The 57,671-nt window shown below is 47.6% G+C and carries 51 protein-coding genes, 1 tRNA gene and 2 pseudogenes (2 of these 54 cut by a window edge); 32 read left to right on the top strand and 22 right to left on the bottom strand.

Annotated elements, in window-relative coordinates; all coding sequences use genetic code 11:
* The 3 genes in view from M2374_RS02165 to M2374_RS02175 are tightly spaced (at most 16 nt apart) and all read left to right on the top strand, a layout consistent with a single transcriptional unit that may run on beyond the window.
* Window positions 1–250, top strand: the end of a protein-coding gene (locus tag M2374_RS02165; RefSeq protein WP_137362403.1) for a hypothetical protein. It extends 317 nt beyond the left edge of the window; the window shows 250 of its 567 coding nt (coding positions 318–567); its start codon lies off the left edge, out of view; its stop codon occupies window positions 248–250.
* A gap of 16 nt (window positions 251–266) precedes the next feature.
* Window positions 267–818: a lipoprotein gene (locus M2374_RS02170; RefSeq protein ID WP_259153666.1), complete on the top strand. Its 552-nt coding sequence runs from the start codon at window positions 267–269 to the stop codon at window positions 816–818.
* Window positions 819–828: 10 nt separating this feature from the next.
* Complete coding sequence (locus M2374_RS02175) at window positions 829–1,104, top strand: hypothetical protein (RefSeq protein WP_259153667.1); 276 nt, start codon at window positions 829–831, stop codon at window positions 1,102–1,104.
* 154 nt (window positions 1,105–1,258) lie between these two features.
* Here M2374_RS02175 and M2374_RS02180 read toward each other — a convergent pair whose 3' ends face one another.
* Both M2374_RS02180 and mobQ read right to left on the bottom strand, forming a co-directional pair.
* Window positions 1,259–3,238: a hypothetical protein gene (locus M2374_RS02180; protein WP_259153670.1), complete on the bottom strand. Its 1,980-nt coding sequence runs from the start codon at window positions 3,236–3,238 to the stop codon at window positions 1,259–1,261.
* Window positions 3,239–3,348: 110 nt separating this feature from the next.
* The gene (gene mobQ / locus M2374_RS02185) at window positions 3,349–4,773 is read right to left on the bottom strand and encodes a MobQ family relaxase (RefSeq protein WP_259153672.1); all 1,425 of its coding nucleotides are present in this window, start codon (window positions 4,771–4,773) and stop codon (window positions 3,349–3,351) included.
* Window positions 4,774–5,600: 827 nt separating this feature from the next.
* Between mobQ and M2374_RS02190 the strand changes: the two genes are divergently transcribed.
* From M2374_RS02190 to M2374_RS02200, 3 genes are all read left to right on the top strand, one after another.
* Window positions 5,601–6,263: a hypothetical protein gene (locus M2374_RS02190; protein ID WP_137362104.1), complete on the top strand. Its 663-nt coding sequence runs from the start codon at window positions 5,601–5,603 to the stop codon at window positions 6,261–6,263.
* A 316-nt stretch (window positions 6,264–6,579) separates the two neighbouring features.
* Window positions 6,580–6,828: a hypothetical protein gene (locus M2374_RS02195; protein ID WP_259153681.1), complete on the top strand. Its 249-nt coding sequence runs from the start codon at window positions 6,580–6,582 to the stop codon at window positions 6,826–6,828.
* Window positions 6,828–7,181 carry a conjugal transfer protein TraD gene (locus M2374_RS02200; RefSeq protein ID WP_137362106.1) on the top strand — a complete coding sequence of 118 codons (354 nt, stop codon included), beginning with the start codon at window positions 6,828–6,830 and terminating at the stop codon, window positions 7,179–7,181. Before M2374_RS02195 ends, M2374_RS02200 begins: the two co-directional genes overlap by 1 nt.
* Window positions 7,182–7,328: 147 nt before the next feature.
* Here M2374_RS02200 and M2374_RS02205 read toward each other — a convergent pair whose 3' ends face one another.
* Window positions 7,329–7,595, bottom strand: a complete 267-nt coding sequence (locus M2374_RS02205) for a hypothetical protein (protein ID WP_137362107.1) — start codon at window positions 7,593–7,595, stop codon at window positions 7,329–7,331.
* Between the two features lie 84 nt (window positions 7,596–7,679).
* A pseudogene (locus tag M2374_RS02210) lies at window positions 7,680–7,905 on the bottom strand (DNA-binding protein); the annotation flags it as partial.
* A 174-nt stretch (window positions 7,906–8,079) separates the two neighbouring features.
* Between M2374_RS02210 and pilV the strand changes: the two are divergent.
* The 4 genes from pilV (at window position 8,080) to M2374_RS02230 (ending at window position 13,598) form a co-directional block, all read left to right on the top strand.
* Entirely contained in the window at window positions 8,080–9,615 is a 1,536-nt protein-coding gene (gene pilV, locus M2374_RS02215) for a shufflon system plasmid conjugative transfer pilus tip adhesin PilV (protein ID WP_404979165.1), read from the top strand.
* A 672-nt stretch (window positions 9,616–10,287) separates the two neighbouring features.
* Window positions 10,288–11,799 carry a recombinase family protein gene (locus tag M2374_RS02220; protein WP_259153694.1) on the top strand — a complete coding sequence of 504 codons (1,512 nt, stop codon included), beginning with the start codon at window positions 10,288–10,290 and terminating at the stop codon, window positions 11,797–11,799.
* Window positions 11,800–11,812: 13 nt separating this feature from the next.
* Window positions 11,813–12,715, top strand: a complete 903-nt coding sequence (locus tag M2374_RS02225; RefSeq protein WP_259153696.1) for a ParB/RepB/Spo0J family partition protein — start codon at window positions 11,813–11,815, stop codon at window positions 12,713–12,715.
* Window positions 12,708–13,598, top strand: a complete 891-nt coding sequence (locus M2374_RS02230; protein WP_137362682.1) for a plasmid partitioning protein RepB C-terminal domain-containing protein — start codon at window positions 12,708–12,710, stop codon at window positions 13,596–13,598. The genes M2374_RS02225 and M2374_RS02230 overlap by 8 nt, the downstream gene beginning before the upstream one ends.
* Window positions 13,599–13,918: 320 nt before the next feature.
* Here the strand turns inward: M2374_RS02230 and M2374_RS02235 are convergent, their stop codons facing one another.
* From M2374_RS02235 to M2374_RS02265, 7 genes and pseudogenes are all read right to left on the bottom strand, one after another.
* The gene (locus tag M2374_RS02235; RefSeq protein WP_259153702.1) at window positions 13,919–15,883 is read right to left on the bottom strand and encodes an ATP-binding protein; all 1,965 of its coding nucleotides are present in this window, start codon (window positions 15,881–15,883) and stop codon (window positions 13,919–13,921) included.
* A 79-nt stretch (window positions 15,884–15,962) separates the two neighbouring features.
* Window positions 15,963–16,201 (bottom strand): annotated as a pseudogene (locus M2374_RS02240) (hypothetical protein); the annotation flags it as partial.
* 14 nt (window positions 16,202–16,215) lie between these two features.
* Window positions 16,216–17,442, bottom strand: a complete 1,227-nt coding sequence (locus tag M2374_RS02245; RefSeq protein ID WP_137362680.1) for a site-specific integrase — start codon at window positions 17,440–17,442, stop codon at window positions 16,216–16,218.
* Window positions 17,443–17,832: 390 nt separating this feature from the next.
* Window positions 17,833–18,684 carry an aldo/keto reductase gene (locus M2374_RS02250; RefSeq protein WP_096757627.1) on the bottom strand — a complete coding sequence of 284 codons (852 nt, stop codon included), beginning with the start codon at window positions 18,682–18,684 and terminating at the stop codon, window positions 17,833–17,835.
* A 143-nt stretch (window positions 18,685–18,827) separates the two neighbouring features.
* The gene (locus tag M2374_RS02255) at window positions 18,828–19,127 is read right to left on the bottom strand and encodes a putative quinol monooxygenase (protein ID WP_181688295.1); all 300 of its coding nucleotides are present in this window, start codon (window positions 19,125–19,127) and stop codon (window positions 18,828–18,830) included.
* A 132-nt stretch (window positions 19,128–19,259) separates the two neighbouring features.
* On the bottom strand, window positions 19,260–19,874 hold the full coding sequence (locus M2374_RS02260; protein ID WP_137362678.1) for a LysE family translocator: 615 nt from the start codon (window positions 19,872–19,874) through the stop codon (window positions 19,260–19,262).
* 95 nt (window positions 19,875–19,969) lie between these two features.
* Entirely contained in the window at window positions 19,970–20,566 is a 597-nt protein-coding gene (locus M2374_RS02265; protein ID WP_117341739.1) for an urea carboxylase-associated family protein, read from the bottom strand.
* 204 nt (window positions 20,567–20,770) lie between these two features.
* On the opposite strand from M2374_RS02265, the gene M2374_RS02270 reads away from it, so the two are divergent.
* The gene (locus M2374_RS02270; RefSeq protein ID WP_181688294.1) at window positions 20,771–21,247 is read left to right on the top strand and encodes a glutathione peroxidase; all 477 of its coding nucleotides are present in this window, start codon (window positions 20,771–20,773) and stop codon (window positions 21,245–21,247) included.
* A gap of 45 nt (window positions 21,248–21,292) precedes the next feature.
* Here the strand turns inward: M2374_RS02270 and M2374_RS02275 are convergent, their stop codons facing one another.
* Window positions 21,293–22,501: a multidrug effflux MFS transporter gene (locus M2374_RS02275; RefSeq protein WP_181688293.1), complete on the bottom strand. Its 1,209-nt coding sequence runs from the start codon at window positions 22,499–22,501 to the stop codon at window positions 21,293–21,295.
* Between the two features lie 349 nt (window positions 22,502–22,850).
* On the opposite strand from M2374_RS02275, the gene M2374_RS02280 reads away from it, so the two are divergent.
* The 4 genes from M2374_RS02280 (at window position 22,851) to M2374_RS02295 (ending at window position 27,724) form a co-directional block, all read left to right on the top strand.
* Window positions 22,851–23,687, top strand: coding sequence for an alpha/beta fold hydrolase (locus M2374_RS02280; RefSeq protein WP_135912278.1), 837 nt, complete (start codon window positions 22,851–22,853; stop codon window positions 23,685–23,687).
* 201 nt (window positions 23,688–23,888) lie between these two features.
* Window positions 23,889–24,899, top strand: coding sequence for a LacI family DNA-binding transcriptional regulator (locus M2374_RS02285; protein ID WP_135912277.1), 1,011 nt, complete (start codon window positions 23,889–23,891; stop codon window positions 24,897–24,899).
* A gap of 140 nt (window positions 24,900–25,039) precedes the next feature.
* Window positions 25,040–26,491 carry a Na+/H+ antiporter NhaC gene (gene nhaC, locus M2374_RS02290; protein WP_181517348.1) on the top strand — a complete coding sequence of 484 codons (1,452 nt, stop codon included), beginning with the start codon at window positions 25,040–25,042 and terminating at the stop codon, window positions 26,489–26,491.
* A 12-nt stretch (window positions 26,492–26,503) separates the two neighbouring features.
* Window positions 26,504–27,724, top strand: coding sequence for a MalY/PatB family protein (locus tag M2374_RS02295; RefSeq protein ID WP_153880190.1), 1,221 nt, complete (start codon window positions 26,504–26,506; stop codon window positions 27,722–27,724).
* Between the two features lie 48 nt (window positions 27,725–27,772).
* Here M2374_RS02295 and M2374_RS02300 read toward each other — a convergent pair whose 3' ends face one another.
* Window positions 27,773–30,895: an efflux RND transporter permease subunit gene (locus tag M2374_RS02300; RefSeq protein ID WP_181688292.1), complete on the bottom strand. Its 3,123-nt coding sequence runs from the start codon at window positions 30,893–30,895 to the stop codon at window positions 27,773–27,775.
* A 28-nt stretch (window positions 30,896–30,923) separates the two neighbouring features.
* Window positions 30,924–32,081 carry an efflux RND transporter periplasmic adaptor subunit gene (locus M2374_RS02305; RefSeq protein ID WP_181688291.1) on the bottom strand — a complete coding sequence of 386 codons (1,158 nt, stop codon included), beginning with the start codon at window positions 32,079–32,081 and terminating at the stop codon, window positions 30,924–30,926.
* A 440-nt stretch (window positions 32,082–32,521) separates the two neighbouring features.
* Here M2374_RS02305 and M2374_RS02310 point away from each other — a divergent pair, with 440 nt between their 5' ends.
* The gene (locus tag M2374_RS02310) at window positions 32,522–32,881 is read left to right on the top strand and encodes a YcgJ family protein (RefSeq protein ID WP_181688290.1); all 360 of its coding nucleotides are present in this window, start codon (window positions 32,522–32,524) and stop codon (window positions 32,879–32,881) included.
* A gap of 75 nt (window positions 32,882–32,956) precedes the next feature.
* Here the strand turns inward: M2374_RS02310 and cbpM are convergent, their stop codons facing one another.
* From cbpM to dsbA, 3 genes are all read right to left on the bottom strand, one after another.
* Window positions 32,957–33,262 (bottom strand): chaperone modulator CbpM, encoded by a 306-nt coding sequence (gene cbpM / locus M2374_RS02315; RefSeq protein WP_146717080.1) that lies wholly within the window; start codon window positions 33,260–33,262, stop codon window positions 32,957–32,959.
* Window positions 33,262–34,182 (bottom strand): curved DNA-binding protein, encoded by a 921-nt coding sequence (gene cbpA / locus M2374_RS02320; protein WP_181688289.1) that lies wholly within the window; start codon window positions 34,180–34,182, stop codon window positions 33,262–33,264. The genes cbpM and cbpA overlap by 1 nt, the downstream gene beginning before the upstream one ends.
* A 204-nt stretch (window positions 34,183–34,386) precedes the next feature.
* On the bottom strand, window positions 34,387–35,010 hold the full coding sequence (dsbA, locus tag M2374_RS02325; protein ID WP_115258904.1) for a thiol:disulfide interchange protein DsbA: 624 nt from the start codon (window positions 35,008–35,010) through the stop codon (window positions 34,387–34,389).
* Window positions 35,011–35,355: 345 nt separating this feature from the next.
* On the opposite strand from dsbA, the gene M2374_RS02330 reads away from it, so the two are divergent.
* From M2374_RS02330 to agp, 5 genes are all read left to right on the top strand, one after another.
* A complete protein-coding gene (locus tag M2374_RS02330; protein ID WP_146717079.1) occupies window positions 35,356–35,718 on the top strand; it encodes a copper resistance protein in 363 nt (120 codons plus the stop codon).
* Between the two features lie 48 nt (window positions 35,719–35,766).
* On the top strand, window positions 35,767–37,647 hold the full coding sequence (locus M2374_RS02335; protein ID WP_181688288.1) for a protein-disulfide reductase DsbD domain-containing protein: 1,881 nt from the start codon (window positions 35,767–35,769) through the stop codon (window positions 37,645–37,647).
* Complete coding sequence (locus M2374_RS02340; RefSeq protein WP_096757613.1) at window positions 37,644–38,267, top strand: DsbA family protein; 624 nt, start codon at window positions 37,644–37,646, stop codon at window positions 38,265–38,267. Before M2374_RS02335 ends, M2374_RS02340 begins: the two co-directional genes overlap by 4 nt.
* Window positions 38,257–38,763: a protein disulfide oxidoreductase gene (locus M2374_RS02345; protein ID WP_181688287.1), complete on the top strand. Its 507-nt coding sequence runs from the start codon at window positions 38,257–38,259 to the stop codon at window positions 38,761–38,763. The genes M2374_RS02340 and M2374_RS02345 overlap by 11 nt, the downstream gene beginning before the upstream one ends.
* A gap of 143 nt (window positions 38,764–38,906) precedes the next feature.
* Window positions 38,907–40,148 (top strand): bifunctional glucose-1-phosphatase/inositol phosphatase, encoded by a 1,242-nt coding sequence (agp, locus tag M2374_RS02350; protein ID WP_181506001.1) that lies wholly within the window; start codon window positions 38,907–38,909, stop codon window positions 40,146–40,148.
* Window positions 40,149–40,195: 47 nt separating this feature from the next.
* Here the strand turns inward: agp and M2374_RS02355 are convergent, their stop codons facing one another.
* Window positions 40,196–40,423: a YccJ family protein gene (locus tag M2374_RS02355; protein WP_096757610.1), complete on the bottom strand. Its 228-nt coding sequence runs from the start codon at window positions 40,421–40,423 to the stop codon at window positions 40,196–40,198.
* Between the two features lie 20 nt (window positions 40,424–40,443).
* Window positions 40,444–41,040: an NAD(P)H:quinone oxidoreductase gene (wrbA, locus tag M2374_RS02360; RefSeq protein WP_096757609.1), complete on the bottom strand. Its 597-nt coding sequence runs from the start codon at window positions 41,038–41,040 to the stop codon at window positions 40,444–40,446.
* 385 nt (window positions 41,041–41,425) lie between these two features.
* Here wrbA and M2374_RS02365 point away from each other — a divergent pair, with 385 nt between their 5' ends.
* Complete coding sequence (locus M2374_RS02365; protein ID WP_096757608.1) at window positions 41,426–41,599, top strand: general stress protein; 174 nt, start codon at window positions 41,426–41,428, stop codon at window positions 41,597–41,599.
* A gap of 194 nt (window positions 41,600–41,793) precedes the next feature.
* Window positions 41,794–42,432: an HTH-type transcriptional regulator RutR gene (gene rutR / locus M2374_RS02370; RefSeq protein ID WP_096757607.1), complete on the top strand. Its 639-nt coding sequence runs from the start codon at window positions 41,794–41,796 to the stop codon at window positions 42,430–42,432.
* On the opposite strand, the gene M2374_RS02375 is transcribed toward rutR, so the two are convergent.
* Together M2374_RS02375 and putA are read right to left on the bottom strand one after the other, a co-directional pair.
* On the bottom strand, window positions 42,429–42,824 hold the full coding sequence (locus M2374_RS02375; RefSeq protein WP_181688286.1) for a lysozyme inhibitor LprI family protein: 396 nt from the start codon (window positions 42,822–42,824) through the stop codon (window positions 42,429–42,431). The two genes, rutR and M2374_RS02375, sit on opposite strands and share 4 nt — an antisense overlap.
* 795 nt (window positions 42,825–43,619) lie before the next feature.
* Entirely contained in the window at window positions 43,620–47,582 is a 3,963-nt protein-coding gene (gene putA, locus M2374_RS02380) for a trifunctional transcriptional regulator/proline dehydrogenase/L-glutamate gamma-semialdehyde dehydrogenase (protein ID WP_181688285.1), read from the bottom strand.
* 422 nt (window positions 47,583–48,004) lie between these two features.
* On the opposite strand from putA, the gene putP reads away from it, so the two are divergent.
* The 6 genes from putP to phoH all read left to right on the top strand — a co-directional run bounded on the left by putP (window position 48,005) and on the right by phoH (window position 55,094).
* Window positions 48,005–49,513 carry a sodium/proline symporter PutP gene (gene putP / locus M2374_RS02385; RefSeq protein WP_096757603.1) on the top strand — a complete coding sequence of 503 codons (1,509 nt, stop codon included), beginning with the start codon at window positions 48,005–48,007 and terminating at the stop codon, window positions 49,511–49,513.
* 952 nt (window positions 49,514–50,465) lie between these two features.
* Entirely contained in the window at window positions 50,466–51,299 is an 834-nt protein-coding gene (gene efeU / locus M2374_RS02390; protein WP_096757602.1) for an iron uptake transporter permease EfeU, read from the top strand.
* 58 nt (window positions 51,300–51,357) lie between these two features.
* Complete coding sequence (gene efeO / locus M2374_RS02395; protein ID WP_115258893.1) at window positions 51,358–52,485, top strand: iron uptake system protein EfeO; 1,128 nt, start codon at window positions 51,358–51,360, stop codon at window positions 52,483–52,485.
* Window positions 52,486–52,490: 5 nt separating this feature from the next.
* A complete protein-coding gene (gene efeB / locus M2374_RS02400; protein WP_181688284.1) occupies window positions 52,491–53,774 on the top strand; it encodes an iron uptake transporter deferrochelatase/peroxidase subunit in 1,284 nt (427 codons plus the stop codon).
* A gap of 259 nt (window positions 53,775–54,033) precedes the next feature.
* A complete protein-coding gene (locus M2374_RS02405; RefSeq protein WP_170973033.1) occupies window positions 54,034–54,327 on the top strand; it encodes a hypothetical protein in 294 nt (97 codons plus the stop codon).
* The gene (gene phoH / locus M2374_RS02410; RefSeq protein ID WP_168246965.1) at window positions 54,306–55,094 is read left to right on the top strand and encodes a phosphate starvation-inducible protein PhoH; all 789 of its coding nucleotides are present in this window, start codon (window positions 54,306–54,308) and stop codon (window positions 55,092–55,094) included. Before M2374_RS02405 ends, phoH begins: the two co-directional genes overlap by 22 nt.
* Window positions 55,095–55,332: 238 nt before the next feature.
* Here phoH and M2374_RS02415 read toward each other — a convergent pair.
* Window positions 55,333–55,420 (bottom strand) — tRNA-Ser (locus tag M2374_RS02415).
* A 232-nt stretch (window positions 55,421–55,652) separates the two neighbouring features.
* On the opposite strand from M2374_RS02415, the gene ghrA reads away from it, so the two are divergent.
* The 3 genes from ghrA to M2374_RS02430 all read left to right on the top strand — a co-directional run.
* The gene (gene ghrA / locus M2374_RS02420; protein ID WP_096757599.1) at window positions 55,653–56,591 is read left to right on the top strand and encodes a glyoxylate/hydroxypyruvate reductase GhrA; all 939 of its coding nucleotides are present in this window, start codon (window positions 55,653–55,655) and stop codon (window positions 56,589–56,591) included.
* 119 nt (window positions 56,592–56,710) lie between these two features.
* Window positions 56,711–57,448, top strand: a complete 738-nt coding sequence (locus M2374_RS02425; RefSeq protein ID WP_115258890.1) for a phosphatase — start codon at window positions 56,711–56,713, stop codon at window positions 57,446–57,448.
* 24 nt (window positions 57,449–57,472) lie between these two features.
* Window positions 57,473–57,671 carry the 5' end (the start) of a molecular chaperone gene (locus M2374_RS02430; RefSeq protein ID WP_096757597.1) on the top strand. The gene runs 356 nt beyond the window's last position, so the window shows 199 of its 555 coding nt (coding positions 1–199); its start codon is at window positions 57,473–57,475; the stop codon falls past the right edge of the window.

Genomic DNA, 57,671 nt, shown 5'->3' on the forward strand with positions numbered 1-57,671 from the left:
GGGAATGCCCAAATCAGCCCCTAACTATTACCTTTTATTTAAAACCTCTGATACGAGCTACTGCGGCGGGATGGTCTGGCTGGACTACTACTCTGGTATTGATGATGCCGTTCTTACTTACAAGAAAGGCCAGAAAGTCAGCGTCACCGGAACGGTAAACAATTTCGAAGTCCGTGGGTTCGCTACCGTCAACAACGCAGATATGCCAGTTCGTCTGGTTGTTCTGAGAAGCGGAACTATCAACAAATAAATCTGGGATAACATTTATGCGTAAAATTTTACTCGCTGCAGGTATTGCTGCTCTTTTATCTGGCTGCGGTGAAAAAGGCGACTTTGAGAAAGCGATCAACGCGAAAATATCGCAATCAAAGCTGTGCTACTCCTTGCAGGACAATGACATTGTGTTCAATAAGGGCTTCCCCATCCGGGTCAATCACGGCTATCGTTCTGCCGGATACAGTTCCAGTGATGAAATCCTGAAAGGACTTGCTGAACAAGGGCTGCTTACTGTTTCGCAGCAACCTAATGGCTTTGGCAGTGTTGATGTTCTGGAAGTAACAGACAAAGGCCAAGAGGTTGAGTTTTGGGATCGTGAGAAAGGTGCTTGTGTAGGTCATCATGCTGTTGCTGAGATAAAGGAATGGACCGAAACGGGAAACGGTAATCAGAAAGTTGTTCGCGTGTCCTATACATGGAAGTTGGCAGATGTTCCTTTATGGGTGGACAAAAAAGCGTTCTCCAGCGTCAAGGGTATGAATGAACCTGAAGAGAGCATGATTAATCTTGTTAAAACCAGCAATGGCTGGAAAGCGATCTAAGGGGGCAATCATGGAAAACAATACAATCCAGTGTCCATTTTGCCTTAAAGAGAGCCAGCGCGGTGTGCATGTCTGCACCGGCTGCATGGCGACTGTTTTATATGGAGCTTATCCGCAGTGGTATGCTTTCGTGGTTATATTGCTTACCTCTGGCCTGTCTATCTTGATCGGAATTTCGACAGGCATCGAGGGAGCTACTATCAGCCTGTCGATCATTGCGGCTGTTGGGTTTGTCGCTGGTAAGTCAATTTTCTCTGATAATGTTGTGTTCAGGCGAAGGATGTAATCAGTCTTAATACAGGAAACCATACCTTTGATTTATCAAGGTATGGTTTCCTGTATGTGTAGCGGCTATAAGAGTTATGAGAATGGGAACCTGATTACAATGTAGTCACTAAAATTTTGGACTTTTTCCACGAAAAATGTCATTGATATCATTTTTAAAATACAGGGGCGGATTTTTCAAAATATATCTTCCAATATTTTCTCCAGTTGTTCCGCAAAGAAAATTGAGGACTCCTGCCATTCTCATAAAATTCTAACCATGGGAGGTCCAATATATTGTCTTTCCTAAGCTCTCTAGACATGTTAGTAGTAGAAATCTTAGGCCTGTTTATATCGATAGTAATGTATTCATTAATTATTTTTGTTAGCTCTACAGCATGACTTTTCTCAAATCCTCTGGCTTTCCTTAATACTAAGGCTACCATGATAATGGGAATATATATTGTCCCTTCTATTTTTAAAATGCCAATATCTTTGGGCATTAAATTTAATATTTTATTGTCAATAGGTTTCTCTATATTTATTTTTTTGCCAGCGTTAATGGGTAGTTGAAGATGATCAGTGGATATAACCAGATTCAATCTTAATTGAGAGTTGTCATGTTCAAAATCTAAAATTGAATTTTTAACTGACCTGTAATCTGATTTTGGTATCTCAATATATTTTAGCTTGTTATTTTCATCGGATTCGATGATTAGTCCCAACGGGGCAGAACTTGATGACATCAATTCTACATAACAACCGTAATCAAGAGTGTAGAGTGTGTACTTTTTCCCTATAGAGTTGCGAGCAGACACACCTTGTTTTAAAACGTGAATAACCCTCATGTCATAAAGATAATCAATTAGTGGGTGATTATTTTCATTACTTATTAAAAAACCACGAGACTTTCTATGTCCAATAACTTCATTGATTATTTTGTCAAGTAATATAACAGCTTCTGGTTTGCTGTTAAGAGCAGCATGTTTGTTAACTTGAAACCATTTCTGTGCTGACTTACGGATATGAATTATCGATATTTTATTTTCCAGCGCCGATTGAGCGGCAAGAGAAATAATATTTATAGCATCGCGTGGAACACCTTCAACAGCACGAACATACTCATCAAATGCTGATGGTTGAGTAAATAAATCATTTATAAATAAATTTGTTTCAGCGTCACATATGGAATTTTTATCTATTGCCTGAGCATGTCTATGAAGAAGTGTTTTGAAGAAATTTTTTGCGGCATCGCGATCATTATCAAATACCATGTATTCATCTAAATTAATAACGGATGAAGCATCGGAACCGAGTTCAATTCCTATACGAGCACCTGTTCCTTGCTCATTTATCATAAAGTTACAACGGTGTGCAATTGCAGCTATTTTTACCGTAATACCTGAAATAGGGTACAAAATCCTGCGTAGAAGCTCTGCAAGGTAAGGTTGGAGATCCAGTGGAACTTCAGACCATTCATCAATTAAAACCCATAGTTCCTTCTCAGGTAATTTGGAAATAATATTGCTGAGTAATTTTGTCATTTCTCCAAAGTGAATTCTTAATATTTTTCTTCCTGATACTTTTAAGCGATCTGTATTATTTGATGATGTTCCATCTGAAAGTGAAAAATTAGCAGATATGCTTTTGTTGGTTAACCCTGCGGTTAACGTTGAATTCATCAAGTTTTGATTTGATGAACTCTTTTCTTCTTCTGTAATCCCTTCAATACTTAATGATGTTGCTTTCTCAACAAAATCATTCAATAATAGTGCTATTTCAGTTGCATTATCTATCTCTTTCTCGAAAATATAATCCAATATAACTTCATGAATCTTACATAGCGTATCAGAAAGTAATCTGGTCGCTCTTTCACTTAATAATATATTGGAGTCAGAAAAAATCCCTCCAGAAGAACCAATCATCCTCATATCAATAGGGACACAAATAATGCCTTTTTGTTGTATATTATTACAAAGAACAGCCAAGAAATGTGTTTTCCCAGTTCCTCTGCGACCAAACATTATTTGATTATCGTTGCTAGACAACAGGGTATACGTGGGTCCAACATCAACAAAAGACTTGATAAGATGGTCTGGTTGTAATTTCTCTGCTCTCTTGGCAAGTCTCAACATGATTGAATTTATATTTCGCATAAGTATCCATTCTAGCTAAGTGTTTAGCTTCTTTACTGAGAAGAAAAACCTACCACCGATTTACTTAAAAAGTGTACCGTAAAGTACTCAAATATCATAGAGATGATTATTTATCCCTCATAATCTCGATTATGACGATACCCCGGTGGCCTCAATTTTGGGACACGGCTCTTTCCAGTACATTCTGGTGGAATTGATGGCGTAAAACTCACACTGTCATCAGCATCAGTTTTACCCTTCTCTGGACGATTTGGGAAACGTCTTATCTCCTCCCCGTTTGGCTTGTACTCATCACTGTTAAATCGGGCACGTCTTTCATACTCAGCGCGTGATACATAGATACCCTGAACCTCATCGAAGACATAGTTTTCAGCTATACGCTTATCGTGTTCAGTATCTACTGAAATAGGGGCTGGCTTCTTCTTGGCCCAGACGAATTTCTCTCTTATATAATCTACTACCAGTAAGGTGAAGCGCTTGAACACACCGCTCTGACGAGGTTCAACTTTCTTCCTCTTAACTTTAACAGGGGCGCGTTTAAGTGCTCTGGCTGTTGAAGAGGATGGGGTTTTCAGTGTAGTGCGAGTATGAGGTGCAGGAGCCACCAGAACAGGTTTCTGCGAGCCTGTAGATGAAGCTCTACCTGTGTTTTCAGGGATAACAATTTCTTCTGGTTCAGCCAGTGCATGAACCCTAAAGCTGGCAACATCAACAACGATGTCCAATGGAAGATCTTTAAAGGTGAAGTAGGCTTCGTCAGCTTCTTTTTTCAGCTCATCACGTATGGTCTGCTCTGCAGCACGTTGTTCCTGAGCTGCAACAGTTCCCCAGCGATCACGAGGGATATGAAGTATTGGATCGCGGTTCGTTTCAATAGCTTTAGCCAGCCAGACAGCTTTCTCTTCATTTGTTGCGGCAGCGGTAGCCTGTTCAAGGGCTTCCTCATACTGAACTCTGATAGAACGGTGATCAACGCGTTCATCATGACCATACAGCTCAAGGAACTCATTACAGACGTTCTGCCAGCCTTTACGCCAGCTATCAAGGGTTTCAGGCTTGTCCCACTCACGCACCTTCTTACCAAAGCCGGTAGAAAGAATCTCACGGGTTGTTCCCATTATATGGATATGTGGGTTATGACCATTGATATCGTGAATAACGACATCAGCAATGATGCCTTGCTTGGTAAAGTGCTCAAGAACAAAAGCAGAAGTGAGTTCAATACTCTGTTCGGGTGTTAGCTCAGCGGGGAGGGCAATCTTAAACTCTTTGGCAAGGCGGGCATCTTTTCTCTTCTCTGAGGCTTCAACAGCATTCCAGAGTGTTTCACTGTCAACAATCAGGTCAGGAGGGGTATGTTCAGGTGCAAAAATCTGCGCAAAGGCAAGGTCCTTTTTATGTGCTGTTTTACGACCGCAAACTTCACCCGTTCTGTTATCGAAGAAAACTTTACGGTGACGATATGCAGCAGAGTTAACCGAAGACTGACCTTCGCCTCTGCTGATGTTCTCCATTTTAAAACTGTATATCGCCATTCAAATATTCCTCAATGCCAAATGCTGCTTTTCGTTTTACGTAAGGAAAACGCCGGGGTTGACGTTGACCTTGATTTTGTTTACGAAGGAAACGGTTTTAGCCTGCGGCAGGCAACCGTCGGTAGACCCCACGGCATTAAAGCGAAGCGATAATGCGTAAGTGGGCATTGCTTTATTTTTTATCGCCATAAATGGCTCAAAAATAACGGCAATGTACAAGGTTTGCCTTTATTAATTAATACTAAATATATGAATGGCTGTAAAACAAACCGCCGAATTGAGCGGCGCGAATAGGATGGACGGGCGAAGTATTCCACGATATTACATAAATGGGGTTTAGATGGCGTCCGAAGGACAAAAAGAGTGTTAATTTATTCCGTTAGAGTTGAGAATCTAAAGGTTAAATGAAAAACATTAATAAACAAAAATAAGTAACGTGGAGAGTATTAGATAAACTTGTTGGTGATTACTATCATGTGGTGTTGCTGATTTTTATAGTGGTTATGTAAGCAATGCCTAATGAAGTTAGTATGACTAGTTTAAGTGGCGCTAATTAAATATACGTCATCCAACTTGCATAAATAAGTTAATCAGTATATTTAAAAAGGAGAATAAATAAATTATTTTAATACGAGGTATCATGATGGACATAGAGAAAATGAATTCGGGAAAATAGTTATTTATATATCAGATAACTTATATGACGATGAAGATTTCTATGACTTATTAAACGATTATGTATATATCTGAAATAAAAATTATCTTATGGTTTGTTTTTTATTATGGATAAGCTATTATCTTCTCCTTTGAGAAAAAGGAGTGTGTTTATGTTATACGCTTATGATCCAAACGATCAATTGAAACACAATATTCATATAAATGATTGGGTTGTACGCCATCATAAAGCTGATGGTTGTTGTAAAATTTGTCATGAGAGTGTATTTGTTAAGGGCCTTGAGTCACAAAAGAAGGCTCATTTTTCGCACTATCCAAATTCATCATGTCCATTAATCACTTCACATCACAAACCATATGAACATTTAAAGAACATACCAAGAGATGCTACTCTTATTCCGTTAAGAAAAGAGTGGCTGAAAAATAATTTATACGAGGTATATTATAAGATAAAAAAAGAATTTCCAAATTTATGTTTTACATGGAAAGATCTCGAACTCTCTGTTAAAAGTGCTAATGACATTAATGTATGGGCGTTGAAGGATATGCCTATGGATTACATTCCATATGTCCTCCTTGTTAGTGTTAGTAAATATCCAAAAACTAAAATCAGAAAGAATGAGTATTTTTATGTATTAGAGACATTGCAGAAGGATACTAGTTATTCATCAGTTTTTTGGAATGATAATAAATTATCTAAAAAAATCATATGGGAAGTAAAAGTTTCAACAAGCACAAACACTGTGATTGAATATGATATAAATTTGGAAACAGCTATTCCTCCATATGTGAAGAAAATTATCGACCTTCTTTGATCTGTCATCCCTCATATATGCATCTAGTCGCATGGGATGTGAAAGATGCATTAATTATTTTGCCGCGATATTCATTTGCCAAAACCAATTATTTACTATAAGAGAATATAAGAGCATAAAATGAACGGGGTGAATATGAATATAGGTGAGTTGTGTGAGTCAGAAATAATACTGATCTGTGTCAATACTGCATTATGGACTATTAACATTGGCTTTATAAGTATTTTGGTTGTCAGATAAAATATTAAAACTTACTTATTGATTTATATATAAACTGTGTTAGTACATAATCAGGAAATAAAAGAAGGGAGGTTTTATGTATAAAAATAATGATGAAGCCATTGATCTTGAAGCAAAACGATTACTTGATAATGGTATCTATACCGATCTGGAAAAAGCGTATAGTGAAGCAGAAAAGATAATCACAAAAGTGAGAGTTGAGTTTAAAAAGAAACAGGAAAAACAGCAGTTCCGATCTCGGATTAAATCAATCAAGCGAGCACTTTCAGATGATGAGTTCAGAAGTAATGTCCCTTATAATAATAGAAATCAGTTGGGTAAATAATGAGTGATGATAAAATACAAAATACATACCTAACAGGTAAAGCCTTTCAAGGGGATAGAAGCAGTGCCGAAATAAAGAAAACACTTGAGCAAAAAATCGCAGGAGCACAAAATAAATTAAATTATCTCAAAGCAAAAGAGAAAAAAGATAACAAAAAAGAAAATACACGACAAAAAATAATTCTGGGTGCAGAGGTTGCCAAGGTTTTAAACTGTAATATTAGTGAGGTAGATAAACAATTACTCTTTGGTTTGTTGTTAGAGGTTCCATCCTTGCATACACATGATATCGAACGGTATAAAATAAATGGAAAAATCTACATCGAAAGAGTCCTCAAAAAATTCAGACCATAAAATCAATTCACGTCCGAACAGCTCCACGGCTTAAAACTTGTTTTAGGCTGGGGAGCTGTTGACCAAGCCCCAGAGGGCGCGGTAGTTAATTTAAAAATTGATGTCATATAACGCATTACATACATTTTTAAATGATGTCCAGAACGATTAACTTTTTGCAACACCACGATGTAAAGGGTTATATGCATCCAGTGATTGAAGTATTGGTAGGCTAAGCTCATTTGGGAGCATAAACCATACAGGATTACCAAATGTTTTTGGGTAACCCTTGTCCTCGCCTTCACCATTCCATCTCATAGCGAGGCGCTTAGTCCCATCTTCCCAGATCCCCCATGCAACGGAGAATCCGTTTAAATCATAAATAATTTCTAATACATTGAAATTATGCGGATTCACTTCTCTTGGTGATGGCATATTCTTTCCTTTATAAGAGTATTGACAATGCCCGGATTAAAGAAGGCATGGAATGTGTTTAGATTGCGAAGTCTTCAAGAGCTTTGCTCGAACAGCTGCCGGAAGTGAAGTTTTAGGATTACCCAGCAGCTCAGACGGGTCAATACCATCTTCAAGTAATTGTGCACGTAGCGCTTCAATTTTGGCCTGACGTTCAGCATTTTGATGCTGTGCAAGTGATTCTTCTTGACATCTGTCTTCGATAATAGCCGTTAATTGCCTGAGCGGAAAGGGCTCGGATGTTATTAAGTGTTTTAATAGCAACGGTCATTAACTTTATCCTGAATGCTGAAATTCATGAGCAGAATAACATACAAAGGATGAGAACGGATAAAATCGTTTCTCTTAAATTATGCTGTTAAGTGTTTTTTTGAATTACATGTTCATCGGTCTTGACCTCTCTTTTATTTTTGTTAATTGTTAATTACGTGAAATAAAAAGGACGATGAAAATGAAAGAAATAAATAAAAAGGGGTTTTCTTTATTGGAATTGACATTAGTTTTGGGTATTGGAACAGTGATGGCTTTCGTAAAATTTCAGGACATGAAAACTAATCAAGAAAACATGATAGCTAACACTGTTGGTAATCAGATAAAACAGATAGGAGAGGCGGCAAATCGCTATATCAGTATCCACTATGACAAACTATCAACACTTTCTTCAAGTAGCAGTCAGTCAAGTGATCCGGGACCAAGAACATGTACATCTAACGGCTGCGAAATCACATATCAAACATTAGTAAATGAAGGGTTTCTGCCTGTAGGTTATACAGGCATTAACATGCAAAAGTCATCTTACAAAATAGTATTAAAACGTTCAGGGACTGCTCCCAATTTTGTTATCAATGGTCTTATCACAACAACTTTACCTTGGAGTGAAAGCGGAAAATTTCGCTATGATTTATTAGGTAAAGCTATGCAGGAAGCGGGTATTGATAGCGGAATGACGCAATCAGCAGCTTTAGTATCAGGTCTACAGGGCGCATGGACCGAGACATCATCAGCTTTTAATAATATTACTACAGCTGGTCTACTGGCGTATCGTGTTGGATACGATTCTTCTATGTACTCAGTGTATTTGCGACGTGATGGCACATTACCTATGACAGGTAATTTAAATATGAGTAATCAGGACATAAATAATACTAGGAATATAACGGCAGCAGGAACCATAACTACGGAGGCATTACGAACTAGCGGGACAGCGGTGATAGGCACAACATTAGACGTTGGCGGTGTGGCAACATTAAACTCTGATTTGATTGTAGCGGGTAATGGTCAAGTCAATGGAAATTTAAATTCTAATAAAACCGTATCAGGAACAACCATAACGTCTAGAGGTGATACCTATACTAATAACTTGTTCAGAATAATGGGGGATGGAGGACTATATTTCCAAAAATATGGTGGTGGATGGAATATGGCCGACTCCAATACTATAACAGCATATAATGGTAAAAACATTCAGACTTCAGCAGGATTATATGGCGGATACGTTAAATCAACCGGGAATATAGATGCTAATGGAACAGTTAACGCTGGATATGTATGGGCATCAGGAAACCTTAATTCTAACTACGTACACTCTAATGGCAATATTGATGCAGTTGGACAAGTTTATGGTGCTGCTGGAGTTGTATCAGGTGGTAGAGCAACAGTTGGAGAGTATCTTCATCTAAATGGAGTGGCCTATGCGGGAAATGGATGTTCTCCTAATGGTTTGCAAGGGCGAGCAGTTGATGGTTCTATATTATCTTGCACTAATGGTGTGTGGAAAGAAGGAGGCGGAAGTGTAAATAGGATGTTTATTGTTGTTGAAGGGAAGTGTTATATTCCAAATAAAGATACAGGAGGTTGTTCTTGTCCAAATGATCCTAATCGTCTAAAACAAATAGAAGTGTCAAGATATAAAGGAAATGAATGTAATAATGGTGGAAGTAACTGTAGAGAGCCTGATAGAAGATTATATACATGTAATTAGGTGACTAACGGCATTACGAATAGTTTATTTTTGCCGTGATAGCGAATCACCTATGACTGGTAATTTAAACATAGATAATCAGGGCGCAAATAAATTCATAAATATAACAGAAGCAAATGAAACAACTTCTGGGATATTACACTTTACTGTTAGGTTAATGGAATAATCAATTCAAATAACACTGTTTCAGGTGCAACGATAACATCTCAGGGTGAAACCTATACAAAAATGGTTTTGATTAAGTGCTGGTGAATATGTTCAACTCAATTGAGTTGCTGTCAGTGGCGTAGGTTGTTCACTGAATGCTTTACAAGCAAGAAACAGTGTCTGGTATCGGAAGAAGACTCTCTTTGGCTAAAATAGGTGAATCAGGTTGAATTGAGAGGGACAAGATTTCTTGAGGATATGGTAGATCTACAGGAGTAATGACTCAAAACATAATATAATGATAATGAAGGTTTTTTTCTCATTCAGTGACAGTTGGGTATTTAGAATGACAGAGATGATTGTTCAAATAGTGTTCGTTTTTGAGATCGTGCTCAAGAAAATCTCTGTGCTTTATGGTGTAGTTTAGCTTAGGTGATTTTTCGCTAAAGGATTATGGAGGAGGGTTTTTGAAGTTTGGCTTTTCCATGAAACCATAATCTTTTTCATCGAGGTGAGGTGGATATTATGGATGAAGTCAATGTTGCTCAATATTTGAGAATGTCTACAGATCATCAGCAATATTCAATATTCAATCAATCTCAATTCATAAGTAAATTTGCGTCAGAACATAAGATGAATATCATTCATACATATGATGACTCTGGAAAAAGTGGGGTTACGGCAAACAGAAGACAGGCATTTCAACAGTTAATAGATGATGTGGTTGAAGGGAAAATAAATATTAAAGCAGTTTTAGTTTATGACATAAGCCGTTTTGGGCGATTTCAGAGTATAGATCAATTTGGATATTATACCCATCAACTTCAAATACATGGTGTTGGTATTATATATTGTGCAAACCCTATCATTGAAGGGAATAGTGATTATGCTGATTTTCAATTATTCATAGATAGAAAAAAAGCTTCTTCTTTAAGTCGGGATTTATCACAAAAAGTCTTTCTTGGTCAAGCTAATCTGGCTAGTCGTGGATATCACCAAGGTGGGCCTGCTGGATATGGTTTACGAAGAATGTTGATAGATGAAAACCATAAACATAAAGGGATGCTTAAATATAGAGAGTGGAAAAGCATCCAAACTGATCGAATAATTTTAGTATTAGGGCCGGAAGATGAAATCATAACAGTTAAATGGATATACGATCAATTCGTGAATAACTCTAAGCCAGAGAGGATTATTGCCTCTGAGTTGAATAGAAGAGGGATTACTGCAGAGCATGGCACTAAATGGACCAGAGGAAAGATCCACGAGATTTTAACTAACGAAAAGTATATTGGTCATAATGTCTATAACCGAACATCTTCTCGTTTAAAGCAGCGTCTTATCCACAACCCACAGCATGAATGGATAAGATGTGAAAATGCTTTTGAAGCTATTATTTCTCCTGAGTTATTTTTACACGCGCAGACTGTTATTAGTAATAGAAGTATACATCTTAGTAATGATGATTTACTTGGTAAACTTTCCGAGCTTTTTAAAACAAAAGGGAAACTATCCGGCATAATTATAGATGAAGATGATGATACACCATCCTCATCAGTTTATAGGAAACGTTTTGGCGGTCTTTTACAAGCTTATAAATTAATTGACTATAAACCAAAACATGATTATGACTATTTACGGATTAACTCCTTGTTAAGAGAAAAGTATCATAGCTTAGTTGATAACCTAATTTCTGATATTACAGAACAAGGTTCTTATGTTGATTATGATGCGGAGTCTAAATTATTTAGTATTAATGATGAAGTTAAAATGTCAGTAGTTATCTCCCGTTGTTTCATGAATAACTCGAGAAAGAGATGGAGAATCCGGTTTGAGCGTAAGTTTAGCTATGATATTTGTATCGTTGTTAGACTTGATAGTCAAAATGTTAACACGAAAGATTACTATATATTCCCTTCAATAGAGTTATTAGATAATCAGTTTGTTTTTGAAGAGTTAAATCCTTACCAGTTAGAGTTTTATCGATATGATGACTTGATACCTTTTTTGCAAATCCTTAAACGCGATGTTTTTTAAAAGGAATTCACTGATGAATGAATATGAAGAAATAATTCTTATAGATATCTCAGAGATCAGGATTGTTAATCCACGTTCAAGAAGCAAATCTATTCACGATGAACTTGTTGAAAGTATAAAAAACATAGGGCTAAAAAAACCTATTACGGTTAGGTTATCTGACTCAACCTGTAAGACGTATGTGTACGATTTGATTTGTGGGCAAGGGCGGATTGAGGCTTATGAAATACTAGGTGAAAAACAAATCCCAGCAATAGTAAAGTCAGTTGATCATGAAGATGGTCATATCATGAGTCTTGCAGAAAATATTGCTCGAAGAAAACCACGTTCGACAGAGCTTCTCAACAGCATAATAGAATTAAAGAATAAAGGTTTTACTGAGTTAGAGATTGCTAATAAAATTGGTCGTTCTAAAAATTGGGTATCTTCTATTGTATCATTAAAAGAAAATGGTGAAGATAAATTACTTTCTGCTGTTGAGTCTGGCAGAATACCGATATATATAGCGGTAGAAATATCAAGAGCTAAAGGAGTTGATATACAGCACCTTCTTTTAGAAGGCTTTAATTCTGGTGAGCTTAACTCAAAGCAGATAGGTGCAATTAAAAGGATCTTATCTCAGAGAGAAACATCAGGTAAGGGAAGTGATAATAATTCTTTTGTTCAGGGGGTAAAAAAGAAGCGGATTACTTCTGAAGAGTTAAAAGAACTTTATCAAGAAAATGTCACAAGGCATAAAATTATTCATACAAGATCTGAGTTTACAATATCCAGCCTAATGGTTGTTAAAGAGATAATGGTTAATTTGTTGAGGAATAGAGAGTTTTCAGAACTTCTATCTGTTGAGAGCCTGAATTCTGTCCCTGCATTTATTCTGGATAATGTTGACCCCGAACGAGGTCTTGAAAATGAATAAACCTAACTTCGGTAATAAGTGTTTTATTATTAATGTTTCCGAATTGACATATGGAAAAGATCTGCCAATTAATGTCAAATTAAGCGTTAAATATCTTCAGATACTTTCTACGGTGAAAATAGTTGGTATCATAGAACCCGTAGTTATTTATATTAATAATTTGTCAGAAAAAATAATACTTGATGGTCACTTAAGAGTTGAAGCATTAAAGGATATAGGGCTGACCACTGTGCCTTGTTTGATTTCTGAGGATGAAGAATCTTACAGCTATAACAAGTATGTCAATCGATTACCAGTTATTCAGGAGTATCGTATGATATTACAGGCTGTGGATGCTGGTGTTTCGGAAGAAAAAATTAGTCAATCTCTGAATATATCAGTAGATACACTCCGGGCAAAGTTTAGATTACTTGATGGGATTAGCCCTGAAACTACCGCTTTATTAGCAAATCAACATGTCCCTCAAACCATATTCTCTATTTTACGTAAAATGAAACCAGAAAGACAGATGGAAGCGGTATCCACAATGATGAGTATAAATAATTTTAGTCGTAAATTTGCTCTATCATTATTACATTACACTCCTGATGATATGCTAATAAATCCGAAAGATTCGAAACTAAAGCAACAAGACATAGCAAAAAATTTTGCCAGAATGGAACGAGAAATGGCTGCTATGGAAATAGAGACTAAACAACTCGAAAATATATATGGAACAAATAATTTAAAGTTGGCAGTGATTATTGGACATATAAAAAGACTACTTTCTAATTATTCTGTATTAAATTGGTTGGTAGATAATAATTCGGATTATCTAGCTCAACTAAAGAAAATTGCTGCTATTGACTCATTGCCAGTGTGTGAAGACGAAGAGTTGCGTTGAATACTACCATACGGACCACCATGGACAGTGCATTTTATGTTGTAGTGTGTTGTTCATAGTTGTGCTATACAATTATTTATAAACCTGAAAGTTTCAGGGAAATAAATTTGACAATAGATGTTTAATATTATATTTAATAAGTGTTCCTTGTGAATATTCACTGCATCGAAGTGTCTGATTGCCTCACGTATGGGGATAAGTGTCCTACCCAATGGGTTGGACACTTAATGGGAAAAAAGGCCCTTTTGGCACTTTTCTAATATGTAATAAGCGTATTTAAAAATCTAATATTTGTGTATTTCTAACTTTTATTTTTACATCTAAACTTCTGGTTCATTGACTTCAGTAGGAATGAACTTAGCGTAAGTCTCTTTTAAATAATTTGTGGCAGAGTCACGATTAATATCAATGTCTAATAAATTACTAAAAAACATCAGTCTGGAACGCGCTTGTCCTATTAACTCACCCCAAGTATATATCCATATTGAAACGTTTCCTTTAGAATATAATTGTCCGTAAGGGCGATCATCTTGAGAAATTCTATCCTGAACTAAAGGAGCTATATCGTTAGATACGGCAATGAAAATCCATTTTGTATTCTGTTTATCAAACCTGCTGTCATTACTGACAGCATAAGCATAACTTTCAACTTGATTTATAACAGATAAATCTATTTTTTGTGTTGGTCTTTTCAGTTCAACAACTAAGTGTTCAAGCTCACCTTCTCTTGGCTGACGTGCTTTGCTAAGTAGCAAATCAACCCTACCTGTGGTTCCATCTTCTCTAACAACAGGCTGTTCTGCATCATAAGTGATACCTATTTTATCAGCATGATATTGTAGAACTTGATTGAGAGTATTTTCGCTACGGGATAAATTGAAATCCTCCCTAAAGAGCCATGCTTCATTTTCTAGGAGTTTGTGTAATTGATCTCTTTCTAAAAATTTCTTTTTTGTTTTGTCATCAAACAATAGTTGTTCCAATCCAGTTAAGAAATTTAATCTATCTGAAACAACTTGTGAAGCTTTTATTATATTGGGTAGAGTCGTCTTTTCTAATAAATTCGCCATTGAGTCCTGATCGTCTGAGCTCATGACCAATACTTCAGATAGAATTTTTCTAACAGAATTTGGATTGTCCTTTAAAGCCTGAGATAGTAATTTAAAGGTGAATTTTTTAATGCTGTTATTAGATTTATTAAAAGAAGTTAGATAGCTTTCGACATTCACAGCTAATATATTGAATACCTTTTGTTCAGCTTCTTCAACACTGCCGGGTAACGGAGAACGTTCATACGGATAAATATTTTGTTCTTTCCACTCATCTACTATTTTTGCTTTTTGTAAGAATTCTTTGTTGATAAAATGTTTTTTACAAAGTTCAATGACTTTATCTTTTAACCCTTTAATGCCAGATTCTAAACTTCCAAGCGAAAGGACATTTTCTTCAAATTTCTTCTTAATAAATGAGGACTTTATATATACTGTGAAATCTACGCCATATGATCTAACAAGTTTTCCTGCGCTTTCATTGAAAAGTGAAAAGCCATTTTCGTCACAGTAATGAATTTCTCGAGGGGTCTTAAATTTCCATTCTATTATTGAAACAGATACATTTTCTTGGACAGATTCTATCTCAACGTCTCCGAGATTATACTCTTTTTTGTCAAGCCACACATCCGAAGGGGTAATATATGCGTTATCATAAAATAACTTTTTATGAGGGTATTCTGTCAGATATAATGCATATTCTTTGGTGATTGATTCTTTAGATGAATCTGTTGCAAGTGAGGATGTTTGTTTTACTAAATTAAAGATCTCAACCTGAGTACCTTTTGTTTTATCATTTGTTTCAGATGGCTCACTGATTTCGAAGCGTTTAATATTATTAGCATTCCCCTTAATGGAGTATTTATAATATTTTCCATTATCTTCTACACAAGTAGACCATATGACCATCTCTCCTAGAGAAAATGCCTTAAAACGTCCTTTACCAAACTGACCATGTAAAGAACGATCCCCATTTCTTTTTGCATCCTTCTTCCAAGACTCACCAAGGCTGCCAAATGAAGATGAGACATTCTTATGAGGAATGCCTTCTCCCTCATCCTGAATGATTATTTTGTCAATGGTATTTGTGTTCTGACATTCCTGAAATAGAACTTTAACTATTAACGATTTGGAATCAAAAGCATTCCATATTATCTCTTTAATTGCTGGAATTGGTTTTGCAGAAGAAATATCTTCTAAATGGTCTTTACCAAGGATGACGTCAATGTTTTTCATTTTATTATCCCGCATATATTTTATGAATATAGTATACGGGATACTCTGACGCCTTTACCAGCTTTGATAAGAAGTTAGGTTATGTTTTATGAGCAAACTCAAATGGCCTGACCATATAGTTTCGGTTGGGATCATGATAATCCGCCCACCAGTGAAGCATTAGGCGACGCTGCTCATGGGTATAAGCAGCGCGAGCGCTGTTGTTTTCCTTGCAGCTCATTTGAAACTCTACCGCGTCTTCTGACTATTACTCAGACTCAATTAGGGCACTGGGGCCAGTGTGTGGAAACCATGGCCACAGATGTCCTGTGTGGTGTTTTCAATTAGAACAGCTAAATATGGGCAAGACAATACCCCGTCCACTCATCCATCAACGCCACCCGCTTAGGCCACAACGTCCCACGCTGATACGCTGCTTCAGCTTTATCTGCTAACTGGTGAGCCAGCGCATGTTCAATTACCTCACGTTGATGGTCTGTAGTTTCACCAGCCCAATCACGAAAAGTCGAACGGAAGCCATGCTGTGTCAAACCACTATGTCCCATTCGTTTCAATACAGCCAGCAATGACATATCTGATAGCTGTCCTCCACGCGGGGCAGGGAATACAAGATTATTGTCTTTGAAGCGGGGTAAATCCTTTAATAGGGCAATGGCAGAATCAGACAGAGGAACCCGGTGCTCTTTACTGGCTTTCATTCTGCTGGCAGGGATGGTCCAAGTTTTGTTCTTCAGATCTATTTCTGACCACTCAGCGCCACGGACTTCACCAGAGCGCGAAACTGTCAGTATTGAAAACTCAAGTGCTCGCGCTGAAATGCCTGCTCGTTTACGTAGTTCGGTCATGAATGAACCGATCACGTTGTAGGGTAATGCAGCATGATGTTTTTGGGTCTGAACTTTGCTTGGCATTGGCAGGAGGGGCTTAAGCATACCTTTCCATGCTGCAGGGTTATCACCTTCAAAGTATTCTTTCGCTTTTGCGTAATCGATGATTGCTTCAATGCGACCGCGAAGACGACTGGCAGTTTCGTTTTTTGTTAACCAGATTGGTTCAAGTATCGCTAATAGGTCAGTCTTTGTAATCTCAGTGATGGGTTTTTGACCAATAACAGGATAAGCATACGTTTCCAGCGTTGACCGCCATTGGGCAATGTGTTTCTGGTTCTTTAGTTCTTTGGTTTTAATTGCGATAACGTCTTCAGCACAGCTAGCAAAGGATTTGTTCTTGTGCGCCAGACGTTCCTGATGCGCTTTATGGGCGTGTTTTTCTGCAAGGGGGTCAATGCCATTACGGATTTGTTTACGCAGCTCACGAGCTTTGTCACGCGCTTCTGCTAATGAAACTTCAGGGTAGGGGCCTAGGCCCATGTTTAAACGTCTCGGAACGGTTCTTCCTAGAGCATTTACTCTTACCCCCATAGCAACGCAAAGCACCCATGAACGCGACTGGCCTCTGTTTCGAAGATACAGGCCGTCAACGCCACCGACGGCATAAGAGCCTTCAGTTTTTAGCTTGGCAACAGCCAGTCCGGTGAGTTCTTTGGCTTTCTTTGGCATATGTTAAATCCTGTCATACAACCCGCCATGCATAAGGTACTGCATAAAATGTCAGATTTTTTCGGATGTAGCAAGACGTCCTCGAACAATGTATTTAGACAACATATTGTTTATTAATGGTAAAAATAAACAATTTCTGACATTCTCGGACATTAATTTGGCGGACTACGCTTCCGCCAAATACGAAACCCAAGTCGTTATGCGACTTGGGTTTTTTCGTTTTATTCGGTTCTGGTTGCGGCATTTAACGTGTCAGGCAAACAGATTCAGCGTGTTAGTCATGTAAGCCGTGGCTTAACCCCATGAAACCGAGTCCTGTCGCCAACACGTCGAGCCAGGATTGACCGAGATAACGTGTTTGCGACAGTAAACCTCTGTTTGTGTCGCGGATTAGACGTCGAGCTTACGGCCAGCCAACCATTCCACTCTGGCCGGGTCGCGATGGGAAAAGAATGCGCTGGTTGCGGTGTCGATCGCGGTGATGTGCAGCATGTCTTCCGCGCTCAGTTCAAAATCGAGGATGTTGATATTCTCTTCCATACGTTCTTTACGCACCGATTTTGCCAGTGACACGATGCCACGCTGGAAGATCCACCGCAGGACAACCTGACCGACGCTTTTGCCGTATTTCTGGCCTATCGCTGTTAACTCAGGATGCTGGAACAGACCGTTTTTCCCTTCGGCAAACGGGGCCCACGCTTCAGGTTGAATGCCACGACTTTGCATCCACGGCACGGCATGCAGCTGCTGATTGAAAGGGTTCACTTCAATCTGATTCACCGCCGGGGTGACCTTATTAAAGGCAATAAGATCGGCCAGTCTGTCGGGATGGAAGTTGCTCACGCCAATAGCACGAATTTTACCTGCCTGTTGCAGCTCTTCCATGGCACGCCATGCGCCGTGGACATCGCCGTAAGGCTGGTGAATCAAATACAAGTCAACATAGTCGAGCTGTAGTCGGTTCAGTGACCGCTCGAACTGGGCCTTCGCACCTTCGTAGTTTGTATCGTGTAACCACAATTTGGTGGTCACAAAAAGCTCATCGCGGGCGACACCGCTTTGTTTTAGCGCGTTGCCGACCTGAGTTTCATTCAGGTAAGAGGCAGCGGTATCAATCAGGCGATAACCCGTTTCGATGGCGTCAATCACCGCCCGCTCGCACTCGGCGGCATCCGTCATCTGGAATACACCAAAGCCCAACAGGGGCATGTTAATACCGTTGTTCAGTGTGACTGTTTGCATGACGTTATCCTTCAACTGTTGTCCCGTAACAGCATAACGCAAACTGATTTATTTGATTAGATGGAGTAATTCACTAAGCTTTATTAGATGGATTCATTAATCTGATGGAACAATGCCGGTCGGCTTCGAGCCGGAAACGGGCTTTATCTCTCCGGCTCCACCCGACCATCCATCAGGATATATTGCGCCGCTTTACGTGCGTATTGATCAATCAAAGGAACAAGCCGAGTAAAATGCTCGCTGGTACAGTGTGCATCGAGTGCTGCCCGGTCAGGCCACTCTTCAATGAAAATAAAATGCCCCAGATCCTTTTCATCCCGGTACAAATCATAAGCAATACACAGAGGCTCTTTCTTCGTTGCCGCGATGAGTTCGCGGTATAAAGGGAGAACGTTGTCGACGCATTCAGGTTTGATAAAATCTTCGGCGATGACTTTTAGCATGCGAGCTCCTTCATTAAAAATGGTACAAGGTTTTTTACGGATAATGCCAGCCTCAAGGGCCGGTCAGAGCCAGAAACAGACGCTCAGATTTAATAAATCTGCCGACAAATGGCCAGCAGACTTTTTAGGGTATTAGTTGCGTGCAGCGATAGCCGCAGCGGCACCACCCATAGCAACAGCGCCTAAACGATTGGCAAATCTCACCGCTTTAGGAGTCCGTAATAAAACGCGTGCTCTGTGTGCAAGGAACGTCCAGCTCAGATCGATCGCGGCCAATGTCACCAGCGTAATGCTGGCAAGGATTGCCCATTCACTTACACCGGCTTTTGACAAATCGATAAACGACGGAAGAAGAGCCAGGTAGAACACCATGATTTTGGGGTTACCCAACGTTAATGCCATACCCGCGCTAAACATTGACCATGAAGATGTCCGTTGCGGAAGTTCGTCTGTTTTCTCATTCACAGGCTTGCGCCACATTTTAAACGCAAGCCAGCAAAGGTAGGCGATGCTTACCCATTTCAGAATATGAAAACCGAACTGGAATGTTTGCGCGAGGGTAGTTAGCCCGGCCATAGCCATGGAGAGCCAGATCACTTCACCTATCCACATTGCAGCGATGAAAGGTATGACATTTCGCCAGCCATTCGTAATGACCCGTGACACAAGGGCAGCAATACTGGGCCCTGGAACGCCGGCATTAAGAAACAGCGCTCCGGCAAATAAAAAATAAGGAATAAATTCCATCGTTAACCTCAAATAAAAGTGCCCCGAAAGGCTTATTGCACCTGCTGTGCTCGTCCTGGAAGTCGGTGATAGCCCAGTCCTAATCTATCAGAATTTCAACCAACGATAATCTGGATACCAGTACAGTGGCCCCCATTGGTCGGGTGGAAATCAACAGAACAGGCAGTAACCACCACATAGAGATCTGTTTCCGCGAGTAATAGCACATTTCCTCCGGGGGGATTGTTCGAAGCCAATACCTCAAGCTTACCGTTAGCCTGCGGTTCTGAGCGTTGGAAAAAATTGACCGGATCGGGAACGATGGGGAGTGATATGTCTGCCGCCTGCAGTGCTCTCAGCATGTTGTCACGACAGTTCGGGTGATCATACAGGCCTGCTCGTTCGTAAAGTCCAGGGTTGCAGGCCGGGAACAGCATATCATGTGGGCATGGTGAGTTATCCTGCACTAATGTGAGTAAGGGGTTGGCTTTTTCACTGTAAAAAGACTCTCCCGGTGCGGGGAATAATCGCTCTGTTATATCTCGCGTCTGAGATGTGCTTAGCCAGTCAATTTCACCAGCGCTGATAGACATTGCCCACAAGTCCGCAACCTGCTGTCCTTCAGGGTCAATAACACTAAACGTTTGACCTTTAGCAACCCAAAAGCCACGACCATCCTGTGGCGGAATATCTATCTTTATCTGCTCGCTCATTTCCTGACATCCATTCTGATTACCAGTAACGAAGATTAACAAAATGGCAGTGGCGTAACTAATGAATGATGAGGAAACGGATATTGCTCGTATAATAGGGTGTTAATCAATGGGGAGCCGGATCTCCTCGCCACGACCCGCGACGATTACCCCAGCAGCAACCCGCTGCATGGCAATGTCGACGTCTGCTCTGAGGATCCCGACATGACCACTTTTCATCAACTTACTGCCACCAGCCTGCAGGGTCAGCTCATCTCTATGGCTGACTACGCTGGCAAGCTGGTTCTGGTCGTTAACACTGCCAGCCATTGTGGCTTTACGCCACAATACGCAGGTCTTGAGGCGCTTTACAAGAAGTACGCTGCGCAGGGGCTGGTGGTGCTGGGGTTTCCCTGCAACCAATTTGGTAAGCAGGAACCCGGCGGTGCCGACGAAATCGCTCAGACCTGCCACATCAACTACGGTGTGAGTTTCCCGATGTTCGAGAAAGTGGAGGTCAACGGCGGCGCAACGCATCCGGTATTTCGCTACCTGAAAGACGAATTGCCAGGCGTGCTGGGTGGGCGGATCAAGTGGAACTTCACTAAGTTCCTGATTGGACGTGACGGTAAACCGCTCAAGCGTTTTGCACCGTTCACCACCCCAGCGAAAATAGAAGCCACAATTCTTAAAGCACTGTAAATCTAAGTGTTTTGCCATTCTCTGGGGGAATAGCAGTATCTCGTGCTACTGCGGATTTTTTACCTGAATGCTCAGTGCCATAACGGCGCTGGCTGTCGTAAATACCGCAATGACCCAGCTCATTGTCCAAGGTGTGCCATCGCTAAAGAGTGCCAGCAACAGCGAGGAGATGATGCCGCTACCGTATTGCAACGCGCCCATTAGCGCCGATGCGGAACCGGCGACATTCGGCGCGGCGTCCAGTGCACATGCCGTAGACGTCGCGGCGATGATGCCATTCATTGAGAAGAACACGAATACGGCTCCGACAATCACGGTGATCCCTCCCGCGCCCAGACCCGTTGTAACAGCCAGCACGATGGCGGCAACGGTAGCGATGAAGACAGCAATCTTAAGTAACGCCTCCAGTGGGTAGCGATAAACCAGGCGTCTGTTGACCATGCTCACGGCCATCAGTCCCACAATGTTGATGGCAAATAACCAGCCATAATGCTGCGGATCAACGCCGAAGTACGTGATGTACACAAATGGGGAACCGGTGATAAAGGCGTAGGCCGCGATGTAGTAAAACGTCAGGCATAGCGTAAAGCGCATATATCTGGTGTTGGTCAGTAATGCGGAATAATGATGAAAGGCGCTGGAGATGGAAGCCTGGGAACGTTTGTCTTCCGTCAGGGTTTCCGGTAGCCAGCATAACGACAGCAGCATGAATGTACCGATTATCGCCAGTAGCCAGAAAATGGTGTGCCACGAGGTGACCTTAATCATTTGCCCGCCAATCAGAGGACCGGCAATCGGCGCGATAGCCATGATGATCATCAGGGTCGACAGCATTTGTGCTGCGCGAGTACGGCTAAACAGGTCGCGGATCATTGCGCGCGCCAGCATCGGGCCGGTACAGGCACCTAGCGCCTGAAAAACACTCCAGAAGACAATGTGTACAATATCCGTTGATAACGCGCAGCCGACTGAACCTATAACGAATAAACTCAAACCAATGAATAGCGGCAGACGCCGCCCATAACGATCGCTAATCGGTCCCCAAATCAGTTGTGCAATGCAAAAACCCATGAGAAAACCGGTGATGGTTAACTCAGCATCGCCGTGTAAATCTTTTGCCATTATGGGCATTGCCGGCAGATAGATATCGGTTGATAAGGAGGTCACGGCCATTAAGGCGCTAAGGATAAGGATAAAAGTAAGACCGGTTTTTTTAGCCGTCGCTGACTGTGTTTGTGCTTGTAGGTTAAGCATGCTGAACCATCTGGATATTGAAAGACAGGACCATGTTAACGGGTTTGTGCTTGCAGATAATGGTCAGCAGGAGGATAGGCGCTATGAGTGGTATTCATTAATAATGTGAATTTTAATTTTCAGGTAAGTGGATGTTGGCTATTAACGCTTTGTTTTTAACGATTTATTGATGGCATACGTTATATATCCAGTAAAACCAAAATTAATAGGTTTCTTTTTTTGCAACTATACTCACTAAGCCTTACGCAGGTTCATTCGCGTTGATGTGTAACATGCTGGTAAGACGTTGCGCGATCAATGTGGTATCAACGATCTTTAGGCGGAATATCCTCTCGAGGGAAATACAACTATGTCATTTGTAAAAACAAAAGATGGTGTAAACATTTTTTATAAAGACTGGGGTGCGAAAGATGCGCAACCTATCGTATTCCATCATGGCTGGCCGCTGAGCGCAGATGACTGGGATAACCAGATGTTATTCTTCCTTAATCACGGTTATCGTGTTATCGCCATCGATCGTCGCGGGCATGGACGTTCAGATCAGGTGAGCGACGGTCATGATATGGACCACTATGCGGCAGATGTGTCGGCCGTGGTAGAGCATCTTGACCTGCATAATGCCGTGCATATTGGTCATTCCACGGGAGGGGGGCAGGTGGCAAGATATGTCGCTCAATACGGACAACCGCAAGGTCGCGTGGCGAAAGCCGTGCTGATCAGCGCCGTGCCACCGCTGATGGTTAAGACAGATAATAATCCGGGAGGGACACCGCTCAGCGTTTTCGATGGATTCCGCCAGGCGCTTGCCGCCAATCGCGCGCAGTTTTATCTTGACGTGGCAACCGGGCCTTTTTATGGATTCAATCGGGAAGGGGCAGAGATATCCAATGGAACTCTTCAAAACTGGTGGCGACAGGGCATGATGGGGAGTGCAAAAGCGCACTACGAAGGAATTAAGGCGTTCTCTGAAACCGATCAGACCGATGATTTAAAAGCCATTACGCTACCCGTTTTGGTGATGCAAGGAGATGATGATCAGGTCGTCCCTTATAAAAATGCAGCGCTGTTGCAGGATAAATTGCTCGTTAACAGCGTTCTGAAGATTTATCCAGGTTATCCGCATGGGATGCATACTACCCATGCCGAGGTGATTAATAACGATCTGTTGCACTTCATTCAGGCCTGAAAACATTCTGAAGTTGGGGCGTTTTTTACTCAGCTTCAGAAAAATATGATATAAGGTAAAATACTTGGTGATAATAAAATTGGGCATTGTATAGATTTAATAACGCTGTAATTTTCTATATTAATAGGAAAAATAAGTTAGTGAACTCTGTAAATATAAATGCTATCAGTGAAATACATAATATAAGAATTAGGAAATGAAATGGCGACAATAAAGGACGTTGCATTGCTGGCGAAAGTTTCAACAGCAACTGTTTCACGAGTTATTAATCAAACTGCATGGGTTGAGCCGGTAACGCGTGAACGTGTTGAAAAGGCCATGCGTGAACTCAATTATCATCGTAATGCCGCAGCGATTGCGCTGGCGAAGCGCAGTGGTGACATGCTGGGATTACTGACGGGTAATCTTGCCGATCCCTTTTTTGCGCGTCTTGCGCGTGGTGTGGAGGAGGTCTCGCGTAAAGAGCAATTTCGTCTGATGGTCTGCAGCGGTGGGCACGATGAAGGAATGGAAAAATCTGGGCTTGATTTTCTGATTAATCAAGGTTGCGAAGCTATTGTGGTCCATGCCAGTAGATTATCTGAAAAGGAACTGTTGCGTTATGCCGCCCATTTCCCCGCCATGGTGGTTGTGAACCGCTACATTGCCGGGATGGCTAATCGTTGCGTGTGGCTGGAAAACAGCCAGGCGGCTAAAATGGCCACCCTGCATTTGCTGGAGCAAGGACACCGTTGTATCGCCTGTGTGACCACTGATTTACCGATTATCGATCGCCGAGAACGACTGGAAGGGTATCGTCAGGCATTGAGTGAGTATGGCATTACCCCCGATAAAAGTTGGGTGATTAGCGTACCTTTTAACGAAGAAGGCGGGGAGCGCGCAGCGCATCAGCTTCTCAACTGCGATATTCCTTTCACGGCAGCGGTGACATTCAACGATGTGATGGCTGCCGGAATAATGCGTATCCTTCATCAGCAGGGGACTACCCTGCCACAGAAACTGTCTATCGTCGGGTTTGACGATGTGGTCATGGCCCGTTATCTCTATCCGGCGCTGACCACTATGCATTATCCGGTTGAGCGGATGGCACGCTACGCTTCGCAACTGGCGATTCAACTTTTTAAGGGCGTAACCCCGCAGCCCGGTATGAACAAGTTCACGGCGGAACTGGTGATCCGTGATTCAGTTCTCCCTCTTCAGGTCTATAAGTAAGTCGTCAAGGGTATAAATTGTGATCTATTTCAAATTTCGTTATTCCATGTAATCGCTTACATGGTGACGAATGAGCGATCACATTCAGGGTAAAGGGTGTCATCTACTCTTGAGCGACTCTACAGACAGGAGATCCATTTATGAATGCCTCTCATAATCAGAAAAAAACACTTTCATTTGGTTTAGCCTTGATTCCCATTGCGGCCATGCTACTGCTGCTGATCGTTGGTTACGGCATCATGGGATTACGTATTGAACCCTTGCTGCTTTGTTCTGCTGCAGTAGCCGCAGGTATAGCGTGGTGGCAGGGATATACCTGGGAAAACATTATCAGTTCGGTGGTGGATAAACTTGCCAAAGCTATGCCAGTCATCATGATATTGATCTGCGTGGGTGCCTTAATAGGTACATGGATGTTCAGTGGAACTATTCCGTATATGGTGTACTGGGGGCTCAAATTAATCAGCCCTGAATACATTCTGATCGCCGCATTTTTTTTGACCAGCGTAGTGTCCGTATGTACCGGAACATCATGGGGCTCAGCAGGAACGGTTGGTGTTGCGCTCATGGGGGTGGCCTCTGGGCTGGACGTGTCCCTGGCGGCGGCAGCCGGTGCGGTGGTTTCTGGCGCTTACTTTGGCGATAAAATATCGCCGCTGTCTGATTCCACCAACTTTGCGGCGATTGTAGCGGAAACGACGCTGTTCGAGCATATTCAGCATTTGTTGTGGACAACCATCCCCAGTTTCTTGCTGGCCGCTGTAGTTTATTTGATTGCTGGCCATAGCAGTATGCTCGGCGATGTTGCCACACCACAACGTGTCACGGATATTGTCAACGCCCTGGAGTCGCTGTATCACTTTAATATTATTCTGATTTTGCCGCCCGTGATTGTGCTGTGGGGGGCAATTAGAAAAAAACCGGTGATCCCTTTAATGCTGAGTGCATGCGTACTGGCCCTGATTCTGGGTGTCGTGATGCAGGGGCTCAGTATCAAGCAAGGCCTGGATGCGTTTATAGATGGATTTAATATTGCTATGTTCCCTGCAGGAAGTGAGGGAATTATTGCTGATGTTCCACGCTTACTAAATCGTGGTGGCATGTTCTCAATGATGAGCACCATCCTTCTTGTATTTTGTGCGTTTTCTTTTGCCGGCGCTTTAACGCTAACCGGTGCGCTCAACATTATTATTAACCGCTTACTGACGATTATTCACAGTGTCGGTCAGTTAATTGCTGCGACCATTGCAACCACTATTCTTGTTACCGGTGCCACTAGTGATGGCAAACTGGCGCTTCTGGTTCCTGCTGAACTGTTTAAAGATGCCTACCGACGTATGGGGCTGGATACCAAAAATCTGTCAAGGACGATTGAAGACGCGGGTACCGTTATTGAGCCCTTGTTACCGTGGACCGCTGCCGGGGTCTATATGGCAACGACGTTAGGAGTCAGCACGCTGGATTTATTGCCTTGGGCTGTTCAGTGTTATTCAGCCATCTTTTTTGCCTTAATTTATGGCTTCACCGGTATAGGTATTGCCAGGCTATCCCCGATGCCTGGAAAAGAGAAGACGACTGCGGCTACAGAATAGGAAGGGATGACCATGGATTTTAATAAGATTATCGATCGCCACAATACAGGCTCACTGAAATGGGATTTTATGGCGCGCTATTTTGGTAAGGAGACCAATGAACTGCTGCCAATGTGGGTGTCTGATTTTGACTTTACTTGTCCCGATGCCGTGCTGCTGGCCTTAACTCAACGAATCGAACACGGTGTTTTCGGCTACAGCGAACGTCCGCAAACGTACTACGACTCACTAATTTCATGGTTCGCGACACGGCATCAACTGGACCTGAAGCAAGAATGGATCTGCAGTATTGAAGGCGTGGTTCCAGGGTTATCGTTACTGGTACAAATGTTGAGTCAGCCGGGAGAAGGGGTGGTGGTTCAGGGACCTTATTATGGTTCATTTTCTAAAATAATATCACTCAATGACCGACGGTTGCTGGAAAATCCATTATATGAAGATCCGGAAACGGGTTACAAAATGGATCTCATCCATCTGGAAACGTTATTTCGTACTGAGCGTCCTCCGTTGATGATATTATGTAATCCCCACAATCCAACCGGGCGTTGTTGGTCTGCGCAGGAATTGGAACAGCTTCTACAGCTGTGTGAAACTTATGACGTCACGGTGCTATCGGATGAAATATGGGCCGATTTGTTGCTGCCAGGAGAGCGATTCACCTCGGTTTTACATCTGGGAGAGCGTTGGCATTCGCGAGTAATATCAGCGACGTCTGCCAGTAAAACGTTTGGTTTATCAACATTACGTGTCGCAAATTTTCTTATTCCGGCCCCGGTATTGCGTGAGCAATTTTTACGCCGTCTGGATGCGCATGGGCTGGATGTTTTCAATGCGCTTTCTATCGAGGCGAGCACCGCAGCATGGCAACATGGAGCGCCCTGGCTGGATGCGTTACTGGCGTATCTGGCAGAAAATCGCCGATGGTTTAGTCAACAGGTTGATGATTATCTCCCATGGGCCAGAATTGTCCCAGCCCAGGGAACGTACCTATTATGGATAGATTGTAAAGCACTGGGCTTGGATGATGACCAGCTCAAATGGGTGATGGTTGATGTTGCCGGTATTGCACCTTCCATGGGAAATAGCTTTGGCTCGGCTGGCAATGGTTTCATCCGCCTGAACTTGGGTTGCCCACGTACATACCTTGAAAAAGCGCTGGAGGGATTGAAACGTATTGCGTTTACATCTGCAAATAACATTCATCCCATCTCGCAAGTTGAAATGAAAAAGTAGAGTGTCCCTATGCGAAAACGCATCTGTTGAGATGCGTTTTCGTAGGCATTAACCGCGCGATGTTTTAAATCGCGCTAACGTGTTTTCAACGAGCACAAAGAAGACCGGGACAAAATAAATCGCCAGTACGGTCGCCGCCAGCATGCCCCCGATTACGCCGGTACCGACGGCATTTTGTGCACCAGAACCCGCGCCGTTGCTTATAGCCAGTGGAATTACACCTAAAATGAAGGCCAGTGAGGTCATCAGAATAGGGCGCAGACGCATTTGCGCCGCCTCAACGGCAGCCTCAAGCGGTGTTTTACCTTCTTTTTGCATAATCTCGACGGCAAACTCAACGATCAGAATGGCGTTTTTAGCCGACAGTCCCATCGTGGTGAGCAGGCCGACCTGGAAGTAAACATCATTGCTCAAACCACGCAGGTCGGTAGCCAGCAACGCACCGGCGATGCCAATGGGCACTACGAGCATCACGGAAAAAGGAATGGACCAGCTTTCATACAGTGCTGCCAGCGCAAGAAAGACTACCACGAGCGAAATGGCATATAGCATGGGGGCCTGGTTGGTGGATAACGCCTCTTGATAAGACAGACCCGTCCACGCGTAGCCGACGCCGGCAGGGAGTTTATTCATCAGGGATGCCATAAAGTTCATTGCATCACCGCTGCTTTTCCCGGCAACCGGCTGTCCCAGAATTTCCATCGCAGGCTGCCCGTTGTAACGTTCAAGACGGGGTGAACCATAGGTCCATTCGGTGGTTGAGAAGGCGGAAAGCGGGGTCATAGAGCCGGAGGCGTTGCGCACGTACCAGTGGTTTATATTGCCAGGTAGCATACGGAACGGCGTATCAGCCTGAACATACACTTTTTTAACGCGACCCTGGTTAAGGAAATCATTGACATAGCGGCTACCAAACGCTGTAGAGAGGGTCTGATTAATATCCGCGAGTGAAACGCCCATGGCCTCAGCTTTTTTTGCGTCAACATTAACATGGAACATCGGTGTGTCTTCCAGCCCGTTAGGACGCACCCCGGCGACCTCTCCGGATGACTGACTGGCCAGCTCCAGCAACTGATTGCGTGCCTGCATCATTTTTTCGTGTCCGAGATTACCGTTATCCAGTAGCTCCATATCAAACCCTGAAGCGGTTCCCAGTTCTGCTACCGCAGGCAAATTGAACGGATAAATCACGGCATTATTAATGGTGCTTAAAGCCACCATTGCCCGTTGAATAATGGCGGTAACTGCATTTTCTTCACCAACACGTTCTGACCATGGCTTCAGGCTGATAAAGGCCAGCCCGTTGTTTTGCCCCTGGCCGCTGAAGCCAAATCCACCAACGGTAAAAACAGACGCGACATTTTTCCGTTCTTTCGTCAGGTAGTAATCTGTTATTTCGTCGAGGACTTTGCGGGTATTGACCATCGTTGAACCTGAAGGCAATTGTGCCGTGGTCATGAATACCCCCTGATCTTCTTCAGGTAAAAAGGAGGTTGGGGTGCGTAAAAACAAGCCAATCATGCCGGCCCCGATCACCAAATAGATGACCATATAACGGCCTGTGCAACGCAAGAGTTTACGCGTGCTGTCCGTGTAGTGCCGGGTGCACTTCTCCATGAAATGATTGAAATGGGTGAACAGAAAATGTGTTCTTGTGTTCTCCTCCTCAGGCGCGGGTTTCAACAGCGTGGCGCAAAGTGCGGGTGTCAGGCTCATCGCCACGAATACCGATAGCGTCATAGAGGAGATCAAGGTGATGGAAAACTGACGGAAGATTTCACCTGTCGCGCCGCTCATAAAGGCCATCGGCATAAATACGGCAGATAACACCACGGCAATACCGACCAGCGCTCTTTGCAACTGGCTCATCGCTTTATGCGCTGCCGCTTTTGGCGGCAATTTTTCTTCGCAAATAATACGCTCAACGTTCTCGACCACTACGATGGCATCATCGACTAAAAGTCCTATTGCCAGCACCATGCCAAACATCGTCAGTGTATTAATCGTAAAACCGGCGACAGACAAGATGGAAAATGTGCCGAGAATAACCACGGGAACTGCGATTGTGGGGATAAGCGTCGCGCGGAAATTTTGCAGAAATAGATACATGACGAGGAAGACCAGGATAATTGCCTCGATCAATGTTTGGAAAACACCCTGAATTGAAATCTTGATAAACGGGGTGGTGTCATAGGGGTAAACGGTCTTCATGCTGGCCGGGAACCAGGCCGATAATTTGTCCAGCTCTTTTTTGACCGCCTGGGATGTTTCCAGGGCATTTGCGCCGGCGGCAAGCTTAATCGCGATCCCGGCGGCAGGTTTGCCGTTATACCGTGCGACCGTCGAATAATTTTCCGCCCCCAGCTCAATTCGCGCAACGTCACGCAACAGAACCTGAGAACCGTCTTGCTGGACTTTCAGAAAGATCTTGCCAAATTCATCGGTACTTTGCAGGCGAGTCTGAACAACGATCGACGCATTCAACTGCTGGTCTGCCGACTGAGGCATCCCCCCCAGTTGTCCCCCCGATATCTGATTATTCTGTATCTTAATTTGCGCAATAACGTCCTGCGGTGTGAGGCTATATTTGTTGAGTTTTTGCGGATCCAACCAAATGCGCATGGCGTATTGTGAACCGAATAATTGCACGCTCCCCACCCCGGCAGTACGACTGAGAGGATCTTTAATGTTTGAGGCAACATAGTCAGCAATATCATATTGGCTCAGGCTGTTGTTATCCGAGATAAAGCCGGCAACCATTAAGATATTGCTACTGGATTTATCCACGCTGACCCCTTGTTGCTGAACCTCCTGCGGCAAGGAGGGCATCGCCAACTGCAGTTTATTCTGCACCTGAACCTGTGCAATATCGGGTGATGTGCCGGTTTTAAACGTCAGGATAATTGACGCATTGCCTGCCGCGTCGCTGGTGGACGACATGTACATCAGGTCATCAAGACCATTCATATTTTGTTCAATCACCTGAGTGACGGAGTCTTCTACGGTCTTTGCGTCTGCGCCAGGGTAGGCGGCGTTAATCGTAATCGTCGGGGGCGCTATTTGCGGATATTGGGCGATCGGCAGGTTCATAATAGCGATCCCCCCGGTAAACATCAGAATAATCGCTAGCACCCAGGCAAAAACCGGGCGCTCAATAAAAAAGTTAGCCATGAAGAAGGTGTCCTTAATACCTGAAATATTACTGTTCGGTTACCGTGTCAGGGCTGTTTGATGGCGAAGAGAGAACCCGGGCTTTCATTCCCGGACGGATTCGTTGTAATCCGGAAACAATAACCCGGTCGCCGGGACGTAATCCTGCGGTCACTAACCATTGGTTACCGACAGCTTTTACTGCGTTGATTTCGCGCAGTTGCACCCTGTTTTTCTGGTCGAGGATCAGGGCAGTCGCCTTTCCCTGCTCGTTATGGGTAACCCCTTGCTGAGGAACCATTAGAACGTTCTGCTGGCGACCTTCATCCAGTAAAGCCGTAACATACATACCGGGTAAAATCTCGCCGTCAGGATTCGGGAAGATGGCGCGCAGGGTCACGGAGCCAGTGACTTTATCGACGGCGGGATCGGAAAACTGCAGCGCCCCGGTATAGCGGTAGGGTTTGCCATTTTCCAGCATCAATTCAACCGGGATCTGGCCTTTTTCCTGGGCGATTTTTCCACTGGATTTTTCTTCTTTCAGGCGTAAGAAGTCCTGCACCGACTGGGTTAAATCGACGTAAATTGGGTCTAATTGCTGAATGGTGACCAGCGCGCTTTCCTGATTCGCGGTGACCAGTGCGCCAACGGTAACGGAAGACGTGCCGCTAATGCCATCGATAGGCGAGGTGACATTGGCGTAATGAAGGTTAATGGCGGCCTGCTCGACGTCCGCTCTGGCGACGGCAACATTAGCGTCAGCTTCATTAAGCTGTGAACGCGTGGTGTCATAATCCTGACGACTGACGTAATTGGATTTTAATAAAGCTGACTGGCGCTGGAATGTTAAACGTAGATTATTGGTAGTGGACAGCGCTTTTGCCAGAGCGCCTTTGGCCGCATCGAGTTTTGCCTGCAGAGGCGCCGGATCAATTTGGTAGAGCGATTCACCTTTGCTGACTTTATCACCCTCAATAAAATCCCGCTTAATAATTATACCGCTGACCTGCGGTCTGATCTCAGCAATTTCGAACGATACGGCCCTGCCCGGAAGTTCACTTTTAATATCAACGGAAGAGGGTTTCAGAGTAATAATCCCAACTTCGGGTTCTCTGGTGATGTTTTTTTCTGAGGATTGATTGTCACACGCGGTGATAATTGCGACACTAAAAAACAATGGTATCAGCAGTAAGCGTTTTCTGTTCATAGTAATCCCTGAATAAATTTGACGTACACAGTAATTTGCATTGTATGCAGGGGAGGGATGTCATCGATAAATAGCATGAGGCGATCAGGCATAAGAAGGATAAAGCCTATTTTTGGCTAATGATTTAGCAAGTGAATTACAGGTAACAGAGTGCGTTATTTAAATTCAGGTTCACCCAATGTGTGATGGCGAGTTATACTTGCACTATCGTATTTAAAGCACACGCCGACAGGGCGAATGTCAGGGGAAGAATCATTACGCCTTTTGTTTTGTTCATTTTAATTCCCTGCTAAAAAAGACAGGTTTATAGTAAACCTTTGCACATTATTGTCATCAAGCGCGCAGCTGATTATCTAAAAGTAATATAATTGTAGCTCATGGTTATAGATGTTTTCTGGTGTACAATATTAATCATGTCAGGCGAAGAATATAGGGAGAGTATGATGATAAAAATTGGTAGCCTGCTGGCAGTTGGTATCCTGTCACTGCCCGCGTACGCCGCGACGACCGGACCATACAGCCCTGTCGCGGGCGTACTGTGCGACAAATATATCTGTGCGGATGAGCACGGCTTGTCGGTGGCGCTGACCACGAAGTATGTCGGAAAGAAGCAGGGTGATAAACTGGCAGCGGCCGGACAATTTGACACGACGGCCTTTACCTTCCAGGGCGGTCTGTTCTGCGACACCACTGAGCGTCTGTGCCGGGATGACCGATATTTTGGAACAGACGGTAAACGCAGTGGCAAAGTGAACACCCACTACACGGCGTTGCTGTTCGGCAAGACGGATAAATCCTGACTACACGGGTAAGCGCTGAATTCGTCGCTTACCCGTGGTATTTCACGTTATCAATCGGGCGTTAATCTCAATACGTTATGAATGCGTGACAAAGCGTGACAAACGCTGGCGCAGCAGGCGATTTTCCTGACGCAACTGCGCATTCTCTTCCAGTAACGTGAGCGCAACGGCTATCCCCGGCCAGTCAAGCGCCAGTTCCTGACGTAAACGCAAAGCCCGTCGTACGACACTTAATGCGCGATCGTCAAACTGCCAGTGGGCGCTTTCATCTTCGCGGGGTTCGATCATCCCCAGGCCGACAATCTCAGTCAGCTCCTCGGCGGAAACGCCGGTATGCAGGCAAAACTCAGTAATGGTAAAAGTGACGGTAACGTTAGCCATTATGCTTTCCCCCACTCTTTGCGTGGATCAAAGGTCTTCTGCGCGTCCGCTAGCTGTTGCCACAATGCGACGCTGTTGTCGTCAGGTTTGGGTGGCATCACAATTTTGATCACCGCGTACAGGTCGCCGGTCTGTTTTTTACTCACCAGCCCTTTGCCCTTGATGCGTAATCGTTGTCCGGCCTGGCTGCCAGGTGGGATCGTCAGCAGGATACTCTCTGTGAGTGTTGGCACGGTCACTTTTGTGCCCAGTGCGGCTTCCCATGGGGCAAGGGGCACGACAATTTCCAGGTCCTGATTGACGATATCAAATAGCGGATGCGGCGCGATATGAATCACCAGCCACAAATCACCGTTCGGGCCACCGTTCTCACCGGGCGTGCCCTGGCCTTTCAGCCTGATGCGCTGGCCGTTGCCTACACCTGCTGGAATTTTCACATTCAGCGTTTTGGGGATCTCTCGCTCTACCAGGCCAAACGCATTGTAGACCGGTAGGGAGTAACTGATGGTGCGGCTATGCTCAGCAAGGGTTTCTTCGAGGAACACGGCCACATCGATTTCGATATCGTGCCCACGACGGGCGTGGCGCTGTTGCGACTGGCGAGCGTGTTGACCAAAAATGGAGGAGAAAATATCGTCAAAATCTTCGGCGTTGTAGCTCTGATCTTCACCTTGCTGGAACTGACGGCTGAACTGCGGATCGTTGCGGTGCTGCCACAACTGATCGTATTCGGCACGACGTTGTTCATCGCTTAAGACTTCCCAGGCTTCAGCAACCTCTTTAAAACGCGCTTCGGCGTCGGTTTCTTTGCTGACGTCAGGATGGTATTTGCGGGCGAGTCGACGATAGGCGGTCTTGATGGTTTTGAGATCGTCCGTCGGTTTCACGCCCATGATGGCGTAATAATCCTTTAATTCCATAGTGTTATCTCGTATGAATCAACCCATGAAGAAGGATACCCTCGGGAAAGGCATCACCGTAAGTTTAGGGTAATCCTGAAAAGTGCGAATGCCAACTATGAAAGGGACGGAAAACAGTGGCGCCTGACGGCATGAATCGGACATTGTGCACCACCAACGGTAGCAGATGGTTTCTGTTGGTGGTGCGTCGTGCAATATTAATGATCAGGATTTGGTAATAAGAAAACGGACCGTCTCTGCGTAGTTCTGCACAAAGGCATTCACGTTATCGGAATTTAATCCTTTCGGGTTAATCATATATTTGCCGTTAATGAAGATAGCCGGTACGCCTTTCAAATCGACGGCTTTGGCCAATTCTTGCTGTTTGGCAGTCAGTGATTTCACCGCAAAGCTATTCCATGCGGCATCATAATCGCTGGCGCTCACGCCTGCCTGGATAAACACGTTGCGAATATCATCAGCGGTTTTAATCGACTGTTTCTTCTGTACGGCATCAAAAAGTAAAGGTTTAACCTTATCTTCTACATTTAACAGCATGGCGACAGACCAGGCGTGCGTCATATCGGCTCCCAGAGGACCTAAAAAGTCGACGTGGTACTCGGTGAGTTTAACATCCTCAGGTAAGGCTTTTTTCACATTATCAGTAACTTCCAGGACCTCATCGTATTGATAGCAAGAGGGGCAGTAGAAGGAGAAAAACTTCAGTGCAGCAGGCGCTGACGGTACGGCTTTTTCCAGCGTGATAAATTCTTTTCCATCGGTAAATGTTGCGGCCTGAGCACTCACGGTAAACAGCAACCCGATCAGCGGGAGTAGATATTTTTTCATTTTCATATACTCTAAATAACATATTATAAACAAAGATGTTTATAATGAACGCGATGTCCATTACGCCATCATTATAATAAAGCATTTATTTTATAATGCGCTGCTCCTTACTTTGATTTACGCATGGATGCTTTTTAATAACGTATTTAAATGTCTGGGTGGATTTTTTGGAGTTATCGGAAATAGCGAAATATTTCCCTCGTTATATTTTACGGTGGCGATTATTTGTTTCCATGACATACACGCAGGGCGAATGAATGTCCTGCACCGACATAACTTTACAGCGTAAAGGTTGCCAAAACCTCGCCAGTAGCTAAGATAACCGCGTCAATCAGTGAGGGTAAAATGGCAAAACGTCAACGGATGGGATGGTGGTTCCTGTGCCTGGCATGTGTCGTAGTGATGGTATGCACTGCGCAGCGCATGGCGGGTCTGCACGCGTTGCAGATGAACACCACTGCCGCAACCGTTGTTGCCAGCGCGCAAATAGAGGCTGATGACGCCTCACCCGTGACCCCTTGCGAACTGAGTGCGAAGTCATTGCTGGCTTCGCCTCCGGTGCTGTTTGAAGGTGCCATTCTGGTGCTTTGCCTGCTTCTGTCGCTACTGGCGCCGGTGCGGGTTTTTCGTCTGCCGTTTTTCCCACCGCGAGCTATCTCGCCGCCCACTCTGCGGGTTCATCTCAGGTTTTGCGTCTTCCGTGAATGACAGAGCAGCCGTTGCTGACTGTTAGATAATTATTCACGGAGAAAAAATATGATGACTGTTTTCAGGCAGGCGCTGCTCTGTCTGTTATTGCTATGGCTGCCCGTATCCTGGGCGGCTGATATCGGCTGGCTGCGCTCAGCCGAGAATGACCATGCCAGTGTGCGGCTGCGTGCCGATACGTCCGCCGAGGGGGAAACCAGGCTGCTGCTGGACGTCAAACTGGAGGATGGCTGGAAAACCTACTGGCGCTCACCGGGCGAGGGCGGCGTCGCGCCGTCTATTGCCTGGAAGGGCGCCATGCCAACCGTGGACTGGTTCTGGCCCACGCCTGCGCGTTTTGAAGTCGCCAACATTACTACCCAGGGCTATCACGATCGGGTGACGTTCCCGATGGTGGTGCGCGGTACGTCACCGGCTACGCTGAACGGCGTTTTGACGCTGTCGACCTGTAGCAACGTTTGTCTGCTGACAGATTATCCCTTTTCTGTGACGCCTTCTGTCCTGGACGCCACCTTTGCCCATGACTATGCACAGGCCATGGGGCAGATCCCACTTGCCAGTGGTCTGACGGATTCTCTGCACGCCGGGGCGCGCGCCGGAGAACTGGTCGTCGAGGCGCAGCGTAAGGGCGGCTGGTCTACACCGGGGTTGTACCTGGATACTGTCGATGAGGCGGACTTTGGCATGCCGACAATGCGCGTGGAGGGTGAAACGCTGCGCGCCACGATCCCGGTGCATGACAGCTGGGGTGAGGGTGCGCCGGATCTGCGCGGTAAATCGCTCACGCTGGTGCTGGCTGATAACGGTGTTGCTCAGGAAAGTCGTCTTGTCATTGGTGACGCGCCGGCAGCAGAAAGCGCGGCGCTCCCGCTGTGGCAGGTGGTGTTGATGGCGCTACTGGGCGGGCTTATCCTCAACCTGATGCCCTGCGTGCTGCCGGTTCTTGGGATGAAGCTGGGTTCAATTTTACTCGTCGAGGAGAAAAACCGTCGCCAGGTTCGCCGCCAGTTTCTGGCTTCGGTGGCCGGGATAGTGGTCTCCTTTATGGCGTTGGCCGCGCTGATGACGGTGCTGCGGATGACCAATCAGGCACTCGGCTGGGGGATCCAGTTCCAGAGTCCGTGGTTTATCGGCGTGATGGTGCTGGTGATGCTGACGTTCAGTGCCAGCCTGTTCGGGCTGTTTGAATTTCGTTTACCTTCAAAGATGACCACTACGCTGGCGACCCACGGTGGCAATGGCCTGGCCGGTCATTTCTGGCAGGGCGCGTTTGCGACGCTGCTTGCTACGCCGTGCAGTGCGCCGTTCCTGGGTACGGCGGTGGCGGTGGCGCTAACGGCTTCACTACCCACGCTGTGGGGGCTGTTTCTGGCTCTAGGGCTGGGAATGAGTTTACCGTGGCTGCTGGTGGCGCTGCGCCCGGGTCTGGCACTGCGTTTACCGCGTCCGGGACGCTGGATGACTATCCTGCGGCGTTTGCTCGGGGTGATGATGCTCGGTTCAGCCATCTGGCTGGCAACGTTGCTGCTCCCGCATCTGGGGTTTACCAGCCAAAGTGCCGCCAAGGAGAGCGTCAATTGGCAGCCGCTTAGCGAACAGGCCATCACGGATGCGCTGGCTCAGCATAAACGTGTTTTCATCGATGTGACCGCCGACTGGTGTATTACCTGTAAGGTCAACAAATTCAACGTCTTGAATAAAGAGCACGTGCAGGCCGCCCTGCAGCAGCCCGATGTGGTGGCACTGCGCGGTGACTGGACGCTGCCCTCTGAAGCAATTACCGAATTTCTAAAAAAACGCGGCCAGGTTGCTGTGCCGTTTAACCAAATTTATGGCCCCGGCATGCCGGAAGGCCAGGCGTTGCCGACGCTGTTAACCCGCGATGCGGTGTTAAACACGCTGGTAGATGCTAAAGGAGTCACGCCATGAAACTGTTGATTGTTCTGCTGTTGTCCCTGTTTTCTGCCGTCAGTGTGGCGCAAGAGCCCGCGCCGTTTACCCCGGAGCAGGAAAAGCAAATTGAAGCGTTAATTCAGGAAGCGCTGTTTAACGATCCTGACAGTCCGCGCATTGGCGCGAAGCAGGCAAAACTGACGCTGATTAACTTTACCGATTACAACTGCCCGTACTGCAAGCAGCTGGATCCGATGCTGGAAAAAATTGTGCAAAAGTACCCGGACGTAGCCGTAGTGATTAAACCGCTGCCGTTTAAAGGTGAAAGCTCGGTGCTGTCGGCGCGCACCGCACTGATGACCTGGCGTGAGCACCCGCAGCAGTTCCAGGCGTTACATGAAAAACTGATGCAGAAAAGAGGCTACCATACTGCTGCCAGTATTAAACAGGCACAGGAAAAATCGGCGGCAACCCCGGTAACATTGGATGATAAAAGTATGGAAACGCTGAGCACCAACCTGCAACTGGCGCGGCTGGTAGGTGTGCGCGGTACACCTGCCACGATCATCGGCGATGAACTGATCCCAGGCGCCGTACCGTGGGAAACGCTGGAAGCTGTGGTCAAAGAAAAGCTGGCGGCGGCCAATGCTCAGTAAACTGCGCCGCTGGCTGCGCGAAGGGCTCATCTTACTGGTGCTGATTGCGGGCGCGATGTTGCTGATGGATGCGTGGCGAGCGCCCACGCTCCCCACCGTTTTTGACAGCACGCCGTTGCAGACGCTGGAGGGTGAAACCGTTACCTTGGCGGCGCTCAGTCAACAAGAACCTGTTCTGCTCTATTTCTGGGCCAGCTGGTGTGGCGTTTGCCGCTTCACCACACCGGACGTTGCCCGGTTGCAGCGGGAAGGCGAGAACGTGATGACCATTGCGTTACGCTCCGGCAGTGAAGCGGAAGTGTCTCGCTGGCTGGCGCGCAAAGGCGTGGATTTTCCGGTCATCAACGACGCCGATGGCACGCTCTCCCGCAGTTGGGAGGTTAGCGTTACGCCGACGCTGGTAGTGATGTCGCAAGGCCGCGTGGTCTCCACAACCAGCGGCTGGACCAGTTACTGGGGCATGAAATTGCGGCTGTGGTGGGCAAAAACGTTCTGAATATCGTGCCGGGGAAACCCGGCATTTTTTTACAGCTGAGATAAACCCTTAACTACACCTGCATTTTTGCGAAAGCGTTCCCGGAAAAATGTCTTGTTTCTGTCACACTCTGTGGTGATTGATAACAACAAGAGGTCGTAGGGATGAATAAATCACTAATCGCCGCAGCCGTGGCAGGGGTCGTATTACTGTCATCCGCCGCACAGGCGCAGATCGCGCCGGAGGGCTATCAACTCCAGCAAGTATTGATGATGAGCCGACATAACTTACGTGCACCTTTAGCCAATAATGGCAGTGTTCTGGAGCAATCGACGCCGAAGCCGTGGCCACAATGGGATGTGCCGGGCGGTCAACTCACCACCAAAGGCGGGGTGCTGGAAATCTATATGGGCCATTACATGCGTGAGTGGCTGGCAGAGCAGGGGATGGTGAAATCCGGTGAATGTCCGGCCCCGGACACGGTGTATACCTACGCCAATAGCCTGCAGCGTACGGTCGCAACGGCGCAGTTCTTTGTGACCGGCGCGTTCCCGGGCTGCGATGTTCCCGTGCACCATCAGGAAAAAATGGGCACCATGGATCCCACCTTCAACCCGGTAATCACCGATGATTCCACCGCCTTTAGTCAGCAGGCCGTGCAGGCGATGGAAAAAGAGCGCAGTAAAATGCAGCTTAGCGACAGCTACCAGTTGCTAGAGCAAATGACAAACTACAAAGACTCACCATCCTGTAAAGAAAAACAGCAGTGCTCACTGACCGACGCCAAAGACACGTTTACTGCGAAGTACCAACAGGAGCCAGGGGTTTCAGGACCGCTAAAGGTTGGTAACTCGCTGGTGGATGCGTTCACGTTGCAATATTACGAAGGGTTCCCGCTGAATGAGGTGGCCTGGGGTGAGATCAAATCCGATCAACAGTGGAAGGTGCTGTCAAAGCTGAAGAATGGCTATCAGGACAGCCTGTTTACCTCGCCGGCCGTGGCGCAAAATGTGGCCAGGCCGCTGGTGAAATATATCGATAACGCACTGGTGACCGAGCGTACAAAAGCGCCGAAAATTACCGTGTTGGTTGGTCACGACTCCAACATTGCGTCATTACTCACCGCGCTGGATTTCAAACCGTATCAGTTGCATGACCAGAACGAACGCACGCCGATTGGCGGGAAGATTGTCTTCCAGCGCTGGCATGACAGTAATGCTAACCGGGATCTGATGAAAATAGAGTATGTTTATCAGAGCTCGCAGCAGCTGCGTGATGCACAGGTGTTGACGTTGAAATCACCTGCGCAGCGCGTGACGCTGGAACTGAAAGGCTGCCCGATAGATGCGAATGGCTTCTGCCCGATCGATAAATTCGATAGCGTGCTGAATGCGGCGGCAAAGTAGAGTGAAATAACAAGAAACTCCCCCGTGCAGATGGGGGAGTCATGATGCTAGACGTTTTTACGTTCGATAGTCTGTTCACCCCAAAAGAGTGAGTCTTTGTCCGTTTTCTCGAAGGCTTTGATCAGCACCTCGTCGCTGCCTTCTTCCCAAATTTTCTCCGCCAGTTTCTCGTCATAATGGGCGACTTCAAAAATAGCCTCGGCGATTTCCGGCGATGTATTGCGCAGACGCGCCCATTCACCGACGCGATGGGCTTTCGCTTCTTGAGTTGGCATACGAATCCTCCTGTTGCAGATTAGCCGTTGAGTTTTACTGCCAGACCGGCGACATATTCACCCTGATAGCGGGCGATAGACAATTCTTCCTGACTTGGCTGGCGAGAGCCGTCGGCCCCGGCAATGGTGGTCGCGCCGTACGGTGTCCCGCCGCGAACTTGCGAGACGTCAAACAGCTCTTGCGCGGCGTATCCAATAGGAACGATGACCATCCCGTGGTGGGCAAGCGTTGTCCAGGTTGAGGTAATGGTTTGTTCCTGACCGCCGCCGGTTCCTGTTGAGCTAAATACGCTGGCGAGTTTGCCGTACAGGCCGCCAGAAGCCCACAGGCCACCGGTCTGATCCAGGAAGGTACGCATCTGACCGGACATATTGCCAAAGCGGGTAGGGGTGCCGAAAATAATGGCGTCGTAATCAGCCAGTTCTTGCGGGGTCGCGACAGGGGCATTTTGTGTTTTTCCGCCCGCCTTCAGGAAGATCTCAGGTTGCATCGTTTCTGGCACACGCTTAATAATGACTTCCGCGCCATCGACCTTATTTGCACCTTCTGCGACTGCATGGGCCATCGTTTCAATGTGTCCGTACATGGAATAATAAAGCACCAGAACTTTTGCCATTTTACACTACTCCTCGAGTTAACCGTCTGTGTAGCGAATCGCTACCTCTCTTTAAAGATATGACGTACTGCCAGGAGTGCAAATTTCACCATCATTTCTTTGATTTATAACAATTTTAATGGCAGTTCTATTTTGTCGCAAAATGATACATTTTTGAGCAGGTTGGATTTGCTAGTCATAAGAAAGGGTTATTGATTTCCGGCGGTGATTATTCGCCAAATACCGGCAAACCTGTTGCAGAATATTACCGTTAGCCGGTTGTCAGGCCAGTCTTCACTATGCTTAATCCCACGCAGCGAACATAGGGCATTGCCCACAGCTTGCGTGAGGTATCACTCCTCAGTACTTATGCAATATGATGTCTAATCAATGACGGAGGTCAGTAATGGCAAACCATCGAGGCGGTTCCGGCAACTTTGCGGAAGACCGCGAAAGAGCATCAGAAGCAGGTCGAAAAGGTGGCCAGCACAGCGGGGGTAATTTCAAGAATGACCCGCAACGCGCTTCAGAGGCAGGCAAAAAAGGGGGCAAAAATAGCCACGGTAATAACAAAACGTAATTGCCAGGCTGTCTGTTAACTATATCGTGACGTCTGAGCGTTCAACGACAGACGTCGCAAAGCCACCGCCGCCGGATTGTCCGGCGGTTTTTTTGTTTGAAGGATGCACGGTAACTACTTCCCGTGGCCGCTTTAATTTATCCATTCACCGTATGATTTGTTATGCTGACGTCCTCAGAACAAGGAGAGGGCGGATGGCTCAAGGCGTAGAGAAAAAAACAGGTAAACGCTCGCAGGCGGTCAACGCGAAACGCCAGGCCATTTTAACTGCGGCGCTAAATATCTTCTCCCAGTTTGGGATCCACGGAACGCGTCTTGAACAGGTGGCTGAGCAGGCGGGCGTGTCAAAAACCAATCTGCTCTATTATTACCCGTCAAAAGAAGTGCTCTATATTGCCGTGTTACGCCAGATCCTCGACATCTGGTTGGCGCCGCTGAAGGCCTTTCGTGAAGACTTTGCGCCGCTGGTGGCGATCAAAGAATATATCCGCCTCAAACTGGAAGTTTCCCGCGATTACCCGCAGGCATCACGGCTGTTTTGTATGGAGATGCTGGCAGGCGCGCCGCTGCTGATGACCGAGTTGACGGGAGATCTCAAAACGCTGATTGATGAGAAATCCGCGCTGATTGCCGGGTGGGTCAGTAGCGGCAAACTGGCTCCGGTCGATCCGCATCATCTGATTTTTATGATTTGGGCTTCAACCCAGCACTACGCCGACTTTGCTCCACAGGTGGAAGCAGTGACGGGTGCGACACTACGCGATGAAGCCTTTTTTAACCAAACGGTTGAGAACGTCCAGCGGATGATTATCGAAGGGATCCGCGTGCGTTAACCGGCGGGCGGTAACGGGCAGCTTAAATCACCTTCTTCACACTGCAGCAGCGAGGCGAGAAACGCTTCGCGCTCGTGGGTTTTATCGGTCAGACACTGGCTCGCGATCATCGATTGCACGCTGCCGCCTTCCGTACCTGAGCTGATTAACGCGCAGTCAGCATCGCGCAGAGTTATCCACGCGACTTGCGCCTTTTTCAGTAATTCACGTTGAGTGGGCGCTGCACGCTTAAGCGCATTCTGATAGGTATCATTGAGCTTTGCATCCGCCGTTTTAAACTGCTCAGCGGCGCAGGTGTTCATCTCAGTTTGGGTGTTCGCGTTGGTGCAGTCTTCTGCCAGCGCCGGGCTGCTGAGCAGCAGTGCCGCACATGTCAGTACAATTCGATTCATGCTTCTCTCTGACTCCATAAAAAAGGCCCCGTTACCGGTAATACTGTTCATTCAACGACTCAGTTTCAGAAAGCATCAACCAGTGTTGGGGAGGTGATGAACATGCTATCTCAGAGAGAGGTTCCGTTCACCTCATGTTCATCGTTTTTCTGAGGCACCGATTCCTGTGAACGTGTAAAGGGCGTTTTCCGCCACGCCCTTTACAATCCCGGCTCCCGGCAGGAAAATTGCCACTTCGTGGTTCCCTCCGCTTATTCCTCCAGGCTATCGGGCCGGGCGCGAGGTAGCGTCCCTGCAAAACGCGCCCTGAGCCAGCATCCATGCTGGCTCTCCCGGCCTTACGGAAACACGTCGGCAATTTTCAGCCGGACCAGCCCACACCTGTCCACCTGTGCTTTTACTTGAATATCTCTGAACAGCAAAACGGATATAGCTGAAAGCCAGAGCGCTGAAGCGACACCCTGGTCCGGCTGAAAATCGATGAGCCGTTGACGGCTGACCGGGTCTGCCCGCAGGGATGCGGGCAGAGGGGACGGCCTGCATGGATGCAGGCTCGGCCCCGACCCGACAGTCAGACGGAATAAGACGAATAACTCGCGTAGCGACGATTTTCCCGCCGGGAGCCTGGGTTGCAAGGGAGGCGGCGGTGAGCCTCCCTTGCACGTTCACGGGTACCTGAGCTTCAGAGAAATGATACCGCTGAGGTGAACGGAACCCTGAGCAAGAATCACATGTTCACCCTACATGCTTAACTGAATGGTATTGCCGTTACCGGAGCCTTAATTAACCATACCCTTAGCCGATTGTCATCAGGCTGGCGTTACCGCCAGCAGCAGCGGTGTTGACGCTCAATGAGCGTTCAATATACAGCCGCTCCAGCAGGATATTGCTCTCACCACGGGCAAAGCCTTGTACCGAGACAATTGCGCCATCCCGTGCGGCAACCGCCTCGCATAACGCGCGCAGTTGATCGGAATCACCGTGGAAGATAACGGCATCGAACGGTTGTACGGTCAGATTATCCGCTTTGGCAAACTGGATGCGCCCGGAAAGAGCGGCAGGCAGACGTTTTGCCAGATCGCGGTGGAAAGCATCATCCGGCCACAGGATGAGACTGCCCACGGAAGCCACGGCGGCGACCTGAACCAGTGCGTCCTGTTCGTTATCGGCAATACACAGAACGCGATCGCGAGGTAACAGCGCCCAGGTATTGCGCTCGCCGGTAGGGCCAGGCAACAAACGCTGAGTTCCGGCCTGCGCCAGTTCAGCAAACTGTTGGCACAGGGTCTGCAACGCCGGGCGATCGGCTGCCCATTCGGTGAGGGCATCCAGCGGCTGGATCAGCGCCGCCTTGAGCTGTGCATCGACAGGGTAATCGGCATCCTGGCGCGCCAGGGTGATGCTTAGCGCATTTTCCGGACGGTTAGCCAGCAGACGGTACAGATACAGCGGACCGCCGGCTTTCGGACCGGTGCCTGACAAGCCTTCGCCGCCGAAGGGCTGCACGCCGACCACCGCGCCAACCATATTACGGTTGACGTACAGGTTACCCACGTGTGCGGAGCCGGTGACCTGAGCGATGGTTTCATCAATACGGGTATGCACACCCAGCGTCAGGCCGTAGCCGGAAGCATTGATTTGCTCAATCAGATTGCCCAGATTGCTGCGGGTGTAGCGTACGACGTGCAGCACCGGACCAAACACCTCTTTTTGCAGTTCGTCGAAGCTCTCCAGCTCAATCAGCGTCGGCGCAATAAAGGTACCGGTTTGCCATTCCCGCGCATCCTCGCTGTTTTCACGTGCAGCCTGGAATACCGGACGTCCCTTGGCGCGCATGGCCTGAATGTGGCGCTCAATATTGGTTTTGGCCTCATCGTCAATAACCGGCCCAATGTCAGTGGTCAGGCGGCCCGGATTGCCCATCCGGCATTCGGCCATCGCGCCGCGCAGCATTTTCAGTGTGTGCTCGGCGATGTCATCCTGCAGGCACAGGACGCGCAGTGCCGAGCAGCGCTGTCCGGCGCTGTCAAAGGCGGAGGCCAGCACATCAACGACCACTTGCTCCGTCAGCGCCGAGGAGTCGACGATCATCGCGTTCATTCCACCGGTTTCGGCGATCAGCGGGATCGGACGGCCTTGCGCGTCAAGACGGCGAGCAATATTACGTTGTAACAGCGTGGCGACTTCCGTTGAACCGGTGAACATCACGCCGCGTACGCGCTCATCGGACGTCAGCTGTGCCCCGACGGTTTCACCCTGGCCAGGCAACAGTTGTACCACGCCTGGCGGCACGCCAGCTTCCAGTAAAATGGCGATCCCCTGGGCGGCAATCAGCGGTGTCTGTTCTGCCGGTTTTGCCAGCACGCTATTGCCTGCAGCCAGCGCGGCGGCAATTTGCCCGCTGAAGATGGCCAGCGGGAAGTTCCACGGGCTGATACAGACCACCGGGCCGAGCGGACGATGGGTTTCGTTATCAAAATCATCGCGGACTTGCCCGGCGTAATAATGCAGGAAGTCGACCGCTTCACGCACTTCGGCAATGGCGTTGCTAAAGGTTTTACCTGCTTCGCGAACCAGAATGCCAATCAGTTGCTGCATCTGGCCTTCCATCAGAACGGCGGCGCGATGCAGAATAGCGGCGCGCTCCTGCGGCGGCGTAGCGAACCAGATCGGCGCATTATTTACCGCGCTTTGTAACGCTTGCTCCACTTCATTCGGGGAGGCTTCACGCACGTAGCCCACAATATCTTTCGGCTCCGCTGGGTTAATTACCGGCGTCATTTGTCCGTCAGTCACCGGATGCTCCAGCATCGGTTTCGCGTGCCATTTTTGCAGTGCGCTGTTGAGCAGGGCAGAGGACAGCGAGGCCAGGCGATGTTCGTTCGCCAGATCCAGTCCGCCTGAGTTTTCGCGTCCCTTGCCGTACAGGTCGCGTGGCAGCGCAATCTTCGGATGCGGTAGACCCGCCAGGCCTTCCTGCTGCGCCAGTTTTTCTACGGCTTCGACCGGGTCGGCGACCAGTTCATCCAGCGGCAGAGTGGTGTCGGCAATACGGTTAACGAATGAGGTATTCGCGCCGTTTTCCAGCAGCCGACGCACCAGGTACGCCAGCAGCGTTTCATGGGTCCCTACCGGTGCGTAAATACGGCATGGGCGGTTCAGTTTGCCATCGGCAACTTTGCCGGTAACCTGCTCGTACAGGGGTTCACCCATGCCGTGCAGGCACTGGAACTCGTACTGTCCGGGATAATAGTTCTGACCCGCTAACTGATAAATGGCCGCCAGCGTATGGGCGTTATGGGTGGCAAATTGCGGGTAGATCAGATTCGGCACGGCAAGCAGTTTTTTGGCGCAGGCCAGATAGGAAACGTCGGTGTAGACCTTACGGGTATACACCGGATACCCTTCCAGACCGTCCATCTGGGCGCGTTTAATTTCGCTGTCCCAGTATGCGCCTTTTACCAGGCGGATCATCAGGCGACGGCGGCTGCGCGTGGCCAGACCAATCAGATAATCAATCACGTACGGACAGCGTTTCTGGTAGGCCTGGATGACAAAACCAATCCCGTTCCAACCCGCCAGCTCAGGTTCGAAGCACAGTTTTTCCAGCAGATCGAGGGAGATTTCCAGGCGGTCTGCTTCTTCGGCGTCAATATTGATGCCAATGTCGTACTGACGCGCCAGCAGGGTGAGCGACTTCAGGCGTGGATAAAGTTCGTCCATTACGCGATCGTACTGCGCACGGCTGTAGCGTGGGTGCAGCGCCGACAGCTTGATCGAAATCCCCGGTCCTTCATAAATGCCGCGTCCATTAGACGCTTTACCAATCGCGTGAATAGCCTGCTGGTAAGACACCATATAGGCCTGCGCGTCAGCGGCGGTCAGTGCGGCTTCTCCCAACATGTCGTAGGAGTAGCGGAAACCTTTGTCTTCCAGCTTCCGTGCGTTAGCCAGTGCTTCGGCGATGGTTTCCCCGGTGACGAACTGCTCCCCCATCAAGCGCATCGCCATATCGACGCCTTTTCGGACCAGCGGCTCGCCGCTCTTACCGATGATGCGGTTCAACGAGCGCGAGAGGCTGGCTTCGTTATGTGTGGAGACCAGGCGTCCGGTAAACAGCAGTCCCCAGGTTGCCGCATTGACGAATAACGACGGGCTGCGTCCAATGTGCGACTGCCAGTTACCGTTGCTAATTTTGTCGCGGATTAGCGCATCGCGCGTGGCTTTGTCGGGAATACGCAGCAGGGCTTCCGCCAGGCACATCAGCGCAACACCTTCCTGAGAGGACAGCGAGAACTCTTGCAAGAGTCCCTGTACCATGCCGGCGCGACCGCTGGCGGTTTTCTGGTTACGTAGTTTGTCGGCTAACTGATATGCCAGCTTATGAGCCTGTTCAGCGATCGGTTGCGGCAGGCGCGCCTGTTCCATCAGCATCGGTACGGCGTCGGTTTCTGCACGACGATACGCGGCGGTGATCGCCGCCCGGGAAACAGACTGCGGCAGGATCTGCTCGGCAAACTCGAGGAAAGGCTGGTGAGTTTCATTCTGGTATGCCGAGGCGTCATCACCTTCATTGGCTGCACCCGCCAGTAGGGCAGGCAGCTCAGGCAGGGCATCGTCATTTTCCAGTCTTTCGAGATAATTAAAGATGGCTTGTTTGATCAGCCAATGCGGCGTGCGATCGATTCGTGTTGCGGCTGTTTTAATACGCTCGCGTGTGGCGTCGTCCAGCTTAACCCCCATCGTGGTGGTTCCCATGCCGTTTACTCCTGTTGTGCTGAAATACGGGACTGATAGTTACTGAGAAATATCCACTATGTTGCAACTTTGTGCAACCGTGTTAAATGTGACTTGGTTTGCAAGCTTGAAAATGAATGAAATGTTAATAAATGTGGTATATGTTGGGATGTCTGTAAAAAATACGAGCGCTTTTTCTCTGCGGCAGTTAACACTTTTTAAAGGTGCAACCGCGAAAAGTGTGAGAGAGTGCAACCTCCAGAAAAATGCTATCTACTCGAGATCAAAATTGATGTAAATGGTGTGTTAAATCGATTGTGAATGATCCTTGCTTCCGGCAGGATACGGTCGCCCAGGTCAACATAGATATCTTTGCCACGTTCCGGCAGGGTAATAAAACGGCAAGCCACGGCATTGTCGATACATAATTTTGGAGAGTTTTGATGGCTATTAGCACACCGATGTTAGTGACATTCTGTGTCTATATTTTTGGCATGTTGTTGATTGGGTTTATTGCATGGCGTTCAACCAAAAACTTTGATGATTACATTCTGGGTGGACGCAGCCTGGGGCCGTTTGTCACCGCGCTTTCCGCCGGGGCATCCGACATGAGCGGCTGGCTGCTGATGGGGCTGCCGGGGGCGATTTTCTTGTCGGGGATTTCAGAAAGCTGGATCGCCATCGGCCTGACATTAGGCGCATGGATCAACTGGAAGCTGGTGGCCGGACGTTTACGCGTACACACCGAGTTCAATAATAATGCTCTGACGCTACCGGATTACTTTACCGGTCGTTTTGAAGATAAAAGCCGCGTGCTGCGTATTATTTCCGCGCTGGTTATTCTGCTGTTTTTCACCATCTATTGTGCTTCAGGGATTGTTGCAGGGGCGCGTCTGTTCGAAAGCACCTTCGGCATGAGTTATGAAACAGCGCTGTGGGCGGGTGCGGCAGCGACGATTATCTATACCTTTATTGGTGGTTTCCTGGCCGTCAGCTGGACCGATACCGTGCAGGCCAGCCTGATGATTTTTGCTCTGATCCTGACGCCGGTGATGGTGATTATTGGCGTCGGCGGCTTTGAAGACTCGCTGGAAGTGATCAAACAAAAGAGCATTGAGAACGTGGACATGCTCAAAGGCCTGAACTTTGTCGCCATTATTTCCCTGATGGGCTGGGGGCTGGGTTACTTCGGTCAGCCGCACATCCTGGCGCGCTTTATGGCGGCAGATTCTCACCATAGCATCGTGCATGCACGTCGCATCAGCATGGCATGGATGATCCTGTGTCTGGCGGGCGCGGTGGCCGTTGGTTTCTTCGGTATCGCCTACTTCAATAACAATCCGGCACTGGCCGGTGCAGTGAACCAGAACGCTGAGCGGGTGTTTATTGAACTGGCGCAAATCCTGTTCAACCCGTGGATTGCCGGTATTCTGCTGTCGGCTATCCTTGCGGCGGTGATGTCGACGCTGAGCTGCCAGCTGCTGGTGTGTTCCAGTGCCATTACGGAAGATTTGTACAAAGCGTTCCTGCGTAAAAATGCCAGCCAGAAAGAACTGGTGTGGATTGGCCGCGTCATGGTACTGGTAGTCGCGCTGATCTCTATTGCTCTGGCGGCTAACCCGGAAAATCGCGTTCTCGGTCTGGTGAGCTACGCCTGGGCTGGCTTTGGTGCGGCATTCGGACCGGTAGTGCTGTTCTCCGTACTGTGGTCGCGTATGACCCGTAACGGTGCGCTGGCGGGGATGATCATTGGTGCGGTCACGGTTATCGTCTGGAAACAGTTCGCCTGGCTGGGCCTGTATGAAATCATCCCGGGCTTTGTGTTCGGCAGTATTGGTATCGTGGTGTTCAGCTTGCTGGGTAAAGCACCTTCAGCCGCAATGCAAAAACGCTTTGCTGAAGCTGATGCGCATTATCATTCTGCACCGCCGTCACGTTTACAGGTTGAGTAATCTGCTTACTGCTTCTACAGCCTGCCGCGTGCGGGCAATGCCGTTCAGTTAAGCATGTAGGGTGAACATGTGATTCTTGCTCAGGTTTCCGTTCACCTCAGCAGTGTCATTTCTCTGAAGCGCAGATACCCGTGAACGTGCAAGGGAGGCTCACCGCCGCCTCCCTTGCAACCCAGGCTCCCGGCGGGAAAATCGTCGCTGCGCGATTCATTCGTCTTATTCCGTCTGCCTGTCGGGTCGGGGCCGAGCCTGCGTCCCAGCAGGCCGTCCCCTCTGCCCGCATCCCTGCGGGCAGACCCGGTCAGCCGTCAACACCTCATCAATTTTCAGCCGGACCAGGGTGTCGCTTCAGCGCTCTGGCTTTCAGCTATATCCGTTTTGCTGTTCAGAGATATTCAAGTAAAAGCACAGGTGGACAGGTGTGGGCTGGTCCGGCTGAAAATTGCCGACGTGTTTCCGTAAGGCCGGGAGAGCCAGCATGGATGCTGGCTCAGGGCGCGTTTTGCAGGGACGCTACCTCGCGCCCGGCCCGATAGCCTGGAGGAATAAGCGGAGGGGATTGCGAAGCAACAATTTTCCGTGCCGGGAGCCGGGATTGTCAAGGGTGCGGCGATAGCACCCTTGACACGTTCACAGGCCTTCAAGGCATAGAAAAACGATGAACATGAGGTGAACGGAACTTTCTCTGAGATAGCATGTTCATTACCTCCGGCAGCACATGTTGATACCTTCTGAAAACGTGTCGTTAACTGAATAACATAGCGCCGCGTGCGGGCTTTTTATGCCGCTTCGCAAAATCACAGTAACCCTTATCAGACTAACTGTTTACATTAAGTCATCATTCTCAAAACATTCTTCTTGAGTTTTTATTTTCTGTAATGATAATCACTATCACTGTAATTTACTTTTCTTTTCACGAGTTGACTGAGAATAACGTTTAAGGGTACTTCGCATGTTTGTTCCATTTCTGATTATGTTGCGCGAAGGCCTAGAGGCCGCGCTGATTGTCAGCCTGATAGCCAGTTACCTGAAACGGACTCAGCGCGGTCGCTGGATTGGCGTAATGTGGATTGGTGTTCTACTGGCGGCGGCGCTATGCCTGGCGCTGGGGATTTTCATCAATGAAACTACCGGTGAATTTCCGCAAAAAGAGCAGGAGCTGTTTGAAGGGATTGTGGCAGTGATTGCCGTGGTGATCCTCACCTGGATGGTCTTCTGGATGCGTAAAGTTTCGCGCAACGTCAAAGTTCAACTGGAGCAGGCGGTCGATAACGCGTTACAGCGTGGCAATCATCACGGATGGGCGCTGGTGATGATGGTCTTTTTTGCCGTCGCTCGTGAAGGCCTGGAGTCGGTTTTCTTTCTGCTGGCCGCCTTTCAGCAGGATGTGGGGATCTGGCCACCGGTTGGGGCGATGCTGGGACTGGCAACGGCCGTCGTTCTGGGCTACCTGATATATCTCGGCGGGATCAGACTGAATCTCGGGGCCTTCTTCAAATGGACCAGCTTGTTCATTTTGCTGGTGGCCGCAGGTCTTGCCGCCGGAGCCATTCGCGCGTTCCACGAAGCCGGGTTATGGAATCATTTCCAGGATGTGGCATTTGATCTGAGCAGCGTGCTGTCGACGCACTCGCTGTTTGGCACGCTGATGGAAGGGATTTTTGGTTACCAGGAAGCGCCAAGTGTCAGTGAGGTTGCCGTCTGGTTTATCTACCTGATCCCGGCACTGATTATGTTTGCATTACCGCCTCGTTCAGGCTCTACGGCGTCTCGTACTGCACCCTGATAACAACGCGACGCAGAATATCATTTAGTTACAACATACTTATTTATAGGGATAGGTCATGACGATTAACTTTCGCCGTAGTGCGCTGCAGCTGGGTATGGCTGCGCTGTTTACTTCTGCTTTTGCCTCACACGCCGCAGATATTCCCAAGGTCAACGTCACGGTTAACGACAAACAGTGTGAACCGATGACAATCACGGTTAATGCCGGAAAAACCCAGTTCATTATCCAGAACCACAGTCAGAAAGCGCTGGAGTGGGAAATCCTCAAAGGCGTGATGGTGGTGGAAGAGCGTGAAAATATTGCGCCGGGCTTTAGCCAGAAAATGACCGCCAACCTGCAACCTGGCGAATATGATATGACCTGCGGCCTGCTGACGAACCCGAAAGGGAAGCTGATCGTCAAGGGCAGCGCAACGGCAGATGCGGCACAGAGTGACGCCCTGCTGAGCCTGAGCGGTGCAATTACCGAATACAAAGCCTATGTAACCGCAGAAACCGCACAGCTGGTGGCGGGGACCAAAGCATTTACAGATGCCATTAAAGCCGGGGATATCGAGAAGGCTAAATCCCTGTATGCGCCGACGCGCCAGCATTATGAACGTATTGAACCGATTGCTGAGCTGTTCTCTGACCTCGATGGCAGCATCGATGCACGTGAAGATGATTACGAGCAAAAGGCCGCCGATCCTAAATTCACCGGCTTCCACCGTCTGGAAAAAGCGCTGTTTGGCGACAATACCACCAAGGGGATGGATAAATACGCCGACCAGTTGAACACCGATGTTATCGACCTGCAAACGCGCATCAGTGAACTGGCCTTCCCACCGTCTAAAGTGGTTGGCGGAGCGGCGGGTCTGATTGAAGAAGTGGCCGCCAGTAAAATTAGCGGCGAAGAAGATCGCTACAGCCACACCGACCTGTGGGATTTCCAGGCCAACGTCGATGGCGCGCAGAAAATTGTCGATCTCCTGCGTCCTCAACTGCAAAAATCCAATGCTGAACTGCTGGCAAAAGTGGATGCGAACTTCAAAAAAGTCGATAGCATCCTGAGCAAGTATCGCACCAAAGACGGGTTTGAAACTTACGACAAACTGACCGATGCTGACCGCAACGCGCTGAAAGGGCCGATTACGACGCTGGCAGAAGATTTGTCGCAATTACGCGGCGTACTGGGTCTGGATTAAGCATCATGCAACAAGATAATGAAAACGGCGTGAGTGAACCCTCACGCCGACGTCTGTTGAAGGGCATGGGAGCATTGGGCGGCGCGCTGGCACTGGCGGGCGGCTGTCCGGTTGCGCATGCGCAAAAACCGCACAGTGCGCCGGGCACTCTGTCACCCAATGCGCGCGATGATGCACAGCCCTTTTATGGACCGCATCAGGCGGGGATCCTGACGCCGCAGCAGGCCTCGATGATGCTGGTGGCATTTGATGTCCTCGCCAGCGACAAAGCAGATCTTGAACGTCTGTTCCGTTTACTGACCCATCGCTTTGCGTTCCTGACCACCGGCGGCCCGGCTCCAGAAACGCCGAATCCGCGCTTGCCGCCAATGGACTCCGGCATACTGGGGGCTTACATTGCCCCGGACAACCTGACGATGACGCTGTCGGTCGGCCATTCACTGTTTGATGAGCGCTATGGCCTGAAAGCACAAATGCCAAAAACACTGCAAAAAATGACGCGCTTCCCGAATGATTCGCTGGATGCGGCGCTGTGCCACGGGGATCTGCTGTTACAAATTTGCGCCAACACGCAGGACACCGTTATTCACGCGTTGCGCGATATCATCAAGCACACGCCGGATTTGCTCAGCGTGCGCTGGAAGCGAGAGGGATTTATCTCCGATCATGCTGCACGCAGTAAAGGCAAAGAAACCCCGGTAAATTTACTCGGTTTTAAAGACGGGACCGCGAACCCGGATGGTACTGATGAAAAGCTGATGCAAAACGTGGTGTGGGTCACGGCCGATCAAGGCGAGCCTGCATGGGCGGTAGGGGGCAGCTATCAGGCGGTGAGACTTATTCAGTTTCGCGTGGAGTTCTGGGATCGCACGCCGCTTAAAGAGCAGCAAACCATTTTTGGTCGCGATAAACAGACCGGCGCTCCGCTGGGAATGCAGCATGAGCATGATGTACCGGACTATGCCAATGATCCTGAAGGTGAGGTGATTGCGCTCGACAGCCATATCCGGCTGGCGAACCCGCGGACCAAAGAGACCGAATCCAGCCTGATGATGCGTCGTGGCTACAGCTATTCGCTCGGTGTGACGCAATCTGGACAGCTGGATATGGGGCTGCTGTTCGTATGCTATCAACACGATCTGCAGAAAGGTTTTTTGGCCGTACAGAAACGCCTGAATGGTGAAGCGTTGGAGGAGTACGTTAAGCCGATTGGCGGCGGTTACTTCTTTGCTTTACCGGGCGTAAAAACACCGGACCACTACCTCGGACAATCTCTGCTACAAGCCTGATACCCGTGCCCCGCGCCTGTGCGGGGCAATTCCTCACATGTTGACCTGATTCAGCGATGAACGAAATAATTAATTTTCGTGATACGTGCTGCAGTGAAATAATTCTGTCATCTCTCTGTAAGAGACTGTTGCCAACGATAAGATGGAATTTAGTTAACAATAAGTAAAAATATTGTTGCATTGAGAATAAATTCTGTTGTACTTATATGTAACAGCGGTAGTTCCCGGCAGTGATAGTCATTCACTATGGAGATCGCGAATGGTAACGTCCTGTATTGGACAGGTTTCTTACATTATCACCACCTTACGCGGACGTTTCTCTTCCGGTAGCCATCTCGTCACCGCTAAATTCCTCTCTCTTCCACATCTTATCCTTGTTACTGACGCCTTATACGGTGCGCGTAGCCGTGTGTGGTGTCTTATTCGTAGGCAAGCAATGGCTTACAAGGAAGCCAACCCTCAGATGTTCGTGCGCATAATCGTGCCGAAGATGGCGCGTGTGATGTATACCTACAACTCAAGGTGCTATCCATGGGAAGACAAAAAGCAGTGATCAAAGCTCGTCGTGAAGCAAAACGTGTGCTGAGACGGGATTCGCGTAGCCATAAACAACGTGAAGATGAATCGGTCACCTCGCTTGTGCAGATGGGCGGCGTAGAAGCGATTGGTATGGCGCGTGACAGTCGCGATGCCACACCTATCACGGCGCGAAATGAGGCTCAGGCGCACTACCTGAATGCTATTGAGAGTAAACAGCTGATCTTCGCCACCGGTGAAGCCGGGTGTGGTAAAACCTGGATCAGCGCGGCAAAAGCAGCAGAGGCTCTGATCCACAAAGATGTGGACCGGATCATTGTCACCCGTCCAGTTCTGCAAGCTGATGAAGATCTCGGCTTCTTACCTGGAGATGTTTCCGAGAAGTTTGCTCCCTATTTTCGCCCGGTGTATGACGTGCTGGTAAAACGTCTGGGTGCCTCCTTTATGCAATATTGCCTGCGACCTGAGATTGGGAAGGTAGAAATCGCGCCGTTCGCGTATATGCGCGGACGGACATTTGAAAATGCCGTTGTCATTCTCGACGAGGCTCAGAATGTCACTGCTGCGCAGATGAAGATGTTTTTGACGCGCCTCGGGGAGAATGTGACGGTAATTGTGAACGGGGATATTACCCAGTGCGATTTACCGGCGCATGTTCGATCCGGACTAAACGATGCGCTGGCCCGCTTCGAAGAAGATGACATGATTGGAATCGTTCGTTTCAATAAAGATGATTGCGTTCGCTCGGCGCTTTGTCAGCGGACGCTTAACGCTTACAGCTGATAGGTTCTGCGTCTTCAAGGCCCGGGGAACCGGGCTTTGTTTTTTTATAAGCAGGGATAATCGTTTATATGCATATAAAAAACACAGACACGCTTCTTTGCAGGATGCCTGATGGCGCTTCGCTTATCCGGCCTACGGGGATTTCGTTGTCGGCCGGATAAGATGCTCGTATCTCATCCGCTATATTGCAACAGACGAAAAAAAAGCCCGTACTTGCGTACGAGCTCTTCTTCAAATATGGCGGTGAGAGAGGGGTTCGAACCCTCGATACGTTGCCGTATACACACTTTCCAGGCGTGCTCCTTCAGCCACTCGGACACCTCACCGTATTGTTGTTCCTGCGTTAGCGGAACGGGCGCTAATGTAGGGGAAACACCGCCCCGACGTCAATCTACTTTTTAAAAAAAACGTGCATTTACACAAACTTCAAGCAACATGGGGCGTAAATAAGCAAGAATTGCTTTTTTTGCCAGCATCCTAAAATTTGCTATTCTGATATTCCTTGGAAAATGATGATAAGTGCGAGAAAGTTCCGCATAACACTGCTCAGGAGTTAATATGGAAATACTTTTCTATCACCCGACATTCGATACGGCCTGGTGGCTGAAGGCACTGGCTAAGGCAATCCCAGGCGCAAATGTCCGTGAATGGAAGCGGGGTGATAATGCGCATGCTGACTATGCCCTCGTCTGGCATCCACCGGTTGATATGCTGGCAGGTCGCAAGTTAAAAGCTGTTTTCGCGTTGGGCGCCGGCGTGGACTCTATCCTTAGCAAGCTAAAAGCCCACCCTGAAATGCTGGATGCGTCAATCCCGCTTTTCCGTCTGGAAGATACCGGTATGGGTCTGCAAATGCAGGAATATGCGGTGAGTCAGGTGCTGCACTGGTTTCGACGTTTTGATGACTATCAGGCGCTAAAAAGTCAGGCGAAATGGCAACCGCTGCAAGAGTATACCCGCGAAGAGTTTACTGTCGGGATTATGGGGGCAGGGGTATTAGGGGCTAAAGTGGCTGAGAGCCTGCAAGCATGGGGCTTCCCGCTGCGTTGCTGGAGTCGGACGCGTAAGTCCTGGCCTGGTGTGGAAAGCTTTGCCGGTACCGCAGAGCTGGCGGCGTTCCTGAGCCAAACGCGGGTGCTGATTAATCTTCTGCCAAATACGGCAGAAACGGTAGGTATTATTAACACCGGGCTGCTGAATCAATTGCAGGATGGGGCGTACGTGCTTAACCTGGCACGCGGGGTTCATCTGAAGGAAGACGATCTGCTGGCTGCGCTGAATACCGGAAAGTTGAAGGGCGCGATGCTGGACGTCTACAGCAGCGAGCCGCTACCGGAAAATAACCCTCTATGGAAACATCCGCGCGTGGCGATGACGCCGCATATTGCCGCCGTGACGCGTCCTGCAGAGGCCGTAGACTATATCTCACGCACCATTTTAAACCTTGAGAGCGGGAAAGCCGTAACGGGTCAAGTCGATCGCGTTAGGGGATATTGATAACAACCCGGCCAGCCGCCGGGTTTCGTCTAAACACCGTCCTACAGCTCTAATTATTTAGGGTATTAATGGTGGAGATACCTGCTATCCTTGACGAAAAATGACTACAGGAGAGAATTATGTATCCCGTTGACCTGCATATGCATACCGTCGCCAGCACCCACGCCTACAGCACCCTGAGTGATTACATCGCCGAAGCCAAACGCAAAGGTATCAAGCTGTTTGCGATCACCGATCACGGGCCGGACATGGCAGATGCCCCGCATCACTGGCATTTTATTAATATGCGCATTTGGCCAAGGTTGGTGGACGGGGTGGGAATTCTCCGCGGTATTGAAGCGAATATTAAAAATATTGACGGCGAGATCGACTGCTCCGGTCCGATGTTTACTTCCCTGGATTTAATCATTGCAGGCTTCCATGAGCCGGTTTTCGCACCTGTTGATAAAGACACGCATACCCAGGCGATGATTGCCACAATGGCGAGTGGTAATGTGCACATTATCAGTCATCCAGGAAATCCAAAGTATGAGTTAGACTTTACCGCCGTCGCACAGGCGGCAGCGAAATACCAGGTAGCACTGGAAATCAATAACTCCTCATTCCTGCATTCACGTAAGGGCAGTGAAGACAACTGTCGCGCAGTCGCCGCAGCGGTACGCGATGCCGGTGGATGGGTGGCGTTAGGATCGGATTCCCATACCGCCTTCACGCTGGGGGAATTTGGTGAATGCCGTAAAATCCTGGATGATGTGAACTTCCCGGAGGACAGAATTTTAAACGTATCGCCAAAACGCCTGCTGGCGTTTCTGGAATCGCGCGGCATGGAGCCTATCGCGGAATTTGCTGAACTTTAATTGTGAACTAACTGGAATACAACAATGAACGAGTTTTCTATCCTGTGTCGCGTCCTGGGATCGCTGTTTTACCGCCAACCGCAGGACCCGTTACTGGTTCCTCTTTTTACCGTGATCGGTGAGGGTAAACTGTCAGCAAGTTGGCCACTGGAGCAAGATGAACTGCTGGCTCGCTTACAGAAAAGCTGTGATATGCCGCAGGTGGCTGCAGATTATAACGCGC

Origin of the sequence: Citrobacter sp. JUb117, assembly GCF_024809055.1 — a bacterium.
Taxonomy (GTDB): domain Bacteria; phylum Pseudomonadota; class Gammaproteobacteria; order Enterobacterales; family Enterobacteriaceae; genus Citrobacter; species Citrobacter gillenii.

Coding starts and splice junctions, on each gene's coding strand:
- M2374_RS02170 (WP_259153666.1), top strand. CDS start 267: ATGCGTAAAATTTTACTCGCTGCAGGTATTGCTGCTCTTTTATCTGGC.
- M2374_RS02175 (WP_259153667.1), top strand. CDS start 829: ATGGAAAACAATACAATCCAGTGTCCATTTTGCCTTAAAGAGAGCCAG.
- M2374_RS02180 (WP_259153670.1), bottom strand. CDS start 3,238: ATGCGAAATATAAATTCAATCATGTTGAGACTTGCCAAGAGAGCAGAG.
- mobQ (WP_259153672.1), bottom strand. CDS start 4,773: ATGGCGATATACAGTTTTAAAATGGAGAACATCAGCAGAGGCGAAGGT.
- M2374_RS02190 (WP_137362104.1), top strand. CDS start 5,601: ATGTTATACGCTTATGATCCAAACGATCAATTGAAACACAATATTCAT.
- M2374_RS02195 (WP_259153681.1), top strand. CDS start 6,580: ATGTATAAAAATAATGATGAAGCCATTGATCTTGAAGCAAAACGATTA.
- M2374_RS02200 (WP_137362106.1), top strand. CDS start 6,828: ATGAGTGATGATAAAATACAAAATACATACCTAACAGGTAAAGCCTTT.
- M2374_RS02205 (WP_137362107.1), bottom strand. CDS start 7,595: ATGCCATCACCAAGAGAAGTGAATCCGCATAATTTCAATGTATTAGAA.
- pilV (WP_404979165.1), top strand. CDS start 8,080: ATGAAAATGAAAGAAATAAATAAAAAGGGGTTTTCTTTATTGGAATTG.
- M2374_RS02220 (WP_259153694.1), top strand. CDS start 10,288: ATGGATGAAGTCAATGTTGCTCAATATTTGAGAATGTCTACAGATCAT.
- M2374_RS02225 (WP_259153696.1), top strand. CDS start 11,813: ATGAATGAATATGAAGAAATAATTCTTATAGATATCTCAGAGATCAGG.
- M2374_RS02230 (WP_137362682.1), top strand. CDS start 12,708: ATGAATAAACCTAACTTCGGTAATAAGTGTTTTATTATTAATGTTTCC.
- M2374_RS02235 (WP_259153702.1), bottom strand. CDS start 15,883: ATGAAAAACATTGACGTCATCCTTGGTAAAGACCATTTAGAAGATATT.
- M2374_RS02245 (WP_137362680.1), bottom strand. CDS start 17,442: ATGCCAAAGAAAGCCAAAGAACTCACCGGACTGGCTGTTGCCAAGCTA.
- M2374_RS02250 (WP_096757627.1), bottom strand. CDS start 18,684: ATGCAAACAGTCACACTGAACAACGGTATTAACATGCCCCTGTTGGGC.
- M2374_RS02255 (WP_181688295.1), bottom strand. CDS start 19,127: ATGCTAAAAGTCATCGCCGAAGATTTTATCAAACCTGAATGCGTCGAC.
- M2374_RS02260 (WP_137362678.1), bottom strand. CDS start 19,874: ATGGAATTTATTCCTTATTTTTTATTTGCCGGAGCGCTGTTTCTTAAT.
- M2374_RS02265 (WP_117341739.1), bottom strand. CDS start 20,566: ATGAGCGAGCAGATAAAGATAGATATTCCGCCACAGGATGGTCGTGGC.
- M2374_RS02270 (WP_181688294.1), top strand. CDS start 20,771: ATGACCACTTTTCATCAACTTACTGCCACCAGCCTGCAGGGTCAGCTC.
- M2374_RS02275 (WP_181688293.1), bottom strand. CDS start 22,501: ATGCTTAACCTACAAGCACAAACACAGTCAGCGACGGCTAAAAAAACC.
- M2374_RS02280 (WP_135912278.1), top strand. CDS start 22,851: ATGTCATTTGTAAAAACAAAAGATGGTGTAAACATTTTTTATAAAGAC.
- M2374_RS02285 (WP_135912277.1), top strand. CDS start 23,889: ATGGCGACAATAAAGGACGTTGCATTGCTGGCGAAAGTTTCAACAGCA.
- nhaC (WP_181517348.1), top strand. CDS start 25,040: ATGAATGCCTCTCATAATCAGAAAAAAACACTTTCATTTGGTTTAGCC.
- M2374_RS02295 (WP_153880190.1), top strand. CDS start 26,504: ATGGATTTTAATAAGATTATCGATCGCCACAATACAGGCTCACTGAAA.
- M2374_RS02300 (WP_181688292.1), bottom strand. CDS start 30,895: ATGGCTAACTTTTTTATTGAGCGCCCGGTTTTTGCCTGGGTGCTAGCG.
- M2374_RS02305 (WP_181688291.1), bottom strand. CDS start 32,081: ATGAACAGAAAACGCTTACTGCTGATACCATTGTTTTTTAGTGTCGCA.
- M2374_RS02310 (WP_181688290.1), top strand. CDS start 32,522: ATGATGATAAAAATTGGTAGCCTGCTGGCAGTTGGTATCCTGTCACTG.
- cbpM (WP_146717080.1), bottom strand. CDS start 33,262: ATGGCTAACGTTACCGTCACTTTTACCATTACTGAGTTTTGCCTGCAT.
- cbpA (WP_181688289.1), bottom strand. CDS start 34,182: ATGGAATTAAAGGATTATTACGCCATCATGGGCGTGAAACCGACGGAC.
- dsbA (WP_115258904.1), bottom strand. CDS start 35,010: ATGAAAAAATATCTACTCCCGCTGATCGGGTTGCTGTTTACCGTGAGT.
- M2374_RS02330 (WP_146717079.1), top strand. CDS start 35,356: ATGGCAAAACGTCAACGGATGGGATGGTGGTTCCTGTGCCTGGCATGT.
- M2374_RS02335 (WP_181688288.1), top strand. CDS start 35,767: ATGATGACTGTTTTCAGGCAGGCGCTGCTCTGTCTGTTATTGCTATGG.
- M2374_RS02340 (WP_096757613.1), top strand. CDS start 37,644: ATGAAACTGTTGATTGTTCTGCTGTTGTCCCTGTTTTCTGCCGTCAGT.
- M2374_RS02345 (WP_181688287.1), top strand. CDS start 38,257: ATGCTCAGTAAACTGCGCCGCTGGCTGCGCGAAGGGCTCATCTTACTG.
- agp (WP_181506001.1), top strand. CDS start 38,907: ATGAATAAATCACTAATCGCCGCAGCCGTGGCAGGGGTCGTATTACTG.
- M2374_RS02355 (WP_096757610.1), bottom strand. CDS start 40,423: ATGCCAACTCAAGAAGCGAAAGCCCATCGCGTCGGTGAATGGGCGCGT.
- wrbA (WP_096757609.1), bottom strand. CDS start 41,040: ATGGCAAAAGTTCTGGTGCTTTATTATTCCATGTACGGACACATTGAA.
- M2374_RS02365 (WP_096757608.1), top strand. CDS start 41,426: ATGGCAAACCATCGAGGCGGTTCCGGCAACTTTGCGGAAGACCGCGAA.
- rutR (WP_096757607.1), top strand. CDS start 41,794: ATGGCTCAAGGCGTAGAGAAAAAAACAGGTAAACGCTCGCAGGCGGTC.
- M2374_RS02375 (WP_181688286.1), bottom strand. CDS start 42,824: ATGAATCGAATTGTACTGACATGTGCGGCACTGCTGCTCAGCAGCCCG.
- putA (WP_181688285.1), bottom strand. CDS start 47,582: ATGGGAACCACCACGATGGGGGTTAAGCTGGACGACGCCACACGCGAG.
- putP (WP_096757603.1), top strand. CDS start 48,005: ATGGCTATTAGCACACCGATGTTAGTGACATTCTGTGTCTATATTTTT.
- efeU (WP_096757602.1), top strand. CDS start 50,466: ATGTTTGTTCCATTTCTGATTATGTTGCGCGAAGGCCTAGAGGCCGCG.
- efeO (WP_115258893.1), top strand. CDS start 51,358: ATGACGATTAACTTTCGCCGTAGTGCGCTGCAGCTGGGTATGGCTGCG.
- efeB (WP_181688284.1), top strand. CDS start 52,491: ATGCAACAAGATAATGAAAACGGCGTGAGTGAACCCTCACGCCGACGT.
- M2374_RS02405 (WP_170973033.1), top strand. CDS start 54,034: ATGGTAACGTCCTGTATTGGACAGGTTTCTTACATTATCACCACCTTA.
- phoH (WP_168246965.1), top strand. CDS start 54,306: ATGGGAAGACAAAAAGCAGTGATCAAAGCTCGTCGTGAAGCAAAACGT.
- ghrA (WP_096757599.1), top strand. CDS start 55,653: ATGGAAATACTTTTCTATCACCCGACATTCGATACGGCCTGGTGGCTG.
- M2374_RS02425 (WP_115258890.1), top strand. CDS start 56,711: ATGTATCCCGTTGACCTGCATATGCATACCGTCGCCAGCACCCACGCC.